This is a genomic window from Streptomyces tibetensis, assembly GCF_007655005.1.
Taxonomy (GTDB): Bacteria; Actinomycetota; Actinomycetes; order Streptomycetales; family Streptomycetaceae; genus Streptomyces; species Streptomyces tibetensis.
Map to the genome: position 1 here is coordinate 1 of NZ_SZVW01000025.1, position 56667 is coordinate 56667.

At 72.3% G+C, this 56667-nt stretch carries 50 protein-coding genes and 3 pseudogenes (1 of these 53 only partly in view); 36 read left to right on the forward strand and 17 right to left on the reverse strand.

Annotated features, from left to right (window positions below; translation table 11 throughout):
- The 4 genes from treS to FDO69_RS34360 form a co-directional block, all read left to right on the forward strand.
- Positions 1-1351 (forward strand): maltose alpha-D-glucosyltransferase (gene treS / locus FDO69_RS34345; RefSeq protein WP_104786219.1); only part of this gene is annotated, 1351 nt, incomplete at its 5' end.
- Positions 1352-1379: 28 nt separating this feature from the next.
- Entirely contained in the window at positions 1380-2750 is a 1371-nt protein-coding gene (locus FDO69_RS34350; protein WP_104786222.1) for a maltokinase N-terminal cap-like domain-containing protein, read from the forward strand.
- Between the two features lie 3 nt (positions 2751-2753).
- Positions 2754-4964 carry a 1,4-alpha-glucan branching protein GlgB gene (gene glgB / locus FDO69_RS34355; protein WP_104786225.1) on the forward strand — a complete coding sequence of 737 codons (2211 nt, stop codon included), beginning with the start codon at positions 2754-2756 and terminating at the stop codon, positions 4962-4964.
- 110 nt (positions 4965-5074) lie between these two features.
- Positions 5075-6163, forward strand: coding sequence for a glutamate--cysteine ligase 2 (locus tag FDO69_RS34360; protein WP_104786228.1), 1089 nt, complete (start codon positions 5075-5077; stop codon positions 6161-6163).
- A 43-nt stretch (positions 6164-6206) separates the two neighbouring features.
- Here FDO69_RS34360 and FDO69_RS34365 read toward each other — a convergent pair whose 3' ends face one another.
- Positions 6207-6440: a DUF6480 family protein gene (locus tag FDO69_RS34365; RefSeq protein WP_104786230.1), complete on the reverse strand. Its 234-nt coding sequence runs from the start codon at positions 6438-6440 to the stop codon at positions 6207-6209.
- Positions 6441-6591: 151 nt separating this feature from the next.
- On the opposite strand from FDO69_RS34365, the gene FDO69_RS34370 reads away from it, so the two are divergent.
- Together FDO69_RS34370 and FDO69_RS34375 are read left to right on the forward strand one after the other, a co-directional pair.
- Positions 6592-8490: an AMP-dependent synthetase/ligase gene (locus tag FDO69_RS34370; RefSeq protein WP_104786233.1), complete on the forward strand. Its 1899-nt coding sequence runs from the start codon at positions 6592-6594 to the stop codon at positions 8488-8490.
- Between the two features lie 117 nt (positions 8491-8607).
- Complete coding sequence (locus FDO69_RS34375; RefSeq protein ID WP_104786235.1) at positions 8608-9042, forward strand: ATP-binding protein; 435 nt, start codon at positions 8608-8610, stop codon at positions 9040-9042.
- Positions 9043-9126: 84 nt separating this feature from the next.
- Here FDO69_RS34375 and FDO69_RS34380 read toward each other — a convergent pair whose 3' ends face one another.
- Positions 9127-9498: a hypothetical protein gene (locus tag FDO69_RS34380; RefSeq protein WP_104786238.1), complete on the reverse strand. Its 372-nt coding sequence runs from the start codon at positions 9496-9498 to the stop codon at positions 9127-9129.
- Positions 9499-9845: 347 nt separating this feature from the next.
- Between FDO69_RS34380 and FDO69_RS34385 the strand changes: the two genes are divergently transcribed.
- The 9 genes and pseudogenes from FDO69_RS34385 (at position 9846) to FDO69_RS34425 (ending at position 19586) form a co-directional block, all read left to right on the forward strand.
- Positions 9846-10247, forward strand: coding sequence for an STAS domain-containing protein (locus FDO69_RS34385; RefSeq protein WP_104786241.1), 402 nt, complete (start codon positions 9846-9848; stop codon positions 10245-10247).
- 264 nt (positions 10248-10511) lie between these two features.
- Positions 10512-11399 (forward strand): STAS domain-containing protein, encoded by an 888-nt coding sequence (locus FDO69_RS34390; RefSeq protein WP_104786244.1) that lies wholly within the window; start codon positions 10512-10514, stop codon positions 11397-11399.
- Complete coding sequence (locus FDO69_RS34395) at positions 11396-11815, forward strand: STAS domain-containing protein (RefSeq protein WP_097214730.1); 420 nt, start codon at positions 11396-11398, stop codon at positions 11813-11815. Before FDO69_RS34390 ends, FDO69_RS34395 begins: the two co-directional genes overlap by 4 nt.
- Complete coding sequence (locus tag FDO69_RS34400; RefSeq protein ID WP_104786247.1) at positions 11815-12255, forward strand: anti-sigma regulatory factor; 441 nt, start codon at positions 11815-11817, stop codon at positions 12253-12255. The genes FDO69_RS34395 and FDO69_RS34400 overlap by 1 nt, the downstream gene beginning before the upstream one ends.
- A pseudogene (locus FDO69_RS34405) lies at positions 12255-12669 on the forward strand (anti-sigma regulatory factor); the annotation flags it as partial. The gene FDO69_RS34400 and the pseudogene FDO69_RS34405, both read left to right, overlap by 1 nt.
- A 617-nt stretch (positions 12670-13286) precedes the next feature.
- Positions 13287-13946: pseudogene (locus FDO69_RS42435) on the forward strand (SpoIIE family protein phosphatase); the annotation flags it as partial.
- Positions 13943-15670, forward strand: coding sequence for a PP2C family protein-serine/threonine phosphatase (locus FDO69_RS34415; RefSeq protein ID WP_104786250.1), 1728 nt, complete (start codon positions 13943-13945; stop codon positions 15668-15670). The pseudogene FDO69_RS42435 and the gene FDO69_RS34415, both read left to right, overlap by 4 nt.
- A gap of 221 nt (positions 15671-15891) precedes the next feature.
- A complete protein-coding gene (locus FDO69_RS34420; protein WP_104786253.1) occupies positions 15892-17262 on the forward strand; it encodes an NAD(P)/FAD-dependent oxidoreductase in 1371 nt (456 codons plus the stop codon).
- Positions 17263-17345: 83 nt separating this feature from the next.
- On the forward strand, positions 17346-19586 hold the full coding sequence (locus FDO69_RS34425) for an FUSC family protein (RefSeq protein ID WP_104786255.1): 2241 nt from the start codon (positions 17346-17348) through the stop codon (positions 19584-19586).
- 69 nt (positions 19587-19655) lie between these two features.
- Here FDO69_RS34425 and FDO69_RS34430 read toward each other — a convergent pair whose 3' ends face one another.
- The 6 genes from FDO69_RS34430 to FDO69_RS34455 form a co-directional block, all read right to left on the reverse strand.
- Positions 19656-20090, reverse strand: a complete 435-nt coding sequence (locus FDO69_RS34430) for a hypothetical protein (RefSeq protein ID WP_104786258.1) — start codon at positions 20088-20090, stop codon at positions 19656-19658.
- Between the two features lie 28 nt (positions 20091-20118).
- The gene (locus FDO69_RS34435) at positions 20119-20955 is read right to left on the reverse strand and encodes a DUF1206 domain-containing protein (protein WP_104786261.1); all 837 of its coding nucleotides are present in this window, start codon (positions 20953-20955) and stop codon (positions 20119-20121) included.
- Positions 20956-21088: 133 nt separating this feature from the next.
- Positions 21089-21943 (reverse strand): ANTAR domain-containing protein, encoded by an 855-nt coding sequence (locus FDO69_RS34440; RefSeq protein ID WP_104786264.1) that lies wholly within the window; start codon positions 21941-21943, stop codon positions 21089-21091.
- A 112-nt stretch (positions 21944-22055) separates the two neighbouring features.
- Positions 22056-22319, reverse strand: a complete 264-nt coding sequence (locus FDO69_RS34445; RefSeq protein WP_104786267.1) for a DUF5133 domain-containing protein — start codon at positions 22317-22319, stop codon at positions 22056-22058.
- 31 nt (positions 22320-22350) lie between these two features.
- A complete protein-coding gene (locus tag FDO69_RS34450) occupies positions 22351-23214 on the reverse strand; it encodes an RNA polymerase sigma factor SigF (protein ID WP_104786270.1) in 864 nt (287 codons plus the stop codon).
- A gap of 200 nt (positions 23215-23414) precedes the next feature.
- Positions 23415-23849 carry an ATP-binding protein gene (locus tag FDO69_RS34455; RefSeq protein ID WP_104786273.1) on the reverse strand — a complete coding sequence of 145 codons (435 nt, stop codon included), beginning with the start codon at positions 23847-23849 and terminating at the stop codon, positions 23415-23417.
- Between the two features lie 272 nt (positions 23850-24121).
- On the opposite strand from FDO69_RS34455, the gene FDO69_RS34460 reads away from it, so the two are divergent.
- From FDO69_RS34460 to FDO69_RS34470, 3 genes and pseudogenes are all read left to right on the forward strand, one after another.
- Positions 24122-24343, forward strand: coding sequence for a hypothetical protein (locus FDO69_RS34460; RefSeq protein ID WP_104786275.1), 222 nt, complete (start codon positions 24122-24124; stop codon positions 24341-24343).
- A gap of 70 nt (positions 24344-24413) precedes the next feature.
- A pseudogene (locus FDO69_RS42795) lies at positions 24414-25882 on the forward strand (aminotransferase class I/II-fold pyridoxal phosphate-dependent enzyme).
- 334 nt (positions 25883-26216) lie between these two features.
- Positions 26217-26672 (forward strand): cyclic nucleotide-binding domain-containing protein, encoded by a 456-nt coding sequence (locus tag FDO69_RS34470; protein WP_104786278.1) that lies wholly within the window; start codon positions 26217-26219, stop codon positions 26670-26672.
- Positions 26673-26685: 13 nt separating this feature from the next.
- On the opposite strand, the gene FDO69_RS34475 is transcribed toward FDO69_RS34470, so the two are convergent.
- Positions 26686-27978, reverse strand: a complete 1293-nt coding sequence (locus FDO69_RS34475; protein ID WP_104786281.1) for an MFS transporter — start codon at positions 27976-27978, stop codon at positions 26686-26688.
- An 83-nt stretch (positions 27979-28061) separates the two neighbouring features.
- Positions 28062-28679 carry a LysE/ArgO family amino acid transporter gene (locus FDO69_RS34480; RefSeq protein WP_104786283.1) on the reverse strand — a complete coding sequence of 206 codons (618 nt, stop codon included), beginning with the start codon at positions 28677-28679 and terminating at the stop codon, positions 28062-28064.
- A gap of 80 nt (positions 28680-28759) precedes the next feature.
- Here FDO69_RS34480 and FDO69_RS34485 point away from each other — a divergent pair, with 80 nt between their 5' ends.
- Positions 28760-29659 carry a LysR family transcriptional regulator ArgP gene (locus FDO69_RS34485; protein ID WP_167526737.1) on the forward strand — a complete coding sequence of 300 codons (900 nt, stop codon included), beginning with the start codon at positions 28760-28762 and terminating at the stop codon, positions 29657-29659.
- A gap of 4 nt (positions 29660-29663) precedes the next feature.
- On the opposite strand, the gene FDO69_RS34490 is transcribed toward FDO69_RS34485, so the two are convergent.
- Positions 29664-30371 carry a TetR/AcrR family transcriptional regulator gene (locus tag FDO69_RS34490; RefSeq protein ID WP_104786286.1) on the reverse strand — a complete coding sequence of 236 codons (708 nt, stop codon included), beginning with the start codon at positions 30369-30371 and terminating at the stop codon, positions 29664-29666.
- A 104-nt stretch (positions 30372-30475) separates the two neighbouring features.
- Between FDO69_RS34490 and FDO69_RS34495 the strand changes: the two genes are divergently transcribed.
- The 3 genes from FDO69_RS34495 (at position 30476) to FDO69_RS34505 (ending at position 32514) form a co-directional block, all read left to right on the forward strand.
- Positions 30476-31693 (forward strand): saccharopine dehydrogenase family protein, encoded by a 1218-nt coding sequence (locus FDO69_RS34495; protein WP_104786288.1) that lies wholly within the window; start codon positions 30476-30478, stop codon positions 31691-31693.
- Between the two features lie 103 nt (positions 31694-31796).
- The gene (locus FDO69_RS34500; RefSeq protein WP_030844076.1) at positions 31797-32051 is read left to right on the forward strand and encodes a WhiB family transcriptional regulator; all 255 of its coding nucleotides are present in this window, start codon (positions 31797-31799) and stop codon (positions 32049-32051) included.
- Between the two features lie 112 nt (positions 32052-32163).
- Positions 32164-32514, forward strand: a complete 351-nt coding sequence (locus FDO69_RS34505) for a DUF488 domain-containing protein (RefSeq protein WP_104786291.1) — start codon at positions 32164-32166, stop codon at positions 32512-32514.
- A 19-nt stretch (positions 32515-32533) separates the two neighbouring features.
- Here FDO69_RS34505 and FDO69_RS34510 read toward each other — a convergent pair whose 3' ends face one another.
- Together FDO69_RS34510 and FDO69_RS34515 are read right to left on the reverse strand one after the other, a co-directional pair.
- Positions 32534-34207, reverse strand: coding sequence for an FAD-binding dehydrogenase (locus tag FDO69_RS34510; RefSeq protein ID WP_104786293.1), 1674 nt, complete (start codon positions 34205-34207; stop codon positions 32534-32536).
- Between the two features lie 17 nt (positions 34208-34224).
- Positions 34225-34863: a TetR/AcrR family transcriptional regulator gene (locus tag FDO69_RS34515; RefSeq protein ID WP_104786296.1), complete on the reverse strand. Its 639-nt coding sequence runs from the start codon at positions 34861-34863 to the stop codon at positions 34225-34227.
- Positions 34864-34992: 129 nt separating this feature from the next.
- On the opposite strand from FDO69_RS34515, the gene FDO69_RS34520 reads away from it, so the two are divergent.
- The 3 genes from FDO69_RS34520 (at position 34993) to FDO69_RS34530 (ending at position 37762) form a co-directional block, all read left to right on the forward strand.
- Complete coding sequence (locus FDO69_RS34520; RefSeq protein WP_104786299.1) at positions 34993-35616, forward strand: alpha-ketoglutarate-dependent dioxygenase AlkB family protein; 624 nt, start codon at positions 34993-34995, stop codon at positions 35614-35616.
- A 125-nt stretch (positions 35617-35741) separates the two neighbouring features.
- Positions 35742-36488 (forward strand): MBL fold metallo-hydrolase, encoded by a 747-nt coding sequence (locus FDO69_RS34525; RefSeq protein ID WP_104786302.1) that lies wholly within the window; start codon positions 35742-35744, stop codon positions 36486-36488.
- 41 nt (positions 36489-36529) lie between these two features.
- Complete coding sequence (locus FDO69_RS34530) at positions 36530-37762, forward strand: DUF4032 domain-containing protein (RefSeq protein WP_104786304.1); 1233 nt, start codon at positions 36530-36532, stop codon at positions 37760-37762.
- A 13-nt stretch (positions 37763-37775) separates the two neighbouring features.
- Here FDO69_RS34530 and FDO69_RS34535 read toward each other — a convergent pair whose 3' ends face one another.
- Positions 37776-38657 carry a universal stress protein gene (locus FDO69_RS34535; protein WP_104786307.1) on the reverse strand — a complete coding sequence of 294 codons (882 nt, stop codon included), beginning with the start codon at positions 38655-38657 and terminating at the stop codon, positions 37776-37778.
- 186 nt (positions 38658-38843) lie between these two features.
- On the opposite strand from FDO69_RS34535, the gene FDO69_RS34540 reads away from it, so the two are divergent.
- The 4 genes from FDO69_RS34540 (at position 38844) to FDO69_RS34555 (ending at position 45346) form a co-directional block, all read left to right on the forward strand.
- Entirely contained in the window at positions 38844-40520 is a 1677-nt protein-coding gene (locus FDO69_RS34540) for an NAD(P)/FAD-dependent oxidoreductase (protein WP_104786309.1), read from the forward strand.
- Positions 40517-41962 carry an ATP-binding protein gene (locus tag FDO69_RS34545; RefSeq protein ID WP_104786312.1) on the forward strand — a complete coding sequence of 482 codons (1446 nt, stop codon included), beginning with the start codon at positions 40517-40519 and terminating at the stop codon, positions 41960-41962. Before FDO69_RS34540 ends, FDO69_RS34545 begins: the two co-directional genes overlap by 4 nt.
- Complete coding sequence (locus tag FDO69_RS34550; RefSeq protein WP_104786314.1) at positions 41959-42312, forward strand: UBP-type zinc finger domain-containing protein; 354 nt, start codon at positions 41959-41961, stop codon at positions 42310-42312. The genes FDO69_RS34545 and FDO69_RS34550 overlap by 4 nt, the downstream gene beginning before the upstream one ends.
- A 70-nt stretch (positions 42313-42382) precedes the next feature.
- A complete protein-coding gene (locus FDO69_RS34555; RefSeq protein WP_104786317.1) occupies positions 42383-45346 on the forward strand; it encodes a helix-turn-helix transcriptional regulator in 2964 nt (987 codons plus the stop codon).
- Between the two features lie 116 nt (positions 45347-45462).
- Here FDO69_RS34555 and FDO69_RS34560 read toward each other — a convergent pair whose 3' ends face one another.
- Entirely contained in the window at positions 45463-46707 is a 1245-nt protein-coding gene (locus tag FDO69_RS34560; protein ID WP_104786320.1) for an SGNH/GDSL hydrolase family protein, read from the reverse strand.
- Between the two features lie 210 nt (positions 46708-46917).
- Here FDO69_RS34560 and FDO69_RS34565 point away from each other — a divergent pair, with 210 nt between their 5' ends.
- The 5 genes from FDO69_RS34565 (at position 46918) to FDO69_RS34585 (ending at position 53149) form a co-directional block, all read left to right on the forward strand.
- Positions 46918-47595, forward strand: coding sequence for an AIM24 family protein (locus FDO69_RS34565; RefSeq protein ID WP_104786322.1), 678 nt, complete (start codon positions 46918-46920; stop codon positions 47593-47595).
- A gap of 172 nt (positions 47596-47767) precedes the next feature.
- Positions 47768-48823 (forward strand): tetratricopeptide repeat protein, encoded by a 1056-nt coding sequence (locus FDO69_RS34570; protein WP_104786325.1) that lies wholly within the window; start codon positions 47768-47770, stop codon positions 48821-48823.
- 131 nt (positions 48824-48954) lie between these two features.
- Positions 48955-50049 carry a polyprenyl synthetase family protein gene (locus FDO69_RS34575; RefSeq protein ID WP_104786552.1) on the forward strand — a complete coding sequence of 365 codons (1095 nt, stop codon included), beginning with the start codon at positions 48955-48957 and terminating at the stop codon, positions 50047-50049.
- Positions 50050-50190: 141 nt separating this feature from the next.
- Complete coding sequence (locus tag FDO69_RS34580) at positions 50191-51150, forward strand: threonine/serine dehydratase family protein (protein ID WP_104786327.1); 960 nt, start codon at positions 50191-50193, stop codon at positions 51148-51150.
- Positions 51151-51490: 340 nt separating this feature from the next.
- Positions 51491-53149 (forward strand): serine/threonine protein kinase, encoded by a 1659-nt coding sequence (locus FDO69_RS34585; protein WP_104786554.1) that lies wholly within the window; start codon positions 51491-51493, stop codon positions 53147-53149.
- Here the strand turns inward: FDO69_RS34585 and FDO69_RS34590 are convergent.
- Positions 53141-54592 carry a serine hydrolase domain-containing protein gene (locus FDO69_RS34590; RefSeq protein ID WP_104786330.1) on the reverse strand — a complete coding sequence of 484 codons (1452 nt, stop codon included), beginning with the start codon at positions 54590-54592 and terminating at the stop codon, positions 53141-53143. The two genes, FDO69_RS34585 and FDO69_RS34590, sit on opposite strands and share 9 nt — an antisense overlap.
- Positions 54593-54664: 72 nt before the next feature.
- Between FDO69_RS34590 and FDO69_RS34595 the strand changes: the two genes are divergently transcribed.
- The gene (locus FDO69_RS34595; protein WP_104786333.1) at positions 54665-55636 is read left to right on the forward strand and encodes an LLM class F420-dependent oxidoreductase; all 972 of its coding nucleotides are present in this window, start codon (positions 54665-54667) and stop codon (positions 55634-55636) included.
- Here FDO69_RS34595 and FDO69_RS34600 read toward each other — a convergent pair.
- Entirely contained in the window at positions 55533-56228 is a 696-nt protein-coding gene (locus FDO69_RS34600) for a hypothetical protein (RefSeq protein WP_104786336.1), read from the reverse strand. The genes FDO69_RS34595 and FDO69_RS34600 overlap by 104 nt on opposite strands.
- A 159-nt stretch (positions 56229-56387) precedes the next feature.
- Between FDO69_RS34600 and FDO69_RS34605 the strand changes: the two genes are divergently transcribed.
- Positions 56388-56667: the 5' end (the start) of a hypothetical protein gene (locus FDO69_RS34605; RefSeq protein WP_104786339.1), read on the forward strand. Its footprint extends 749 nt past the window's final position; only the first 280 of its 1029 coding nucleotides appear in the window; its start codon is at positions 56388-56390; the stop codon falls past the right edge of the window.

Genomic DNA, 56667 nt, shown 5'->3' on the forward strand with positions numbered 1-56667 from the left:
CGACCAGCACCCGTGGTTCCAGGAGTCGCGCAAGGACCCCGACGGGCCCTACGGCGACTACTACGTGTGGGCCGACGACGACAAGGGCTACCCGGACGCCCGGATCATCTTCGTCGACACGGAGACCTCGAACTGGACCTTCGACCCGGTGCGCGGCCAGTACTTCTTCCACCGCTTCTTCTCCCACCAGCCGGACCTCAACTACGAGAACCCGCGCGTCCAGGAGGAGATCCTGGCCGCGCTGAAGTTCTGGCTGGACCTGGGCATCGACGGCTTCCGGCTGGACGCGGTGCCCTATCTCTACGCGGCCGAGGACACCAACTGCGAGAACCTGCCCGCCACGCACGACTTCCTGAAGCGGGTGCGCAAGGAGATCGACGCCCAGTACCCGGACACCGTGCTGCTGGCGGAGGCCAACCAGTGGCCCGAGGACGTCGTCGACTACTTCGGCGACTACGCAAGCGGCGGCGACGAGTGCCACATGGCCTTCCACTTCCCGGTCATGCCGCGCATCTTCATGGCCGTACGCCGGGAATCCCGCTACCCCGTTTCGGAAATCCTGGCCAAGACCCCGGCCATCCCCTCGGGCTGCCAGTGGGGGATGTTCCTGCGCAACCACGACGAGCTGACGCTCGAGATGGTCACCGACGAAGAGCGCGACTACATGTGGGCCGAGTACGCCAAGGATCCCCGCATGCGCGCCAACATCGGCATCCGCAGGCGCCTCGCCCCGCTGCTGGACAACGACCGGCACACCATCGAACTGTTCACCGCGCTGCTGCTGGCCCTGCCCGGCTCGCCGATCCTGTACTACGGCGACGAGATCGGCATGGGCGACAACATCTGGCTCGGTGACCGGGACGCGGTGCGCACGCCCATGCAGTGGACGCCCGACCGCAACGCCGGCTTCTCGACCTCCGACCCGGGCCGTCTCTTCCTGCCCGCGATCATGGACCCGGTCTACGGCCACCAGGTGACCAACGTCGAGGCGTCGATGTCGTCGCCCTCGTCACTGCTGCACTGGACCCGACGCATGATCGAGATCCGCAAGCAGAACCCGGCTTTCGGGCTCGGCTCGTACACCGAACTGCCCTCCTCCAACCCCGCGGTGCTGGCGTTCCTGCGCGAGTATGAGGACGACCTGGTGCTGTGCGTCAACAACTTCGCGCGGTTCGCGCAGCCCACCGAGCTGGACCTGAGCGCCTTCGAGGGGCGGCACCCGGTGGAGCTGTTCGGCGGGGTCCGCTTCCCGGCGATCGGCGAGCTGCCGTATCTGCTGACACTCGGGGGCCACGGCTTCTACTGGTTCCGGCTCACCCGAGTCGCCTCCCGCATCGGCCGGCGACTGTGAGCCAGCGCCGACGAAAGGAGGCGTGACCATGCCGAAGACCGCATTCCTGCGCCCCGACCTGCGGCGCCTGGCCGAGCCCATGGAGTCGCTCGGCGGGCTGCTGCGCGAGTGGCTGCCCCGGCAGCGCTGGTTCGCCGGCAAGGACCGGCCCGTCACGGAGCTCGGCCTGTTGTCGATGACCGAGCTCTTCCCGGGCTGTCTGCATCTGCTGATCCACGCCGGACACGCCGGGCACACGGGCGTGCCCTCGCCCGGCGGCGCTCCCCCCGCGGGTGACTGCTACCAGCTGCTGCTGGGCGTACGGGAGCACCCGTCGCCGCGGCTCGGGCGGGCGCTCATCGGACGGGTGCTGGAGGGACCGCTGGCCGGGCTGACGGTGTACGACGCGCTGCACGACCCCCGTTCCGCCCAGCTCCTGCTGGACCGGCTACGGCAACCGGGCACCGCCGGCCCCCTGCGCTTCGACTGCGACCCGGACCAGCGGGTGCCCGCCGGACTGGTGCCGAGGCTGCTGGACGCCGAGCAGTCCAACTCCTCGCTGGTGTACGGCGACGAGTACATCCTGAAGGTCTTCCGGCGCATCCAGCCGGGCGTCAACCCGGACCTGGAGGTGCCGGGCGCGCTGGCCCGGCAGGGCTGTCACCGCGTTCCCGCGCCGGTGGCCTGGTTCCAGACCCGGCATCCGTTCAAGGCCACCCTCGGCGTGCTGCAGCCGTATCTGCGGGACGCCTCCGACGGCTGGACGCTGGGGCTGAACGCGCTGGCCGCCGGGGACGACTTCACGGTCCAGGCCCGTGCGCTGGGCGTTGCCACCGCGGAGGTGCACCTCGCGCTGGCGTCGGCGTTCCCCGTCGGCGGGCCCGGGGAGAACGGGCGGACGGCGGCCGCGATGACCGAGCGGCTGGACGCCGCCGCGCACTGCGTGCCCGCACTGCAGCCGTTCGTGCCCGGTCTGCGGACCGCGTTCGCGGCCCTCACCAGCTGCGATCCCGGGCCGCCCGCCCAGCGCATCCACGGCGACCTGCACCTCGGTCAGGTGCTGCGGGCCGGGCGCGAGTGGTTCGTCATCGACTTCGAGGGCGAGCCGTCCCGGCCGCTCTCCGAACGGCGCAGCGCCCACTCCCCGGTGCGGGACATCGCCGGGATGCTGCGTTCCTTCGACTACGCCGCCCGGCAGCGCCGCCCCTGGCGCCCCGAGTGGGCCCGGCGCTGCCGCGAGGCCTACTGCGCGGGCTATGCCGCCCGCGCCGGCTGGGACCCCCGCAAGAAACACGGACTGCTCCGCGCCTATGAGACGGACCGGGCCGTGTACGAGGTGCTGTACGAGGCACGGCACCGCCCCGACTGGCTGCCTGTACCGATGGCGGCGATCGAGCGCCTCGCCGTGAGAGGAGACTGAGCCGTGGCCCTGCGAGACACCTCAATCCCGGAGCCGTCCGGCCCGGTCCCGAGCACGACCGCCGCCCCCGCCCTGAGTCCCGAGGACCGCGGGCGCCTGCTGGCGGGGGCCCACCACGATCCGCACGCGCTGCTGGGTGCCCACCCGGTGCCCGGCGGGGTCGTGTTCCGGGCGCTGCGCCCCTTCGCCCGCGCGGTGAGCGTGGTCGTCGGCGGTACACGTACGGCCCTGGCCTCGGAGGGCGACGGTCTCTTCTCGGGTGTGCTGCCGCTGGACACGGTCCCCGCGTACACCCTGCACGTGGCGTACGAGGAGGGCGAGCAGGAGACGCCCGACCCGTACCGGTTCCTGCCGGCGCTGGGCGAGCTCGACCTGCACCTGATCCGCGAGGGCCGGCACGAGCAGCTGTGGCAGGCGCTCGGCGCGCAGCCGATGACCCACGAGGGCGTGAGCGGCACCCGGTTCACGGTGTGGGCGCCGAACGCGCAGGGCGTGCGGGTCGCCACGGACTTCACCCACTGGGACGGGACGCAGTTCCCGATGCGGTCCCTCGGCGCCTCGGGCGTGTGGGAGCTGTTCCTGCCGGGCGTGGGCGAGGGAACGCCGTACAAGTTCGAGATCCACTCCCGGTACGGGCACCGCTTCCTCAAGGCCGACCCGATGGCACGGCGCTGCGAGGAGCCGCCCAACACGGCGTCGATCGTGACGGCCTCGCACTACGAGTGGGGGGACACCGAGTGGATGGCGCACCGCGCCGACACACCCGTGCACGAGGCGCCGTTCTCGGTGTACGAGGTGCACCTGGCGTCGTGGCGGCCGGGGCTGACCTACCGGCAGCTCGCCGAGGAACTCCCGAAGTACGTCAAGGACCTGGGCTTCACGCACGTGGAGCTGATGCCGGTCGCCGAGCACCCCTTCCACGGGTCCTGGGGCTACCAGGTCACCGGGTTCTACGCCCCGACGGCCCGGCTCGGCACGCCGGACGACTTCCGCTTCTTCGTCGACGCCTGCCACCGGGCCGGTATCGGCGTGATCATGGACTGGGTGCCGGCGCACTTCCCGAAGGACGACTGGGCACTGGCCCGGTTCGACGGGGAACCGCTGTACGAGCCCGGTGACGACCGGCGCGCGGAGCACCCGGACTGGGGCACGTACGAGTTCGACTTCGGGCGCACCGAGGTGCGCAACTTCCTGGTCGCGAACGCCGTGTACTGGTGCGAGGAGTTCCACATCGACGGCCTGCGCGTGGACGCCGTCGCCTCGATGCTCTATCTGGACTACTCGCGCGAGGACGGGCAGTGGGAACCCAACGCCTACGGCGGCCGGGAGGACCTGGCGGCCATGCGGTTCCTGCAGGAGATGAACGCGACCGTGTACCGGCGCGCTCCCGGGGTCGTGACCATCGCCGAGGAGTCCACCGCCTGGGGCGGGGTGACCCGGCCGACCGAGACCGGCGGGCTCGGCTTCGGCCTGAAGTGGAACATGGGCTGGATGCACGATTCGCTGGAGTACATCGCCCACGAGCCGGTGCACCGCAAGTACCACCACCACGAGATGACGTTCTCGATGGTGTACGCCTACAGCGAGAACTACGTCCTGCCCATCTCCCACGACGAGGTCGTGCACGGCAAGCAGGCCCTGGTGTCGAAGATGCCGGGCGACTGGTGGCAGCGGCGCGCCACGCACCGGGCCTACCTCGGCTTCATGTGGGGCCACCCCGGCAAGCAGCTGCTGTTCATGGGGCAGGAGTTCGCGCAGGGGGCCGAGTGGTCGGTGGAGCAGGGCCCGGAGTGGTGGCTGCTCGAGGACGGTTACCACTCCGCGGGCGACCACCGGGGCGTGCGCGACCTGGTCCGTGACCTGAACACCGCGTACCGGGCGACGCCGGCGCTGTGGCAGTGCGACACCCGCCCGGAGGGCTTCCGGTGGGTGGCGGTGGACTCGGCGGACGACAACGTCTTCGCCTTCCTCCGCCATGACGCCGAGGGCGGTCCGCTGCTGGCGGTGTCGAACTTCTCCCCCGTCGTCCGGCAGGACTACGGCCTGTGGGTGCCGGGTGACGTCGTCGCCTGGGAGGAACGCCTCAACACCGACGACACGCGCTACGGCGGCAGCGGCGTGACCAACCCGGATCCGGTCAAGCCGGAGGACGGATGTGTCCGGATCACGCTGCCACCGCTCGCCACGGTGTGGCTGACGCCGTTCGCCGTGTGAAGTCCCCCTGCCCCACCAGGTGTCCTGCCCGCCTGGAGGGGCACTGGGTGTCGTACCACCGGGAGCGCCCGGTGGTATGACGCGGCAGGGCACAGAAGGGCGGGCATCAGGTGCGCACCGTGGGAGTGGAGGAGGAACTCCTCCTGGTCGATCCGGAGACCGGGGAACCGCGGGCGCTGTCCGCAGCGGTGCTCGCCCGGGCGGAGAAGGACGACGCGGATCAGGACGTCTTCGAGAAGGAACTCCACGAGCAGATGCTGGAGTTCGCCACTCATCCGCAGTCGTCCATGGAGAGCCTGCGCGCGGAGATCGTCCGCTGCCGCAAGGAGGCCGCCCGGCACGCGGGGGAGATCGGCTGCACCGTGGCGGCGCTCGCCACCTCACCGCTGCCGGTCAGCCCCGCTGTCAGCGTGAACCGGCGCTACCGGTGGATGGCGGACCAGTACGGCATCGCCACCCGGGAGCAGCTCGTCATGGGCTGCCATGTGCATGTGTCGGTCGAATCCGACGACGAGGGCGTGGCGGTGGTCGACCGGCTGCGGCCGTGGCTTGCGGTGCTGCGGGCGATCAGCGCGAACTCGCCGTTCTGGCAGGGCAAGGACACGGGGTACAGCAGTTACCGCAGCCGGGTGTGGCTGCGCTGGCCGTCGGCCGGCCCCACCGAGATCTTCGGCTCGGCCGAGCGGTACCACCGGCTGATCGCGGACATGGTGGCCACCGGCGCCCTCCTGGACGACGGGATGATCTACTTCGACGCGCGGCTGTCCCAGCGGTATCCGACGGTGGAGCTGCGGGTCGCGGACGTCTGTCTGCACTCCGGCACGGCTGTGCTGGTCGCCACGCTCGTCCGCGGGCTGGTCGAGACGGCCGCGCGCGAGTGGCGGGACGGCCGTGAGCCGCTCGGCCACAGTGTCAGCCTGCTGCGGCTGGCCGACTGGCAGGCCGCCCGGTCCGGCCTCACGGGCGAACTGCTGCACCCCGCGACCATGCGGCGCATGCCCGCCGAAGCCGTCGTGCGTGCCCTGCTGGACCACGTCGAGGAGGCCCTCGACGACGCGGGCGACCTGGAGCGGGCCCGGACCGCCTGCGACGAGCTGCTGCGGGAGGGCAACGGCGCTCAGGTGCAGCGTGCGCTGATGGAGGGCACGGGCAGCCTGCGGGACGTCGTCACCGAGTGCGTGCGCCACACGCAGGCGTGAGGCGTCCCGCCGGTTTCGGGCGGGGGCTCGTTCGGGCGGGGGCTCAGAGGATCAGGACGAGGGCGTAGGCCAGGAAGAACGCCGCGATCAGCACCACGAGGACGATGATCACGGTCATCGGGCCCTTGGACCAGCCCTTCGTCGGGTTGTGCGTCTCCCGGGGCAGCGTCTCGGGCATGCTGCTCTCCGCGGGTGGGGTCTCGCCCGGCGGTACGCCGCCGCCGGGTTCCAGACCGGGGGTGCGTTCTGGTTCGGGATCAGGACTGATGTGAGTCATGCCGTCCGGGTCCCCCGATCACGCCGAGATCATCTGCGGGTCGACTTCCGTATTTTCCGACCCCGAAGGGTCTCGACTCGACTACATTCGAGCACCGCCGATGACAGTACCCGTCGGCAATGTCACACCCCGTACACGTCAGGAGCAGTGCATGCGCGACCTCGCCCTCGCTCCCCCGCCCGTGGCGCCCCTGACCGGCGGGCTCGCCGACAGCGTCTTCGAGACGGCGGACCGCGAACCGGCCAGGCCGATGCTCGCCCGGCGGGCCGACCCCGCCTCCGCGACCTGGGAGGAGGTGACGGCGATCGAGCTGCGTGACACGGTGGTGGACGCGGCCAAGGGGCTGATCGCCTCGGGGATCGCGCCGGGACACCGAGTGGCGATCATGGCGCGCACCCGCTTCGAGTGGACGGTCCTGTGCTACGCGCTGTGGGCCGTCGGCGCCGAGGTGGTCCCGGTCTACCCGACGGCCTCACGCGATCAGGTCGAGTGGATCCTGCGGGACGCCGGCTGCGTGGCCGTGGTCGTGGAGGACGAGCAGGGCGTCATGACCGTCGGCTCGGTGTGCGCCTCGCTGCCGCTGCTGCGGCACGTCTGGCAGCTGGACGCGGGCGCCCTCGAGGAGCTGACGGCGCAGGGCGAGTTCATCCCGATCGCCACGGTCGACTCGATGCGCCGCATCGTGCTGCCGGACTCCCCTGCCGTCATCGCCTACACCTCGGGCACCTCCGGCCACGCCATGGGCTGCGCGCTCAGCCACCGCAATCTGGCCGGACCCTGCGACACGCTGCTCACGGGCTGGGGACACACCGCGGCGCGGCGCGGGGAGCAGGGCTCCGTGCTCGCGTTCCTGCCCTTCTCCCACGTGTACGGGCTGATGATCCAGGGGCTGTGCGTGCGCGGCGGGCTGCTGATGGGGCACCAGGCCGATCTGGGCGGGGAGGCGCTGGCGTCGGCGCTGCGCTCGTTCCGACCGACCTACCTCTACGCGGTCCCCTCGGTCCTGGAGAAGATCTACAAGAACTTCCTGCGCACGGCTCAGCAGGGGGGTCACGGCGGGCTGTTCGAGCGGGCCGCCGAAACCGCCCGGGACTTCGCCGCGGCCCTGGAGCGCCAGCGGCTGGGCCGTGGCCGCGGACCGGGCTTCGACCTGAGGTTCCAGCACGCCCTGTACGAGCGCACGGTGTACCGCAGGCTGCGGGCGGCACTGGGCGGCCGGGTACAGCGGGCGACGTCCGGCGGTTCGCCCCTCAGCCGCGACCTGTCCCTCTTCTACGAGGGCATCGGCATCTATGTGCACGACGGGTACGGCCTGACGGAGACCGCCGGCGGGGTGACGATGCAGCCGCTGGGCCGGGAGAAGTCCGGGACGGTCGGGCAGGCCCTGCCGGGCACGGAGATCCAGGTGGCAGACGACGGGGAGATCCTGGTGCGCGGCCCGTCGGTGTTCCAGGGTTACGTGGGCGACCAGGCCGCCACCCGGGCCGCGCTGCGCGGCGGGTGGCTTGCCACCGGCGACCTCGGGCTGCTGGACTCGGAGGGCTATCTGACGATCACCGGCCGCAAGAAGGACATCATCGTCACCAGCAGCGGCAAGAGCGTCGCCCCGCTGGCCCTGGAGCAGCGGTTGCGGATGCATCCGCTCATCCACCAGGCGGTGGTCGTGGGGGACAACCGGCCCTGCGTCGGAGCCCTGATCACGCTGGACCCGGACTTCCTCGCGCACTGGCGGGCCGGGCTGGCCGTGCAGGGCGAGATGCGGGAGGCGCGGGAGGAGAACGCGCTGCGGGAGGAGGTCGCGCGGGCCGTGGCCGCGGCCAACAGCGTCGTGTCGCCCGCGGAGTCGATCCGGGTGTTCCGGGTCCTGCCCGAGGCGTTCGACGTGACGAACGGGATGCTGACGCCGTCGATGAAGCTGCGCCGTGACGAGATCGTGCGGCACTACGCCTCCGAGATCGACGCGATGTACCAGTCCCGCAGACGTCCCGGACGGCCGAGCGCCCCTGCCGAACCGTCGAGCTGGGACGATTCCGACAATGTGTTCCGTTGAGCGTGCGACCGGACGCGTAGGCCTCGTCCCCTCGGGAACACGCAACAGTGGCGACGCAAGAGAAAGGACGACAGCCCTGACGACAGCCGTAGCTGACGCCCGGGCCGGAAAGGCGATATGTCAACCGAGCCGCGTGGGGACGATGCCCTGACCTCCGAGGAGATCCCGAGCCGCACGAACACGTTCGTGGGCGAGCCGCATGATGTGACCGGTGCGCGCTTGGCCGCGGAGGAGTTCCTGCGCGATCTCGCACGCTCCTCCCCGCCCTCTGCCCCCGAGTACTGGGACGACATCCTGCTGGTGGTGACGGAACTGGCCGCCAACGCGGTGCAGTACGCCCCGGGTCCGTTCGCGCTGCGGATGCGCCGGACCTTCGACGGTGTGCATGTGGTTCTGCACGACACCAGCACCACGGAGCCCGCCCCCCGCCCCTTCGATCCGCGCAGCGGCGGCGGGGGCATCGGCTGGCACCTGATTCACACGCTGTGCGACCAGGTCAGCGTGGTGACCGACGACCGAGGCAAGGACGTGCACGTGTTCATGCCCTGGTGAGCCGGAGCGTCACGGGCGCGATGCGCCCGTGACCGGCTCCGACCGTGACCCGCCGAGGACAGACCGGCTCAGACCCTGGGCGTCTCAGACCGTGGCCGTCTCGCGCGGCGGCAGCCGGTCGTAGTAGTCACCCACGGCCCGGAGGTAGCCCTGGTCCCTGGTCTCGCTGTCGGTCTGGAAGCGGGGGGCCGCCTTGGCATCCGCCCTGCTGCAGGCCAGTGTGACCTTTCTCCCCTGGGTGTCGACGCCGGTGACGACTCCGGCCGGCACCAGGACGCTGCGGCCGAACACCCAGACTCCGGTGTCGACGACCAGGTGCCGCATGGCGTGCGGGGCGGCCTCCCGGTCCACGTGCCCGATCGAGCCGTCGGTAGCGGCGACGGCGAAACCGGTCAGGTCCTGACCCTCGGTGTGACCGCTGTCCGGCGCGTACGACCAGATTCTGTCCATGGCCACGCTGTTCCATCCTCCCTGGCGATGTGCTGATCGCTTCTTCCTCCGGCGGACGCCCGCGCCCGCCCCGTTCCACAGCAGCAACTACCCTGCTGCCGCAAGCGCATTCGGCGCACACGTCTGCTACCCGCACGGGACTTCCGGCGGCCGGTCCCCGCGATGTTCGGCCGGGGAGGCATGGAGGGTGGTTTCCGGGGTAATCGCGGGTGCGCGGTGACATCCGAAGCCCGTCTGCGAAGGGAGGCGCATGAGAAACGGCATTCGAGTCCGGAGAACGACCGGGTTCCCCTCGCACCGCGGTCATCCCCAGAGGTGACCAGCCCAGGCCGTAGCACTTGTTGGAGGTATCCGTGCCCCTCGCCCAGAACCCGCTGTCCGTGGAAGTCGAGCTGCCCCGGGAGGACGTGGCCCTGATCACGGTCGACGGCTACCTGGACGTCGACACCGCGACCGAGTTCCAGGCCCATCTGGCCAACCAACTCCACCACGGCCGACGGCATTTCCTGCTCGACCTCTCGTCCGTTCCCTTCATGGACTCGTCCGGGATGAACATCATCCTGCGGGTGTACCAGGAGACCCGTAAGACCGAGGGCAGTGTGCACGTCATCAGTCCGACGCCGGCCGTGCGGCGCATCCTCGATCTGACCGGCGTCAGCATCACCGTGCCGATATCGGAGAGCCTCGACGAGGCCCTGACCCGTGTCGACGAAGGACCGCAGCACCCCGAGGAGCCGGGGGGACAGAGCGTCTGACGGCCAGAGTGCCTGATCGGGCCCGGCGCCGGCGAAGATCGGCGGCCCGGTCCTCGCTCCGCCCTGCCCGCACGACGGCTCACTCCTCGCACACTCGGCGACGGCGGCACCAACCGCCGTTCGTCCGGGCCGGATCACTTGCCCCGGAGCAGGTGTCGTACGAGGTCGGCGCATGGTTAGAGTTGTCGCCCGGCAAGTGTCACATCGCCGTCTCGTTGCCAGAAGCGGGCTCGGTCGACGCAACGCGGATGAGGAGAGAACCAGGTGCCGGAGCACGAAGCGGACGGACAGCTCGCCACGCCCAGTCACGAGGTCAGGGACTTCCTGCACCGCCGGCGTGAGCAGATCACCCAGCGGTGGGCGGACGAGCCTTTGTTCCGCACCGTGTTCACCGTCTCGCGTGACGAGGCGGTGGAAGCGGGCAAGGCCGTCGTGGACGCACTGGCCCAGGTGGCCGACTCGGAGCAGGTGGAGGACCCGGACGCCGCGGGATTCAGCGGGGTCCGCGAGCAGCTGGCCCGGATGGGCGCGGCCCGCTCCCGTGCCGGGTTGTCCAACACCCAGGTCTCCAGCGAGCTGGCCGCCCTGCGGCCGCCCGTGGAGAACCTGCTGGCCGCCGATCTGGAGCATGCGCCCCCCGAGCACCTGCGTGCGTGTTCGACCGCGCTGACGGTGCTCATGGGCACCCTGCGGCTGGTGGCCATGCAGACCGCGCTGAGCGAATGGCAGGCGCTCAGCGACCGACAGCGGATGCAGCTGATGGAGGTGGCCACGCCCGTCATCCGGCTGTGGGACGGCATCGTGGCCGTGCCGCTCATCGGCACGCTCGACAGCGCCCGCAGCCAGATCGTGATGGAGACGCTGCTGAACGCCGTCGTCGAGCAGCACGCGCGGTTCGCGATCCTCGACATCACCGGGGTTCCGACGGTCGACTCGCTGGTGGCGCAGCACCTGATGAAGACGGTCGCCGCGGCGCGCCTCATGGGCGCCGAGTGCATCGTCTCGGGGATCCGCCCCGCCATCGCGCAGACCATCGTGCATCTCGGCCTGGACCTGGACGTGATCACCCGTGCGAGCCTCTCCGACGCACTGGGGTACGCGCTGCACCAGCTCGGCGCCGACATCGTGAACTCGGGTGCGGGTCAGCGGTGAACGACGCCCACCCCCGTCCCGTGACCGGCTATGTGCCGGTCCTCCGGCTCGGCGACGTCCTCCTGGTCACGCTCCAGGGGGACCTGCACGACAGCACGGCGCAGCAGCTCCAGCAGGACCTCTCGGAGACCATCTCCCGTACCGGGGTGCGCGGGGTCCTCATCGACATCTCCGGTGTGGAGATCGTCGACTCCTTCCTCGGCCGGGTGCTGGCCGAGATCGCCGCGCAGTCCAAGCTGCTGGCCGCGCGCACCGTGGTGGCCGGCATGCGCCCCGCGGTCGCCATCACCCTGGTCGAACTGGGTCTGACGCTGCCGGGGCTGAGTACCGCGCTCAGTACCGAGGCGGGCATGGAGCTCCTCGCGCGGCAGGCCCCGGTGACCCGCCCCGGCAGCCCGCGTCAGGAGAGTCCGTGATGCACACCGCCGCGGGCGTCGAGGCCTGCCTGCCCATCCGGTCGGACATGGACCTGGTGTGGGTGCGACAGCACGTACGGCAGGCCGCTGCCCGGCTCGGCTTCGGCCTGGTGGACCAGACCAAGCTCATCACCGCGGCCAGCGAGCTGGCCCGCAACACCCTGGTGCACGGCGGTGGCGGACAGATGGAAGCGAGGCAGGTCGGCCGTGCGGGCGCGCAGGGGCTGCAGCTGGCCTTCATCGACGAGGGACCGGGCATCGTCGACCTGGACCTGGCGCTGAGCGACGGCTACACCTCCGGTGGCGGTCTGGGCATGGGACTGAGCGGTGCGCGGCGCCTGGTGCACGACTTCGACATCGACACCACGCCCGGTTCGGGCACCACGGTGCGGGTGACGTGCTGGGTGGGACGGCCGCCGCGTCCGCGCGAGGAGGTCTGATGCCCCGGGTGTGGGACGTGCCGGTGCGCGACTCGACCCGCGTGCGCGACGCGCGGGTCGCGGCGGAGGGCGCTGCCGCGCTGGCCGGGCTGGACGAGCGGCGTACCGCGGCGGCCGCGCTGGTCGCGACCGAGCTCGCCACGAACCTGCTGAAGCATGCCGAGGGTGGTCAGGTGCTCATCGACGTCGTGGCCCCGCCCGTGCTGCGGGAGGGGTCGTGGGGAGGACGAGTGGTGCAGATCGCCGCGGTCGACCACGGCCCGGGCATCCCCGACGTGCCCGCGGCGCTGCGCGACGGCTTCTCCACCTCCCGCTCGCTCGGCGCCGGCCTCGGCACGTGTCTGCGCCTCTCCGACGATTTCTCCCTGCACAGCGTCCCCGGCCGCGGCACGGTGGCGGTGGCCCGCGTGAGCTCGACGCCCCGGACCACCGACGGACCGGCCGGGTCCGAGGGCCGGGTATCCGAAGGGGGACGGTGGCCGGGCGGGGCACCGCCGTTCGGGGCGGCGGCATGCGGCGGCCTGACGGGCCACGCGGCGGTGCAGGCCGCAGCGCCCGGTCACACCGGGCAGGCCCCGGCGCTTCCCGACGGCCCCACACAACCGGCCGCTCCCGCCGGGGGAACCGACCCGGCGCTCTGCGCAGGTCCCGGCCACGCCCCTCGGGACACCGGCACACCGGGAACCGGAACCGGGCCCCGGACGGCACCGGACCACGGCTCGGCAGACACCGGCGCGTCGAGCAAGGACTCCGCGTCCAGGACAGCACCGACGTACGGTGCCGCGGACACCGACCACCCGGGGACCGACCCGGCCTCCCGGACGACAGCGGCCCACGGCCTCGCAAACACCGGCGGCTCCGGGGCCGACCCGGCCCCCCGGACGACAGCGGCCCACGGCCTCGCAAACACCGGCGGCTCCGGGGCCGACCCGGCCCCCCGGACGACAGCGGCCCACGGCCTCGCGGACGCCCACGCCGTCGGCGGTGGCCCCGGGACGAAGCCGGGCGACCACCGCGGGGCGACGGTCCGCGGGGTTTCGGACGCCGGGGTCGCCGCGCAGAACCGTTCCGTGCCGGTTTCCGGAGTGCGGGCCGGTGGGGTGAACATTCCCTACGGCGGAGCCGAGTACTCGGGAGACGCCTGGGCGTGGGTCCGGGCCGGGGACCGGGTGACGTTGATGCTGGCGGACGGACTGGGGCACGGGCCGGAGGCCGCACGGGCCTCGTCCGCCGCGGTCACGGCGCTGCACCGCTGGGCCCACCTCTCCCCCGCCGCGTCGCTGCAGCGGCTGCACGACGCGCTGCGGGGCACGCGGGGCGCGGCCGTCGCCCTGGCCCAGCTCGACCTGACGGCCGGGCGGCTGCGGTTCGCCGGCATCGGCAACGTCGGGGCGCGACTGCGCACCGACGGCACCTGGCACCACCTGCTGTCGCGGCCCGGCATCGTCGGGGTCCACCGGCCCGGCACCCTCCGCGAGGAGGCGGCCGACTGGGTGGGCGACCCGATACTCATCCTGCACACCGACGGCCTGCCCAGCCGCTGGACGCCGCCGTCCGACCCCGGTCTGCCCGCCACCGACCCGGCCGTGACGGCCGCCGTGACGATACGTGACGCCAGCAGTCCCGCCCGGCCGGTGCGGGACGACACCGCCGTGGCCGTGCTGACCTCGAACCCGCCGGAACGCCCATGATGCGCACTTGGCAGATCACCACCGTCACCGACGCGGCCCGCGCCCGCATCTCGCTCGCGCGCCTGGCCGCCGCGTACGGTGTGCCCACCATCGAACGGACCCGGCTCGCCGCCGACCTCAGCGCCCACCTGCGGCAGTGCCTCACCAAGGGCGGCACCTGGCGGCTCACCATGGACCTCGCGGGCTCCCCCGACGAGGAGGGCCTGCTGCACGTCGTGGTGACTCCGTCCCCGGAGGCGTGCGCCGCCGGGGAGCCGCTCTGGGAGGTCACGGTCCCCTGTCCCGAGTCGGCCGAGGCCACCGAGGACGGCACCGTCCCCGACGATCCGGCCGCCCTGTCGGAGGCCCTGCTGGGCGCCGACGAGGACACCGCCGTGGTGCTGGACAAACTCACCGAGCAGGAGGACCTGGTCCTCTTCCACCGCGAGGAGCTGCACCAGACCAACCAGGGCGTCCTGGCCCTGCACGCCGAGCTGGACGCGGCCGGGCGGGCCCAGCGCGAGGCCTTCGCCGCCGAGCGCAGCGCCCGCAACGAGGCGGAGAGCGCCCGGCGCCGGCTGACGTTCCTCGCGGACGCGAGCGCGGTGCTGACGGCGTCGCTCAACCACGAGGAGATCGTGCGCCGGCTGCCGGACCTGCTGGTGCCGGAATACGCGCGCAGCGTCGACGTCTGGCTGTTCGACCACGAGGAGGACAAGCACCGGTCGGCGCCGCATCCGGCCGCCGCGGTGGTCGCGGCCCGTACCGGGCGGCCCCAGTACGCCGCCGACCATCCCGGCAACCTGCCCGGCGTCGAGGACCAGCCGCCGTCGGCCCTGGACCCGGGACGGCCGTTGCTGTGCGTGCCGCTGCCGACGCGGCGGGCTCCGCTGGGCGTCATGACGCTGTCACCGCCCGGGGAGCGCTGGGACCCGGACGACGCGGTGATGCTGATCGAGCTCACCCGGCGAGCCAGTATCGCGATCGACAACGCCCGGCGCTTCGAGCACAACCGCGACATCGCCGAGACGCTGCAGCGTGCCCTGCTGACGGATCTGCCGGCCACGCCGGGTCTGAGCCTGGCGGCGCGGTATCTTCCGGCCACTCACGGGCTGAACATCGGCGGCGACTGGTACGACGCGTTCCCCCAGCGGGACGGCGGTCTCATCACCGTCATCGGGGACGTGACCGGACACGGTCTGCATGCGGCGGTCATGATGAGCCAGCTGCGCACCGCGCTGCGGGCGTACGCCGTCGACGGCGACAGCCCCGGCCGGCTGCTGACCCGGCTGCACCGGTTCCTGCACCATCTCCAGCCGGATCTGTACGCCACCGCCGTCATCGCCCGGTTCCACCCGGACGAGCCCACGCTGACCTGGGCCGCCGCTGGGCATCCGCCACCGGTGCTGCGCCTGCCCGACGGCACCGTGCGCACCCTGGACGCCAAGCCCGGCGCGATGCTCGGCATCCCGCTCACCCAGGAGATCGCCGACCACACGGAGGATCTGGAGCCCGGCTCGACCCTCGCGCTGTACACGGACGGGCTGGTGGAGCGGCGTGCCCAGGGCATAGACCCCGGGATCGAGCGGCTGGCCACGGCACTCGGCGGATTCCGGTCCGCGGAACTGGACGCGGACCTGGAAGGTTCGGCGGACCGGCTGCTGCCTCCGCTGCTGAGCGATTCCGAGCGGGACGACGACGTGTGTCTGTTGCTGTGTCATGTCCAAGGTGGCTTGGACTCCTGACGGCGGGTCCGGCCCCCTCCCCGGGTGTGCACGCCTTCTTCACTCCCGGCCGGTGCTTTTCGGCCACGGTGCGGGCATGGTGGTGATCGACGCGTTCGTCTGCCTGCCGCGTCCGGCTGGCGCGCCGGCCGGAGACACGGTGGGATCGAAAGGGTGCGAACCAGCGATCCAGGGGCAGTCGGAAGGCGTTCGAGGCAGACCGCCTGGAGCCGCAGAAAGGGATGAACACCGTGACACGACCCAGGATCCTGGTGGTTGGCGCAGGCTTCGCCGGTGTGGAGTGCGTCCGCCGTCTGGAACGGAAACTCTCCCCGGACGAGGCGGACGTCACGCTGGTGACGCCGTTCGCCTACCAGCTCTACCTGCCGCTGCTCCCCCAGGTCGCCTCCGGCGTGCTGACGCCGCAGTCGATCGCCGTCTCCCTGCGCCGCAGCAAGAAGTACCGCACGCGCATCATTCCGGGCGGCGCCATCGGCGTGGACCTGAAGTCCAAGGTCTGTGTCATCCGCACCATCACCGACGAGATCGTCAACGAGCCGTACGACTACATCGTGCTGGCGCCCGGCAGCATCACCCGGACCTTCGACATCCCGGGACTGACGGACCACGCGTTCGGGATGAAGACGCTCGCGGAGGCGGCGTACATCCGTGACCACGTCATCTCTCAGCTGGACCTGGCCGACGCGAGCCAGGACCCCGTGGAGCGGGCCTCGCGACTGCAGTTCGTGGTGGTCGGCGGCGGTTACGCGGGCACCGAGACGGCGGCGTGCCTGCAGCGGCTGACGCACGCGGCGGTCAAGCGCTACCCGCGGCTGGACCCGAGCCTGATCAAGTGGCACCTGATCGACATCGCGCCGAAGCTGATGCCGGAGCTGGGCGACAAGCTCGGCAGCAGCGCGCGGGAGATCCTGCGCCGACGGGGCATCGAGATCTCCCTGGGCACCTCCATCGCCAAGGCCGGCCCCGAGGAGGTCACCTTCACCGACGGACGGGTGATCCCGACCCGCACGCTCATCTGGACCGCCGGGGTCGTGGCCAGCCCGCTCATCGCCACGCTCGGCGCGGAGACCGTCAAGGGCCGGCTCTCGGTCGCCCCGGAGATGAACCTGCCGGGCGACGACGGGGTGTTCGCGCTCGGCGACTCGGCCGCCGTGCCCGACCTGGCCAAGGGGGACGGAGCCATGTGCCCGCCCACCGCGCAGCACGCCCTGCGCCAGGGCAGGCACGTCGCCGACAACGTCATCGCGTCACTGCGGGGCCAGGCGATGAAGCCGTACGTGCACAAGGACCTCGGGCTGGTCGTCGACCTCGGTGGCACCGACGCCGTCTCCAAGCCGCTGGGCATCGAACTGCGTGGGCTGCCCGCCCAGGCCGTGGCCCGCGGCTACCACTGGTCGGCACTGCGCACCAACGTGGCCAAGACGCGGGTGATGACGAACTGGCTGCTCAACGCGGTCGCCGGTGACGACTTCGTACGGACGGGGTTCCAGGCCCGCAAGGCCGCGCGGCTGAAGGACTTCGAGTACACCGACGCCTATCTGACGCCGGAGCAGGTGCGGGAGCGGGTCGAGGGGTCCGGCGGACCGGAGTAGGACGGCCCGGACGGGAGCTTCCGATCGCGGCATGTCATGCTGAGACACGGATCTTGGTGTGAGCAGGGAGAGAGTGCGGCGGCGTGAGGGCAGCGGGACGCGCGGTACGGGCACGACTGCGAGACCGGATCGCAGCGTCCGACCCCGGACTGCTGCGTCTGACGGCCGGGTTGCGCACGGTCGGCGCGATCGCGCTCACCCTGGCCGTGCTGTCCCTGCTGCAGACCGATGTGCACCTTCTGGTGGCGGGGGCCATGGCGGCGATGGTCGCCACCTTCGCCATCCGGGAGAAGCAGCTCGGCGCCCAGGCCGTGACGCTGGCGCTGGGACTGCCGGTGGCCCTGGCCTCGGTGTCCCTGGGCGCGGTGCTCAACACGCGTCTCGTCGTCGGTGACGCCTTCTTCGTCGTCCTGATCTTCTGCGCGGTCTACGGCCGCCGGTTCGGCGACCGGGGCACCGCGCTGGGGCTGATCGGCTTCCAGGTCTACTTCCTGTCGCTGTTCGTCGGTGCCACCGTCGGCACCCTGCCGGAGCTGTGCGGTGCCATGACCCTGGCGTTCTGCTCCAGCGCCCTGATGCGCTTCGCGGTCGTGCCGGCGACACCCACGGGTGTGCTGCTGCGGCTGCGGCTCGCCTTCCGCGCGCGGCTGGCCCAGCTGGTGGCCGCGCAGCTCGAACTCCTCGACGCCCCCGCCGCCGAGATGGACAAGGCGCTGGAGGCCCTGCGCGACGGCACCGCCCGGCTCCACGAGACGGCGATGATGATCCAGGGGCGGCTGGAGGAGGGCACCCCGGACGAATCGGCGGCGCGGCTGGTGCAGCGCAGGATCGCGGACGCCGAGATCGCCGCGGAGCGGCTCGGCCTGCTGCTGCTGACCGCCCGAACCGCCGAACGGGCCGACACGCTGACGCTGCACCTGCCGGGCGCGCCCGCCCCGTCGGTCGCCGGGCCGGAGATGCCGGACGAGGCGGGCGCCACGCTGCACCGCGACCTGCGGGCGCTGCACGCCCTGGTGCTGCGGGCCGGCAGCGGCGACACCGGCACCGGCCTGGCCCATGTGCGCAACCGGCTCCTCGGCTACCGGGACGAGGAGAACCTGCCGCCCGCCTCGGCCGCCGTCCAGGACGTCTTCCGCGGCATCGGAGAGTCGGCCCGCGCGGTGCTCGGGCTGCGGATCGCCCTGGACGGTCCGCAGGACGAGTCGGACGACACCCCTGCCACGGCCCGCTCCCGCGAGGAACTGGACGCCGAGGACGCCGCGATCGACGGCGGCGGCGAGGAGGCCGCGCAGGAGGAGCAGACGGGGCTGCGGCGGCCCACCACGCGTGCGGCCGTGCAGGTCGCCGTCGGGTCCGCGCTGGCGATCGTGGGCGGCGAGCTGCTGTCGACGCAGCGCTGGTACTGGGCGGTACTGACGTGCTGGATCGTTTTCCTCAACACCGCGTCGACGGGCGAGATCCTGGTCAAGGGCTACCGGCGGCTGCTGGGCACGGTGTTCGGCGTGGTGGCCGGGATCGTCCTGGCAGGGCTGGTCGGCAAGCACACCTGGACGGCGTTCGCCCTGGTCCTGGTGCTGATCTTCGCCATGTTCTACTCGGCGCCGCTGTCGTACACGCTGATGTCGTTCTTCGTGACCGCGATGCTGGGACTGCTGTACACGCTGCTGCACACCTACAGCCTCGATGTGCTCGTGCTGCGCATCGAGGAGACGGCGCTCGGCGCGGCCTGCGGGGTGGTCGCGGCGGCTCTGGTCCTGCCGGTGCAGACGGACCGCCGTACGAACGAACTGCTGGGCACCGTGCTGGAGCGGCTGGCCGAGGTCACCGAGGCCGCGGTCGGCCAGCTCAGCGGCGGACCCGCCGACGATCTGCTGGACAAGGCCCGCGATCTGGACCAGTCACTGGCGGATCTGCGCGCCGCCACGCAGCCGCTGATCCATCCGGTGACACCGCTGCGGACGCGGCGGAACACGGCCCGGTACGTGGTGGCGTTGCTGGAGACGTGCGCTTACCACGCACGGACGCTGGCGGCGACCGCCGAGCTGCTGCCGACGCATCCCTCGATCGCGGCGGACCCGCGACTGCGCGGGGCCGCCGGGCGCACGGTGCGCAACATCGAGACGATCGCGGCCCGGGTCGCCGACGAGCAGGTGGGCGCGCAGGTCGAGACCGGGCCGAGCATCGCCTCCCTGCTGGGATCCGACGGCACACCGCGCTACGGCCGCATCACCGATCGCGTGCTGCGGCATCTGGAGCGGCTGGACGAGGCCGTGGTGGGCCTCGCCCGGCCACTGGACGTGCCGGTGGCGGCGCCCAAGGGGTGAGGGCCCCGTGGGGTGAGGGCCCCGTGGGGTGAGAGCCCTGCCCTCCGAGGAGGAACGGGGGGCTGCGCCTCAGAAGTCCGTGGGCAGCCCGCTCACCTCGGCGATGCCCCGCAGCTCCTCGGTCTGCCTGTGCCGGTCCCGGATGTATTCGGCTATCTCGCCGAGGCGGATCGGATCGGACGCGGTGGTGGCGTCCGTGACGATCCTGACCGGGCCGGTGTCGTCGACGTCGAGTTCGACCACTTCGTTGTCCAGGCGGCCGGTGACGGCGGTGGCGATGACGAGCGCCACCTCGTCACGGACCTCCTGGGGCAGTTCGTCGTCGCCCCCGGAGTCGAGCGCGAAGTCGAGGCTGGACAGGCGTTCCTCTTCGATCGCCTCGAGGACCGGTTCCACCGCGCGCATCAGGAGGCGGTAGTCCTCGGTGTCCATCCGGATGCGCAGGAGGTCCAGGTACATGTCCACGGGCCGGCCGTCGCCATGCGGAATCTCGGAGTCGCTCATTGGCTTCGTGTTCCCCGGAGAACGCGACTCAGACGCGCCGCCACCGGGCCATGGCGAAGGAGAAGACTCCGAAGAGCACCAGCCCGGCCGCGACGCACACCAGCAGCCAGGGGCCGAGCGGAGTTTCGGCGAAGGTGCGCAGGGTGTCGTCCAGGCCCTTGGCCTTGTCGGGTTCGTAGTCGATGGCCGCGCGGACGGCGAAGACACCGGCCACCGCGAACACCAGCCCCCGGGCCGCGCCGCCGGCCACACCCGTGACGTCGACCAGCTGCCGCGTCCGGTGGCTCATCTGACCCAGCCGGAGCTTGTCGTGGTACTTGCGCCGCACCGCCCGTACGGCGATCCAGCCGCCGGCCACGACGATGCCGATCCCCGCGGCGCCCACCAGCCACTGGCCGCCGGGTATCTCCAGAACCCTGGCCGTGGCGTCCCGGGACTGCTTGTCGCTGGATCCGCCGCTCTGGTGGCGGCTGAGCGCGAAGGTCAGCACCGAGTAGGCGACGAAGACGTAGAAGACGAAGCGGACCGTCGCCATCAGCCGCTTGCGTGCGCTGCGGCCGTCCTTGCCGACCGAGCCGAAGAGGGCTTCGGACAGCCGCCACAGGGCCATGCCGACGAGCCCGATGCCCAGCGCCCACAGCAGCACCGCGCCGAACGGCTTCTGCGCCAGTTCCTGCAGGGCTCCCCCGCGGTCGGCCTGATGGCCGGCGTCACCGAAGGCGATCTGCAGGGCCAGCGCTCCGACGAGCAGATAGATCACGCCCCGGGCGGCGAAACCCGCCCGTGCCGCCCCCTCGGTCACCGAACCCCGCGCCATCCGCCGGGCTCGCGACCGACCGCCTTGTGCCATCGCACTCGTGTTCATGTCGACCTCCCGGCAGTCCGGATGCCCCGGGTCTGCGTTCACACACCCTGCACAACCACCGGACCAGGGGGTTCCGGTCACCGGCCGGGTGCTGCCTCCCCAACCGCACGGCGGCGCCACTCCCGTCACGGGCTCAGGACCTGCGCAGCCTTGTTCCGCGGGCGGCGCGGCCGAGGGCGTGCAGGTGCTCCAGGGCGTCCAGGACCACCGTGCGGTCGTGCCAGGCGAGCCAGCGGCCGGCCTGGCCGCCGACGGTGTCCAGCGCCTTGATCTGGGCTGTCGTGAGTCCGTTCAGGGGCTGGTCCATGTGGGCCGAGACCATGCCGACGCACAGCCCGGACGCGGTCGTCAGGGGGACGCTGTGGCAGGCCCTGCTGCCCGCCGCGAGGATGGCCAGGCGGGCCGGTTCGGAGAACACCGGGTCGCTCTCCACGTCGCGGACGGTGACCTGGGCGACGTCCCGGGCGGCCTGCGCGCAGGACGTCCCGTCCTCGCCGACGTGGGCGAAGAAGTCGACGAAATCGGCCGTGAGGCCGGTGTGCTGCTCGATGCGCAGACCGCCCCGCGCCGGGTCGGGGAGCTGCACGTTGCCCATGTCGGTCCCGGTGACCGCCAGGGTGGTACGCAGCACGGCCTTCAGGACGGCGCTCCGGCTGCCGGAACCGGACCGGTGCGCCTGGGTGAAGGTCAGGTCCGGTTCCGCCTCGCGGACCCGCCGCGGGAACCACAGGGCGTCCGAGCCGTCGGGCCGCGGTGCGGTCACCAGGGCATCCGCCAGCGTGCGCAGCTTGACGTTGTACCGCTGGGACGCCCGCTGCATCAGGGCGAAGGCGCTCTCCCCGTCCGGCAGCGCGTACCGCTCCTGGAGAATGCCCTGCGCCTGCGAGATCAGCGGGCGCACGCGGGCGCGGGCCCGCAGGTCGCGTACCTCGGCGCGCAGGCGCTCCAGCTCGCCGTCGTCGGCCGCCGCACGCTCCGCTGTGGACATGGAACTCCTGGAGTGTCGAAGTCATGGCGCGAACGGGCCCGGCCGCGGCTCGCGCCGTCGGCCGGGCCCTCGTTCGGCCTCGTCGTCCCCGCCGCTCAGCGGCCCACGGGGGTCAGGCGGGCTCCGTGACCGGTGTACGCGCTCCGGCCATCGGCGCCACGGGCCCGCGAACCGGTGCGGGTGCGGTCGCGAGCCACTGGTGAGCGGCCTCGAGGGCGCGCTCGACGGTCCGGGTGCCGGTGGACACGCACAGCGTGTACGCCAGGTCGCGTACCCGGGGGTTCTGCTCCGCCGGTCCGCCGGTGGCTTCGGCGGCGGCCAGGGCTTCGTACTCGTCGACGAGCCGGCGCAGCACGGCGGGGTGGGGCCTCAGCATGGTGGGTTTTGCTCCTCGTGAATGTCGGTGGTCAGGCCGTCGCGGAGGGGCCGCCGCTGCCCCGGTTGCCCGTCCGCTGCCCCAGGACCTCGTCGCGCACCCGGGCGCAGCTACGGCTGATGAGGCGGGAGACGTGCATCTGTGAGATGCCGAGGTGGTCGGCGATGCGGCTCTGGGTCATGTCCTCGAAGAAGCGCATGTAGAGGATGGCCCGTTCGCGTTCCGGCAGGCGGCGCAGGCCTTCCTTGGCGGACTCGCGGTCCACGACGACGTCGTAGGACGAGTCGGCCGCGCCGAGGGTGTCCGCGAGGCTGTAGCCGTCGTCGTCGGCCGAGAGTTCGGCGTCCAGCGACAGGGTGCTGAAGCTGTCCAGGGCCTCGAGCCCGGCGTTGACCTCCTCCTCACTGAGGCCGGTGTGCGTGGCGAGGTCCGCCACGGAGGGCTCGGGGCTGCCCGGGTTTTGGGTGAGTTCACGGCGTGCCACCCGCACCTTGTTGCGCAGTTCCTGCACACGGCGGGGCACCCGCAGGGCCCACATGCGGTCCCGGAAGTGCCGCTTGACCTCGCCGGTGATGGTGGGGACGGCGTAACTCTCAAAGGCACCCCGGCTCGGGTCGAACCGGTCGATGGCCTTCACCAGGCCCAGCGCGGCGACCTGCCGGAGATCCTCGATCGACTCTCCGCGGTCGCGGAAGCGGCCGGCGATCCGGTGGGCCATGGGCAGCCACAGGGTGACCAGTTCGTCGCGGACGGCCTCCCGCTCGGGACCCTCCTCCAGCTCCGCCATCCGGGCGAAGAGGGCGGCGGTGTCGGGGGCGTCGTCGTGACGCCGCCGGGTGGCGGGGGTCGTCGTTTCGGGCGTGCCGGGACGATGGGTGGGCGTTTCGATGAGCATGCGGATTCGCTCCTGAACGGTGGTTTCAGGGACATACCGCGGGAAGGGTGCCGCCCGGATCGCCTGGAGGGCCTCCGGGGCAGTCATACCGCTCCCGCTGGCGCGCCTCCGGTCCGAAGCACGAAACTGCGTCTGCCCTGCACCCGGGGGAGCAAACTCCGCTTTGCAGTGCAATCTGCCGGGCGCTTCCTCACGGGCGTTCAGAACAGGGGCACGACGGCGGTGATGCACTTGCCCCCGGAGGGCAGGTCCGACACCCGGACGTCGCGGGCGAGCCGGCAGACGATGGGCCAGCCGTGGCCGCCGTGCCGCATGCGTCCGTTCGGGTCTGTGCGTGGCGCGGTCACGGGCAGCGCGTCACTGCGGTCGCTGACCGAGACGCGCACGCCGGGCTCGTCGACGTCCACCTGGAAGTCGGTGACACCCCCGCCGTGCAGGATGGCGTTGGTCGTCAGCTCCGAGGTGACGAGCAGCGCGTCGGACAGGGCGTCCGTGTCGCACGGCGTGTGGGTGGCCCGGCAGCGTTCGGCCACGGCCAGTTCCACCGCCCGGCGCGCCTCGGCCGGCTTGCACGGCCGGGCCCGGTGAGAACCGGGCGGCTCGCCTACGGATTCGATCATGTGCTCGTCGCACATTCTGCAGCTCCCCTGACAGCACGGACGGACATACCGGGTCCGGACCGGGTTCCGTGGCCGCCCGCGGGGGGCCTGCCCGGGGTCCTCGGACCCACTGCTCGAAACGGACTCGCGGCGTTCGGGGCGCGCGCCGCGTGAACGCCGCGGTCTCACTCTTCGGCTCACCTCTCCCCGCACCTGCAAACCTCCGGTCCGGCCGCAGGATCACGAAAACACCTCGAACGGCCGGATGCCGGTGCCATCTCCGCGCGTTCGGCGGGTACGCGGTCTGCATGACCGATGTGGTGGATTCGGGCGAGCTGTTGCGGCGCATCCAGCGTGCGAGGGAGTGCGCGGCCCAGGAGGAGCGGACGTGGCGGACCAGGAGCGAGGAGCTGGACGCGACCGACCCGCAAGGGGCCCGGGACGCGACCGTGCGGCAGATGTCCTACGAGGCGGTGCTGCGGGTGCTGGACGAGATCGTGAAGCCGGGCAAACACGCACCGGAGGGCTGACCGGGCGGACGCCGGTGTCCGTCCGGGTGAGACCGGATTGCGGGGGCACACGCCGGGAACCCGTGTGCGCATGACAGCGGACCACACACGAGCACCGGTTCTGGAAGCCCTGGACGAGTACCGACGCAAGGGGCATCTGTCGTTCACACCGCCCGGGCACAAGCAGGCCCGCGGCGCGGATCCGGCGGTCCGGGAGATCCTCGGTGACGCGGTGTTCCACGGGGACGTGCTGGCCTCGGGCGGTCTGGACGACCGGCTGACCCGTGGCCGGGTGCTGCAACGCGCGCAGGAACTGATGGCCGACGCGGTGCACGCCGAGCACACGTTCTTCAGCACGTGCGGCAGTTCCCTGTCGGTGAAGGCCGCGATGCTGTCGGTCGCGGGACCGCACGAGAAGCTGCTGCTCGGACGCGACGCCCACAAGTCCGTGGTGGCGGGGCTGATCATCTCCGGTATCGAGCCCGTCTGGGTCGAGCCCCGCTGGGACGCCGAGCGGAACCTCGCCCATCCCCCGTCCGCCGAGGAGTTCGACCGGGCCTTCGACGCGCATCCGGACGCGCGCGGCGCCCTGGTCACGAGTCCCACACCGTACGGCGGCTGCGCGGACCTGCGGGCGATCGCCGACGTGTGTCACCGGCGCTCACGGCCGTTGATCGTCGACGAGGCGTGGGGCGCGCACCTGCCCTTCCATCCCGATCTGCCGTCGTGGGCGATGGACGCGGGCGCGGACATCTGCGTGACCAGCATCCACAAGATGGGCAGCGGTCTGGAGCAGGGTTCGGTCTTCCACCTCCAGGGCGATCTGGTGCCGCCGGAGCTGCTGGGGATGCGCGCGGACCTGCTGGGCACCACGAGCCCGTCGGTGCTGATCTTCGCGGGTCTCGACGGGTGGCGGCGGCAGATGGCGCTGCGCGGCGGGAACTGATGGGCGGTGCGCTGGACCTCGCGGCCGGGGTCCGGGCCGCCATCGAGGAGATCGACGGCCTGCACGTCAACGGCCGGGACGACCTCTGCGGCCCGGGTCTGGCCGACGACCTCGACCCGCTGCCCGGCGTCATCGACCTCACCGGACTCGGGATCACGGGCTTCCAGGCGGCGGACTGGCTGCGCGAGCACCGGCAGATCGACGCGCATCTGGTGGACCACCGCCGTATCGGCGCGCAGATCACCCACGGCGACGACCGGGGAACCACCGGACAGTTGCTGGAGGCGCTGCGGGACCTGGCGCGGGCGGCGCCGGACCTGCCCGGGGCGCCGCGAGTGGAGGTACCGTCGCCGGCGAAGCTGCGGATGGAGCAGGCGGTGCTGCCCCGGGACGCGTTCTTCGGCCCGGCCGAGGCGGTGCCGGTGTCCGAGGCGGCCGGGCGGGTCGCGGCCGAGATGATCACGCCGTATCCCCCGGGCATCCCCGCCGTCCTGCCCGGTGAGCGCCTGACCGAGCCGGTGCTGGCGTACTTGCGGACAGGGCTGGACGCGGGCATGCACCTGCCCGACCCCGAGGACCCGAAGCTGGAGACGGTGCGGGTGCTCGCGCAGTGACCCGGGCCCCCGGAGTTGAACACGGTACGGGGGCTCGCGCGGTGACCCGGGCGTGAAACGGGTCACGCAACCCGGTCTTCGGGTGCGCGTCCGCCCCCGGATGGTTTACGGTTCACATATACGTGGTGACGGAGTCGACTCCTGGTCCTCCGTGCATCACCTTTCACGGCCCTGGCTGGTTCCCCCCTCCAGCCAGGGCTTTTTCATGCCCGGGCGGCCTGCCGGAAGAAGTCCCGTACGCCGAGGTGCTCGCCGCCCCGGCAGCGGCTGAAATGGGCTTAGGACCCCTGGACACAGCACCGCAAGTCGACCGCCCGGCGAGGAGCTCCGCGTCATGACCAAAGCGATCAAACTCCTGACCGCCCTGCCTCCGCCCCAGCGGCAGCGCCTGATGACGCTCGCCCGGGAGGTGTCCTTCCCCGAGGACGCCCGGATCTTCGAGGCGGGCGGCACGGCCGACCGCTTCTGGGTCATCCGCTCCGGCGCCGTCTCCCTGGACCAGCAGGTGAACTCCCTGCAGCGGGTGACGGTGGCCAGCCTCGGCGCAGGCGACCTGCTCGGCTGGTCCTGGCTGTTCCCGCCGTACACCTGGGACTTCGGCGCGGTGGCGTTCAGCCCGGTGCGGGCCTACGAGTTCGACGCGGAGGCCGTGCTGGAGCTGTGCCAGGAGGACCCGCAACTCGGGATGATGCTGGTGCGCAACGTCGCCGAGGTGCTAGCCCACCGGCTGGAGATGACCCGGGGCAAGCTGATGGACCAGTACACGCTGCACCGGCGCGGAGCCCTGTGAGCCGCGTGAGCCCTCAGACCCGGTAGCGGCGCAGCGCCGGTACGGCGGTGGCCAGCACCAGCATCACCGCGACGACCAGCAGTCCGCCGCCGGCGACGGCGGTGCGGGGGCCGAAGGCGGAGCCCGCGGTGCCGTGCAGCACGTCGGCCAGGCGTGGCCCGCCCGCCACGACGACGGTGAAGACGCCCTGCATGCGCCCGCGCATCTCGTCGGTGGCGGCGGACAGCAGGATCGCCCCGCGGAAGACCATGGAGACCATGTCGGCCACCCCGGCCAGGGCGAGGAAGGCCACCGCGACCCAGAGGTTGCCGCTCAGCCCGAAGCCCGTGATGGCCACACCCCAGGCGACCACCGCCCCGATGACCATCAGGCCGTGCCGCCGGGCCCGGGAGAAGGTGCCGGAGAACAGTCCGCCCAGCACGGCGCCGACGGGGATCGCCGCGAACAGCAGGCCCAGGGCGAGCCCTTCGCCGTAGGGGGCGTAGGTCTGGGAGGCGAGCTGCGGGAAGAGGGCGCGGGGCATGCCGAGGACCATGGCGACGATGTCGGCGAGGAAGGACAGCAGCAGCACGGTGTGGCCGGAGATGTAGCGGAAACCGGCGGCGATCTCCTTCACGCCCGCGCGCCGTACCACCGTTCCGGCCAGGGGCGGCAGCGAGGGCAGCCGGTACACCGCCCACACCGTCACGCACAGCGCCAGCGCATCGACGAGGTACAGCTCGGGCAGGCCGATGACGGGGATGAGGGCGCCGGCGAGCAGCGGGCCGACCACCTGGCCGGTCTGCATCACGGTCGAGCCGAGGGCGTTGGCGGCCGGCAGTTCGTCCGCGGGGACCAGCCGGGCGATGGAGGCGCTGCGGGCCGGTGCGTTCAGGCCCCAGAAGGCCTGCTGCACGGCCAGCAGCAGCATCAGCGCGGCCACCGACTCCAGGCCGGCGAAGGCCTGGAGCCAGAACAGCAGCGAGGTGACGGCGATGCCGCTGTTGGTGATCAGCAGCAGCTTGCGCCGGTCCATGGTGTCGGCGATCGCCCCGCCCCACAGCGCGAACACGATCAGGGGCACGAGGCCGGCCAGGCTCGCGGCGCCCACCCAGGCCGAGGAGCCCGTGATGTCGTAGATCTGCTTGGGGACGGCGACGGCGGTGAGCTGGCTGCCGACGGCCGTGACGACGGTGGAGCCCCACAGCCGCCGGTAGGCGGGGCGGCGCAGGGGCCGGGTGTCCATCGCCCAGCGCCGCCAGCCGCGCCGCCGGGGCGCCTCATGCTCGGGTTCCCGCTCTTGTCTCGTGTTCTCGCTCGTGTCCACGCGCCGCTTCCTTGATGCTCGCTACACCTTTCCGGGCGAGGATCACTATCTCACCGGCCCGGCCACGCCCCGCGGCCGAGGTGTCAGCTGCCGGCGATGAGCACGGCGCCGAGCACGACCATGGTGGCGGCGACCAAGCCGTCCAGGACACGCCAGGCGGCGGGCGTGGCGAGGAAACGGCCGAGCACACGAGCTCCGAACCCGAGGGCGGTGAACCAGCACAGGCTGGCCAGCACGGCGCCGAGGCCGAAGGTCCAGCGCAGCGAACCGTGGTCGGCGGCGACGGACCCCAGCAGGAACACGGTGTCGAGGTAGACGTGCGGATTGAGCCAGGTCATCGCCAGGCAGGTGAGCACGGCCCGGCGCACCGATCCGGTCGCGTCCCCCTCGATCCGCAGTACGCCCCCGTCCGGCCGGAACACCCGGCGGGCTGCCAGGGCGCCGTAGCACAGCAGGAAGGCGCCGCCGATCCAGCCGACCACCGTGAGGGCGCCCGGCCACTTCACCACCACCGCTCCGACCCCGCCGACCCCGAGCGCGATGAGTGCCGCGTCGGACAAGGCGCAGATTCCGACCACCGCGAGGACGGCCTGGCGCCGGATCCCCTGCCGCAGGACGAACGCGTTCTGGGCGCCGATGGCGACGATCAGGGACAGTCCGGTGCCGAAACCGGCGGCGCCGGCGGTGAAGGTGCTGGTCATGGCGTCGACGCTACGGAGACATCGAGATCGGGTCCAGCTAAAGATTCTTATGTATCATTAGCTGACGTGATGATGACGTGATGATGACGGATCTCCCGCTGGACCAGGTGCGGACCCTGCTCGCCGTCGTGGACGAGGGGACGTTCGACGCGGCGGCGGCCGCGCTGCACGTGACGCCGTCGGCGATCAGCCAGCGGGTGAAGGCGCTGGAGCAGCGCACGGGGCGGGTTCTGCTGCTGCGGACCAAGCCGGTGCGGCCGACCGAGTCGGGCGAGGTCCTGGTGCGGCTGGCCCGCCAGGTGGCACGGCTGGAGCACGACGCCTACGCGGAGCTCGGACTGAGCGGCGCCGGGGAGCCGACCCGGGTGTCGGTGGCGGTGAACGCCGACTCGCTGGCCACCTGGTTCCTTCCGGTGCTCACCCGCGTACCGGAGGAGTTGCGGCTCTACTTCGAGCTGCGCCGCGAGGACGAGGACCACACGGCGGCGCTGCTGCGGGAGGGCGCGGTGATGGCGGCGGTGACCTCGTCGCCGGATCCGGTGCCGGGCTGCTCCGTGCGGTCGCTCGGCCGGATGCGCTATCTGCCCGTGGCCGCGCCGGACTTCGCGGCGCGGCACCTCGGCGGGCCCCTGGCCCAGGCACTCAGGGAGGTGCCCGTGGTGGTCTTCGACCGGCGCGACGACTTCCAGGACGGTTTCGTCCGCGGGCTCACCAGGGGGCACGCCGGCGCGAGCGCGCTCCGGCACTACGTGCCGACCTCGGAGGGCTTCGTCGAGGCCGTCGCCGCCGGGCTGGGCTGGGGCCTGGTGCCGGAACCCCAGGCGGACCCCCTGCTGCGTGACGGCCGCCTCGTCGGCATCGCCCCGCGCCGCACGGTCGACGTGCCGCTGTACTGGCAGCAGTGGAAGCTCGACTCGCCGGCGCTCGCGCAGGTGGCGGAGACGGTGACGGCGACCGCGGCGCAGGCGCTGCGGCCCTGAGACCTCAGTCGCGGAAGGCCTCCAGCCGGGCCGCCGCGCTGTCCAGCAGCATCTCCAGCGCCGTCGGGTAGGCGCTGTCGAGCATGCGGGTGGCGAGCAGCGGCGCCGCCTCGGCGATGCGGGGGTGGGTGGTGGCGGGCAGACGGGCATACGTCGAGCGCCACATGTCCTCGTCGGCGTGCAGCGAGTCGCTGGGCAGGGCCAGCGAGGCGGCGTCCAGCGCGGCGAACGCCAGGGTCTGGTCGATGAAGGCGTGGTAGATGCGCACGGTGTCGGGCAGCGGGAAACCGGCCGTGCGCAGGACGTCCAGGACCGCCTCGTCGGCGGCCAGCTCATGGGCCCGGCCCGTGACGCGGTTCGTGGTCAGCAGGGCGGCCTGCGGATGGGCGAGATACGCGGCGTGGATGCCCAGCCCGAAGGACCGCAGGTCCGCCCGCCACTCCCCCGTGCGCCGCCAGCCCCGAAGGGCCTGGCCGATGAGCGCGTCGCCGATGGCGAGGGTCAGCTCGTCCATGCCGCGGAAGTACCGGTAGAGCGTGCTCGGATCCGCGTCGAGGGCGAGGCCGAGCCGACGGGCTGTCAGTCCCGCGCTGCCGTGTTCGCGCAGCATGCGCAGCGCGGTCTCGACGATCAGCTCCTCGGACAGCACGGTGCCGCTCTTGGTGGGCCTGCGCCGGCGGCGTTTGTCCTCGGGCACCACGGGCTTCGGCACGACGGGCTCCCTCCTTATGCCAACGCCATTGACCTTATGTGACAGGGCGGCGTTTCATCTCCCCAAGGGCGCGTCACGTTCTTCGCACATAGGGAGTTTCTGTCATGCGTGTACTGCTCGTGGGAGCCGGCGGAGTGGGCGGCGCCATCACGCGGATCGCGGCCCGGCGGCCGTTCTTCGAGGCCATGGTGGTGGCCGACTACGACCCGGACCGCGCCGCGGCGGCGGTCGCGGCGCTCGGCGACGACGCGCGCTTCACGGCGGAACAGGTCGACGCGAGCGACGAGAGTGCCGTCGCGCGCCTGCTCGCCCGGCACCGCTGCGACGTCCTCCTCAACGCCACCGACCCCCGCTTCGTGATGCCGCTGTTCCGCGCGGCCCGGGCCGCGGGCGCCGCCTACCTCGACATGGCGATGTCGCTGTCCCGCCCGCACGCGGAACGGCCGTACGAGGAGTGCGGGGTCAAGCTCGGCGACGAACAGTTCGCGCAGGCCGCGGACTGGGAGAAGGAGGGGCTGCTGGCCCTCGTCGGGATGGGGGTGGAGCCTGGCCTGTCGGACGTGTTCGCGCGGTACGCCGCCGACGAACTCTTCGACGAGATCGAGGAGATCGGCATCCGCGACGGCGCGAACCTGACCGTGGACGGCTACGACTTCGCGCCCTCGTTCAGCATCTGGACCACCATCGAGGAGTGCCTCAACCCGCCGGTCGTCTACGAGGGCGGGAAGGGCTGGTTCACCACCGAGCCGTTCAGCGAGCCCGAAGTGTTCGACTTCCCCGAAGGCATCGGCCCGGTCGAGTGCGTGAACGTGGAGCACGAGGAGGTGCTGCTCGTCCCGCGCTGGGTCGACGCCCGCCGGGTGACCTTCAAGTACGGCCTGGGCCGGGAGTTCGTCGAGACGCTGCGGACCCTGCACCTGCTGGGCCTGGACCGTACCGACCCGGTGACCGTGCCCGGGCCGGACGGACCGGTGAAGGTCTCGCCCCGGGACGTGGTCGCCGCGTGCCTGCCCGACCCGGCGACGCTGGGCGAGCGGATGCACGGCAAGACGTGTGCGGGCACCTGGGTGCGGGGCGTGAAGGACGGTGAGCCGCGCGAGGTGTACCTCTACCACGTGGTCGACAACCAGTGGTCCATGACCGAGTACGGCTCCCAGGCCGTGGTGTGGCAGACGGCGATCAACCCCGTCGTCGCGCTCGAACTCCTCGCGACGGGCGCCTGGTCAGGTGCCGGAGTACTCGGCCCGGAGGCCTTCCCCGCCCGGCCGTTCCTGGACCTGCTGACGGACTACGGTTCCCCCTGGGGCATGCGGGAGCAGTGAACGACTGTCCTGGAACGCCCTGTTTCATCGGGCATCGACAGGTCACCCGAAAGAGAGTAAGCATCCGAGAGAGCACGTTTCTACTGCGATGCAGGTGACTTCGATGGACAACTGGCGAGACCACGCTGCCTGTCGGCACGAGGACCCCGAGCTCTTCTTCCCGATCGGCACCTCCGGCCCGGCTCTGTTGCAGACGGAGCAGGCCAAGGCCGTGTGCCGACGGCGCTGCCCCGTGCAGGAGCAGTGCCTGCAATGGGCCCTGGACACGGGGCAGTCCATCGGCGTGTGGGGCGGGACGAGCGAGAACGAACGGCGTGCGCTGAAGCGCCGCACTGCCGCCCGCCGCCGCTCCGGCTGACACCGGCCCGCACCCCTGGGGAGCTGCAGCGCAGCGGTCCCCAGGGGTGCGGGCGTCGGGCCGGGGTTAGGCTCGCGGCACGTATCCGTATCGCCGCGGAGAGGAGCCGACCATGAGCGTGCGCGTGCGCCGTGTCTACGATCCCGCCGAGCCGGAGGACGGGGTGCGGGTGCTGGTCGACCGGCTGTGGCCGCGCGGACTGGCGAAGGACGCGGCCCGGGTGGACGAGTGGCCGAAGGCGCTCACCCCCTCGACGGAGCTGCGCCGCTGGTACCACGCGGGCGAGGGCTCGTACGAGGAGTTCGCCGAGCGGTACGAGGCGGAGCTCGCCGCCGACGAGGCCGCCGAGGCGCTCGACAATCTGCGTGATCTGGTCCGCAAGGGCGACGTGACCCTGCTGACCGCTTCGAAGACGCCGGAGCAGAGCCACGCCACCGTGCTGACCCGTCTCCTCAAAGGATGAGGAGACGGGCCCGCGTCCGTCAGGCGGTCTGCTTCGCCGCCGCGCGGCCCGCCGCCCGGCCCGAGAAGAGGCAGCCGCCGAGGAAGGTGCCCTCCAGGGCGTTGTAGCCGTGGACGCCGCCGCCGCCGAATCCGGCGACCTCGCCGGCCGCGTACAGTCCGTCGATCGGCTTGCCGTCGGTCCCGAGCGCCCGCGAGTCGAGGTCGGTCTGGATGCCGCCGAGGGTCTTGCGGGTGAGGACGTGCAGCTTGACGCCGATCAGCGGTCCGGCCGCCGGGTCGAGGAGGCGGTGCGGGGTGGCGACCCGGCCGAGGCGGTCGCCGATGTAGCGGCGGGCGTTGCGGATGCCCTGTACCTGCGCGTCCTTGGCGTAGGGGTTGGCGATCTGGAGGTCGCGGGCCTCGATCTGGCGCTTGATCACGGCCGCGTCGAGGAGCGGCTCGTCGGTGAGTTCGTTCATCTTCGCGACGAGCTGTTCGACGCTGCCCGCGGTCACGAAGTCGGCGCCCTTGCGCAGGAACGCGTCGACCGGGCCGGGCGCGCCCTTGCCGAGGATGCGTTCCTTGAGGAATCCGGCACGGTCCTTGGCGGTGATGTCGGGGTTCTGCTCGGAGCCCGACAGGGCGAACTCCTTCTCGATGATCTTCTGCGTGAGGATGAACCAGGAGTGGTCGTACCCGGCGATGTCCTCGGTGGTGCGCAGGTGCTTCAGGGTGCCGAGGGTGTCGTAGCCGGGCAGGTACGGTCCGGGCAGGCGGCGGCCGAGGGCGTCGAACCACATCGAGGACGGGCCGGGCAGGATGCGGATGCCGTGGCCGGGCCAGATCGGGTCCCAGTTCTGCAGGCCCTCGGTGTAGTGCCACATGCGGTCGCGGTTGACCAGCCGGACGCCCGCCTCGGCGCTGATGTCGAGCATCCGCCCGTCGACGTAGGCGGGGACGCCGGTGACCATCTCGCGCGGCGGGGTGCCGAGGCGTTCCGGCCAGTAGCGGCGCACGATGTCGTGGTTCGCGCCGATGCCCCCGCTGGTGACGATGACGGCCTGGGCGGTCAGTTCGAACTCGCCGACCGCCTCGCGGCTGGAGGCGACGCCCCGGGGTGCGGGGTCCTCGGCCAGGACGGTGCCGCGCACGCCCCGGACGGTGCCGTCCTCGACGACGAGCGCGTCGACGCGGTGGCGGTGGTGGAAGGTGAGCAGTCCGTCGCGGGCGGCCTGCTTGGCGTACCGCACGAACGGTTCGACGACGCCGGTGCCGGTGCCCCAGGCGACGTGGAAGCGGGGCACGCTGTTGCCGTGCCCGTGCGCCGTGAGGTCGCCGCGTTCGGCCCAGCCGACGGTGGGCAGGAACGTGATGCCGTGCCCGTCGAGCCAGGACCGCTTCTCCCCCGCCGCGAACTCGACGTAGGCGCGGGCCCAGCGCACGGCCCAGGAGTCCTCGTCCTCCAGCCGGTCGAAGCCCGCGCTGCCCCGCCAGTCGCTCCAGGCGAGGTCGAAGGAGTCCTTGATGCCCAGGCGCCGCTGCTCCGGCGAGCCGACGAGGAACAGCCCGCCGAAGGACCAGAAGGCCTGACCGCCGAGGTTGCCCGCGTTCTCCTGGTCGACGAGGGCGACCCGCCGTCCCTTGCTGGTCAGTTCGTGCGCCGCGACCAGGCCGGCGAGACCCGCTCCGACGACGATGACATCGGCATCCATGGCGACCGTTCCCTTCCTCAGTGCTTCGTGTGATCGGGGGTGCCGCTGCCGTCGGTCAGCAGGGCCGTGAGCAGTTGCTTCAGCCAGACGCGGGCGTGCTCCAGGTCCCGGTCCAGCAGCAGTTGGGTGGTGACGCCGTCGTACGCGGCGACGACGGCGTGGGCGGCGTCGTCGATGTCGACCAGCACGGCGGGCAGTGCGGTGTGCCCGCGGGCCCGGCCGAGCCGGCCGGCGATGGCCTGCCGCAGCCGCGCGCGGTGTTCGAGCAGGCTGTGCGCGACCTCCGGGTCGCGGGCGGCGTGTACGAGGAAGTCCGTCTTCACCAGGAGCCAGTCGCGGTCGAGGAGCAGCACGTCGGTGACGCGGTCCACGGCGGCGGGCACGTCGAGGTCGGGCCCGTCGAGGGCGAGGGCTCCGGAGACCTGCTCGGCGATCAGGTCGGCCCGCTCCTGGTAGAGGGCGAAGAACAGCTCGTCGAGGCTGGAGAAGTTGGAGTAGAAGGCGCCCCTGCTGTAGCCGGCGGCCTCGCAGACCTCCTCGATCGAGACGTGGCCGAATCCCTTGGCCGCGAACACGGAGAACGCCGCCCCGAGGAGGTTGGCGCGGGTGTGGACCCTGCGCCTGGTCACACGTCCGGTGGTTCCGTCGGCCGCCATGCCCTGCCCTCCTTTCGACCCCTTCGATGGCTTCGGTCGTTCGATACATGACTGTATTGGATACACCAATGTATCGAAAGGCCGACCTCGCCATGGAACAGATTTTCGATTACGAGGTACGCTGGCGGCATGCACCTCCAGGGCTCCCTCTTCGACCAGGCCGATGAGCTGCGGCTCGGCCCTCTGGACGGGATCAGCCGTACCGACCTCGGCTTCGGCGCCTGGCTCGACGTGCTTCCCGGGTGGCTCAGCGGCTCGGACGAACTGTTCGAACAGCTCGCGGCCGAAGTCCCGTGGCGGGCCGAGCGGCGCACGATGTACGACCACGTGGTCGACGTCCCGCGTCTGCTCGCGTTCTACGGCGTGGACGATCCGCTGCCGCACCCGGTGCTGGCCCGGGCGAGGGACGCGCTGAGCGCCCACTACGGCAAGGAGCTGGGCGAGCCGTTCACCACGGCCGGGCTCTGCTACTACCGCGACGGCCGGGACAGTGTGGCCTGGCACGGTGACCGGATCGGACGCGGTGCGCGCGAGGACACCATGGTCGCGATCCTGTCGGTGGGAGCACCCAGGGACCTGCTACTGCGCCCGGTGCGGGGCGGCCGCGACACCGTGCGCCGCCCACTGGGCCACGGCGACCTCGTCGTGATGGGCGGTTCCTGCCAGCGCACCTGGGAGCACGCGATCCCCAAGAGCACCCGGGCCACGGGGCCGCGCATCAGCATCCAGTTCCGCCCGCACGGCGTGCGCTGACGGCGGACCGAACAACCCCGCAGCACTCCCCCCTTGGGGCGGACCCGGCGATTCCGAACGCCACCGCGTCTGCTTTTCTTCTCCCGTCGGGCCGGTAGCGGAAACCACACAGGGGCAGGGCGATCATGCGGGCGGACGTACAGCACGTCGCGGACGGCACCTACCTGGTGCACGGCTCCAGCACCAACTGGGTGATCCTCAAGGAAGGGGACGCCGTCACGCTGGTCGACACCGGCTACCCCGGCGACCGGGAGCGGGTCCTAGCCTCGCTCGCGCAGGTGGGCAGCGCCCCGGAGGCGGTGGAGGCCGTGCTGATCACGCACGCGCACAACGACCACCTGGGATCCGCCGAGTACCTGAGCGCCACCCACGGCACCCCCGTGCTGCTGCACGAGGCCGAAGTGCCGCACGCACGCCGGGACTTCCTGCACCAGGTGACCATCGGGACGGTGCTGAGGAACGGCTGGCGGCCGGGAGTGCTGCCGTGGGCGGTGCACGCACTGCGCTCGGGCGGCACGGCAGACGTGCCCGTCACCGCTCCCCGTGCGTTTCCGACGGCCGGCGCCCTGGACCTGCCCGGGCGGCCGGTCCCGGTGCACACGCCGGGTCACACCGACGGGCACTGCGCCTACCACCTGCCCGGCACCGGTGCGCTGATCTCCGGGGACGCCCTGGTCAGCGGGCACCCCACGGCACGCATCGAGGGGCCGCAGCTGCTGCCGGACATGTTCCACCACGAGCGGCCACGGGCCCTGGCCTCGCTGGACGTCCTGGCGGAGCTGGAGGGCGAGCTGCTGCTCCCCGGGCACGGGCCGGTCCACCGCGGGCCGGTGCGGGACGCCGCCCTCCGGGCCCGGGAACGGGCCCTCTAATCTGATGTGACGATCGGCGGCGAGACAAGGACACCCGGCCCATGGCACTGCAGATCAGCGCGACCAACCCGGAGCATCCCGCGCTCCTGCTCGAACTGCCGTGGGACGTGCCTCTGGAGGAGTGGCCGGAGGAGTACCTGGTGCCGCTGCCGCGCGGCATCTCCCGGCACGTGGTGCGCTACTCCCGGGCCGGCGAGGAGGTGATCGCCGTCAAGGAGCTGGCGGAGCGCCCGGCGCTGCGCGAGTACGACATGCTGCGCGACCTGGACCGGCTCGGCATCCCGTCGGTGGACCCGCTGGCCGTGGTCACCGGCCGCACCGACGCGAGTGGTGCCCCGTTGGAGAGCGTCCTGGTCACTAGGCACCTGGGCGGCTCGATGCCGTACCGCTCGATGTTCGAGACGACCATGCGCCCGGCCACCATGCACCGGCTCATGGACGCGCTCGCCGTGCTGCTGGTGCGGCTGCACCTGGCCGGGTTCGCCTGGGGCGACTGCTCGCTGTCCAACACCCTCTTCCGGCGCGACGCGGGCGCCTACGCCGCGTACCTGGTGGACGCCGAGACCGGTGACCTGCATCCGCAGCTCAGCGCCGGGCAGCGGGACTACGACCTCGATCTCGCCCGGGTGAACATCAGCGGGGAGCTGCTGGACCTGGAGGCGTCCGGGGCGCTGCACCCGTCGGTGGACCCGATCGAGTTCGGCATGGAGATCTGCGCCCGCTATAGCGGCCTGTGGGACGAGCTGACCCGGGCGTCCGTCTACCCGGCGGGCAAGTACCACTACATCGAACGCCGGATCCGCCGCCTGAACGACCTCGGGTTCGACGTCGCCGAGATGCAGATCGAGCACGCCTCGAACGGCGACACGGTCAGCTTCGTGCCCAAGGTCGTCGACGCGGGCCACCACCAGCGGCAGTTGCTGCGTCTGACCGGTCTTGACACGGAGGAGAACCAGGCCCGTCGGCTGCTGAACGACCTGGAGAGCTGGATGGCGACCCAGGACGACTACGCGCCGGGTGATCCCCTGGGAGCCCGCCCCGAAGTCCTCGCCCACCGCTGGGTCCGCGAGGTCTTCCGGCCGACCGTGCGGGCCGTGCCCCTCGAACTGCGCGGCGCCATGGACCCGGCGGAGATCTACCACCAGCTCCTCGAACACCGCTGGTACATGTCCGAGCGGGCCCAGCACGACATCGGCCTCGACGCGGTGGTCGAGGACTACATCGAGAACATCCTGCCCAAGGCCAGAAAGACACTGCAGCCGACGGCGGAGTGAGGGGCCGGGGGCCTCACACGGGCGGCACCACCGCCACCGGGCAGTCGGCGTGGTGCAGCATCCCGTGCGCCACCGAGCCGATGCGCGCCCCGACTGCCGTGCGGTGGGCCCGGCGGCCCACGACCATCAGCTGGGCCGTCCCGGCCACCGACAGCAGCACCTGACTCGCACTGCCCATCTCCACGTGCTCCTCGACCGGCACGTCGGGGAAGCGCTCCCGGAACGGCCGGACCGCGGCGGCCAGGCTCTTGCGCTCGTACGGCTCCAGGCCCCCGGCCTCGTCGAGGAGTTTCAGCGAGCCCGGGCTGTAGGCGAAGACGGGCGGCAGGCTCCAGGCCCGTACGACCCGCACGGTCGCCCCCCGCGCGGTGGCCGTCTCGAAGGCGAAGCGCAGCGCGTCGGCGCTGTCCTCCGGGTCGCCCTGCTGACCCACGACGATCTCCCGCCCGGCGGCCTCGGACGAGGGCCGGTCGCCGGCCCGGACCAGCACCACGGGCCGGACGGCCTCGGCGATCACCTGCTGACCGATCGAGCCGAGCAGGAATCCGACGATGCGGCCGTACCCGCGCGAGCCGAGGACCAGCATCTCGGCGTCGGCCGCGGCGGCGACCAGGGTGTCGGCCACCGCACCCTCGATGACATCGGTGGTCACCGCGAGATCCGGGTGCTGTTCGGTGACGGTCCCGACGGCCTCGCTCACCGCGCTGTGCACCCACTCGGCCTGGCTGTCCGCGTCCGTGGCGACCGCTGTCTCGATCAGCTCGGGCGTCTGGACCCGCCAGGCGTGCACCACGCGCAGCGGCCGGTCGCGCCGGACGGCCTCCCGCGCCGCCCAGGCGAGGGCCGCGAGGCTCTCCTGCGATCCGTCGACCCCTGCGGTGATCGGGCGTGTCATCCGGCTGCCTCCCTGGGAGTGGTCACTGTGCCGCCCAGTCTTCACCACCGCAGCCGGTGCCCCGGGCCGTCGGAGCCGATCTCCGTATCGGAGCGCCGCGCGGCGATCGAACATACGATGGGCGGAGGTCGGCGCGGTGCCCCGGGGACGCCGTGCCGGGAGTCGACCGCCCGGTGTGGGGGACGTATGGCACAGGCCGCCGATTCGGCGCGGACCGTCATCATGACCGTGGACGACGACCCGGGTGTCTCCCGGGCCGTGGCCCGGGACCTGAGGCGGCGGTACGGCGCGTCGTACCGGATCGTGCGGGCGGAGTCGGGCGCGTCCGCGCTGGACGCGCTGCGGGAGCTGAAACTGCGCGGTGATCTCGTGGCCGTGATCCTGGCCGACTACCGGATGCCGCAGATGAACGGCATCGAGTTCCTCGAACAGGCCCTCGACGTCTACCCGGGCGCGCGGCGCGTGCTGCTGACCGCGTACGCGGACACGAACGCCGCGATCGACGCGATCAACGTCGTCGACCTCGACCACTATCTGCTGAAGCCGTGGGACCCGCCCGAGGAGAAGCTGTACCCGGTCCTCGACGACCTGCTCCAGGCCTGGCGGACCAGCGACTTCCGGCCCGTGCCCAGCACCAAGGTCGTGGGCCACCGGTGGTCGTCGCGCTCTTCGGACGTGCGGGAGTTCCTGGCCCGCAACCAGGTGCCCTACCGCTGGTACTCCTCCGACGAGCCGGAGGGTCGGCGGCTGCTGGCCGCGGCCGGCGAGGACGGGCTGCGGCTGCCGGTGGTGATCACACCGGACGGGACACCGCTGGTCGAGCCGGAGGCCGTCGACCTCGCCGCCCGCGTCGGGCTGGCGACGACGCCGACGGCCGACTTCTACGACCTGGTCGTCATCGGCGGCGGCCCGGCGGGGCTCGGCGCGGCCGTCTACGGTGCCTCCGAGGGGTTGCGGACCGTGCTGGTGGAGCGGTCGGCGACCGGCGGGCAGGCGGGTCAGAGCTCGCGCATCGAGAACTACCTCGGCTTCCCCGACGGCGTGTCGGGGGCGCAGCTCACCGACCGGGCCCGGCGGCAGGCGGCGAAGTTCGGCGCCGAGATCCTCACCGCGCGCGAGGTGACGGCACTGGAGGTCAACGGCGCCGCCCGGGTTGTACGGTTCTCCGACGGCTCGGCGGTGGCGGCGCACAGCGTGATCCTGGCGACCGGGGTGTCCTACCGTCAGCTGGCGGCACCCGGGTGCGAGGAACTGACCGGTTGCGGGGTGTACTACGGGTCGGCCCTGACGGAGGCGCCCTCCTGCCAGGACCAGGACGTGTACATCGTCGGCGGCGCCAACTCCGCAGGACAGGCGGCGATGTACCTGTCCCGGGGCGCCAAGTCGGTGACGCTGCTGGTGCGCGGCGAGTCACTGACGGCGTCGATGTCGCACTACCTGATCCAGCAGATCGAGGAGTCGCCCAACATCCAGGTCCGGGCCCGCACGGTCGTCGAGTCCGCGCACGGCGACGGCCGGCTGGAGCGGCTGACCCTGCGGGACGTGGACAGCGGGCAGACCGAACAGGTCGACGCGCAGTGGGTGTTCGTGTTCATCGGCGCCGCCCCGCTGACCGACTGGCTGGACGGGACGGTGCTGCGGGACGAGCGCGGGTTCATCCTGGCCGGGCCCGACCTGAGCGCCGACGGCCGGCCCCCGCAGGACTGGGAGCTGGACCGGCCGCCGTACCACCTGGAGACCAATGTGCCCGGCGTGTTCGTGGCGGGCGACGCCCGCTCGGAGTCCGCGAAGCGGGTCGCGTCCGCCGTCGGAGAGGGAGCCATGGCCGTCATGCTCGTCCACCGGTATCTGGAGCAGTCGTGAGCGGGCGGTCCGTGCCCTGCAACCCGCAGGAGATCGGGGCGCTGTTCCTGTTCGAGAAGCTCACACCCGAGCAGCTCGGCAGGCTGTGCAGCGAGGGGCGGGTGGAGCGGTTCGAGCCCGGGCCGGTGTACACCGAGGGCGAGCCCGCGACCTGCTTCTACGTGATGCTCGACGGCACGGTGGTGCTGTACCGCCGGGTCGGCGGGGACGACGTGGAGGTGACCCGGACCTCGCAGCGCGGGGTGTACGCGGGGTCCATGCAGGCGTATCTGGGCGACCGGGTGCGGCAGGTCTACAACAACTCCATGCGTGTCACGGAGCCGACGCGGTTCTTCGTGCTGCCCGCCGACACCTTCGCGGACATCATGCAGGAGTGGTTCCCGATGGCGGTGCATCTGCTGGAGGGGCTGTTCTTCGGTTCGAAGAGCACCCAGCGGGCCATCGGGCAGCGCGAACGGCTGCTGGCGCTGGGCTCGTTGTCGGCGGGGCTCACGCACGAGCTCAACAACCCCGCCGCTGCGGCCGTACGGGCGACGGCCACCCTGCGGGAGCGGGTCGGCAAGATGCGCCACAAGCTGGCGATCATCGCGCAGGGGTCGTACTCCCCCGAGGTCATGGCGAACCTCATCGACATCCAGGAGCGCACGGCCGAGCGGGTCGCGAAGGCACCCGCGCTGAGTCCGCTGGAGGCGTCCGACCGGGAGGACGCCGTGACCGACTGGCTGGACGACCAGGGCATCGAGGAGGGCTGGCGGATCGCGCCCACCTTCGTCCAGGCCGGCCTCGACGTGGACTGGCTGGACCAGGTCGCGGCGGCGGTGGACGAGGACATCCTGCCCAGCGCGATCGGGTGGCTCAACTACACCGTCGAGACCGAGCTGCTGATGGACGAGATCAACGACTCGACCACCCGCATCTCGCACCTCGTGGACGCGGCGAAGCAGTACTCGCAGCTCGATCGCGCGCCCTTCCAGAACGCCGACGTGCACGAACTCCTCGACTCGACCCTGCTGATGCTGTCGGGCAAGATCGGCAAGCAGATCAAGGTCGTCAAGGACTACGACCGAACGCTGCCGAGGATCCCCGCGTACCCCGCGGAGCTCAACCAGGTGTGGACGAACCTCATCGACAACGCGGTCGCGGCGATGAACAGCGCGGGCGGGGAGGGGACGCTGACCGTGCGGACGGCCGCGGAACACGACCGGCTGCTGGTGGAGTTCGCCGACACGGGCGTCGGCATCCCGGCACAGGACCGGGAGCGGATCTTCGATCCCTTCTTCACCACCAAACCGGTGGGCGAGGGGACCGGACTGGGGCTCGACATCTCCTGGCGGATCGTGGTCAACAAGCACCATGGCAGCATCCGGGTGGAGTCGGAGCCCGGGGACACACGGTTCCAGGTACTGCTGCCGCTGACAGCGGTCGAGGAGGAGTCTGCATGAGTGGCGAGAACGGGATCGACCCGACCGCGCGGCCCAGCGGCAGCGGGTGCGCCGAGTGTGACGCGGCCGGGGGCTGGTGGTTCCATCTGCGGCGGTGTGCGCAGTGCGGGCACGTGGGGTGTTGTGACAGTTCGCCGGCGAAGCACGCGACGGGGCATTTCCGGGAGACCGGGCATCCGTTCGTGCAGAGCTTCGAGCCGGGTGAGGACTGGTACTGGAACTACGAGACGAACGAGTTGTACGAGGGTGGGCCGGAGCTGTCGGAGCCGGTGAGTCATCCTGCCGATCAGCCCACACCGGGGCCCGCGGGGCGGGTGCCGGCTGACTGGGCGAAGGTCTTGCGCGCCTAGGAGATGGGCGCCTGCTGTCCGGGGGCGCTGCGGGTCGTGGGTCGATCGCGCCACGCCGCCCAGCCGCACCATGTCGACCTCCCGCGCTGGTGAAGAGAAAGTTGGTTCTGTGCAGCAGGCGTCATCGGCCACGCCCGTCGTCGGGCGGGATGCCGAACTCACCCGCCTCTGCGGGGTACTGGAGCGTGCGCGCGGTGGTGAGGCCCGCGCCGTGCTGATCGCCGGGGACGCCGGGGTCGGCAAGACCCGGGTGCTCGACGAGGTCGGGAGGCAGGCCGCCGCGGCGGGCATGACCGTGTTCACCGGACACTGTGTGGATCTCGGCGACGTCGGGCTGCCCTACCTCCCGTTCACCGAGATCCTGGGGGTGCTGGCCGCCGATGAGCGGTTCGCCTGCGCTCTCGCCGCTCATCCCGTGGTCGAGCGGCTGCTGGGGGCCGGGACCGGTTCCGTGGGGGACGTGGACGGTCGGCTGCGGCTGTTCGAGGGCATGGCGGGGCTGCTGACCGAGGTCGCGGAGGTCGTGCCGCTGCTGCTCGTCCTGGAGGATCTGCACTGGGCGGACCAGTCGTCGCGGGACCTGCTGCGGTTCCTGCTGGGCCGGGGCGTGCTCCGGCACCGGCTGGCGGTGTTCGCCTCGTACCGGGCCGACGACCTGCACCGCCGGCATCCGCTGCGGCCGCTCCTGGCGGAGCTGGTACGACTGCCCCTCGTCGAGCGGATGGAACTGCGACCGCTGGCCGATCCCGACGTGGACCGGCTGGTGCGGGCCCTGGAGCCCCGGCCGCTGCCGGACGCCACGGTGCGGCGGATCGTGGAGCGGGCCGAGGGGAACGCCTTCTACGCGGAGGAGTTGCTCGCCGCCACCGACACCGAGTCGGGTGGTGTGCCCAGTGGACTCGCCGATGTGCTGCTGATCCGTTTCGAGCAGCTCTCCGAGTTGGCGCAGCAGGTGCTGCGGACCGCTTCGGTCGCCGGGCGCCGGGTGGAACACGACCTGCTGCGGGAGGCGGCCGGGCTGCCGGAGGCGGAGCTGGAGTCGGCGCTGCGGGAGGCGGTGGGCCGGCAGCTGCTCGTGGCCGGCGAGGGGGACACGTACTCGTTCCGGCACGCGCTCGCCCGCGAGGCCGTCTACGCCGATCTGCTGCCCGGGGAGCGGGCGAGGCTGCACGGCGCGTTCGCACGGCTGCTCGCCGGTCGCGGACGTGCCGAGAGCGCCGCCGAGCGTGCCCACCACTACCGGGAGAGCCACGACCTCCCCGAGGCGCTGGCCACATCGCTGGAGGCCGCCGATCACGCCCGGCGGGTCGGTGCGCCGGCCGAGGAACAACGGCATCTCGAAGCGGCCCTGGACCTGTGGACGGCGGTCGGTCCCGAGGCCCGGCCCCCGGGCGTCGAACGGGTGACGCTGATGCTGCGTGCCTCGGCGGCGGCCGCGCATGCCGGGGAACTGCACCGGGCGGTGTCCCTCGCCCGGTCCGCGCTGGCCGGACTCGGCCAGGACGCCGAGTCCGAACTCGCCGCGCGGGTCCGCTACACCCTCGCCGGGAACCTGCTGAGCGTGGACAGCCTGACGGCGGCGTTCGCCTACAGCAGCGAAGCCCTGGCGATGATCCCGGAGGAGCCTCCGTCCCCGACGTGGGTGTGGGCGGCGGCCACCCATGTCCTGGCGGCTCGCCACGTCGGGGAGAACGAGACCGCGCTCGAGGTGGCCCGCCGGGCCCTGGGGGTGGCGGAGCGGCTGCGGGTGACCGACGCCCAGGCGGACCTGCTGATCTCGCTGGCCGTTTTCGACGGCGAGGGGCGGCGCGGCCTTGCGGGCCGGCAGTTGCTGGTCAAAGCCCGGGAGCTGGCCCGGAGTTCGGGCAACGCGCCCGTGGAGCTGCGCGCCCTGTTCAACCTGGCCATGGGCTGTTACGAGTCCGGTGCCCTGGCGGAGTGCGTGCCCTGGCTGACGGAGGGCCTGGACCGGGCCCGGCGCGCCGGGCTGCTGTCGTCGACGTACCCGCTGGAGATGCGGTACCTGCGGCTGCTGGTGTTGAACGTGCTGGGCCGCTGGGACGAGTGTGTGCGCGCGGCGGCGGCCGACGCCGACGTGCTGCCGGCCGCGGGCGGGTACACGATGGGTCCCGCGCTGTACGTGACGCTCGCGCGCGGTGACTTCGCGGCGGCCGACCGCGCGCGTGCCCTGCTGGAGGGGCCGTTCGACTGGATGGCCACCCTCGTCGCGGGCATCGTGCTCACCGACGCGGCGGCGCTGCGCCGGGACCCCGAGGACGCGGTGCGGTGGATGCGGGCGACGGTGTCGGGCCTCATCGACGAGTCGGGTACCCGCCCGGACGTCACGGTGCGGCTGGCCGCGCTGGCGCTGTCGGCGGTGGCCGACGCGGCGTCCGGACTGCGGTCGGCCGGTGACGAGGCCGGGGCCGGTCGCTGGACGGACACCGCGACCGAACTGGTGGAAGTGGCACGGGCGATGGCCGTCCGGGACGACGGCACGCCCCAGGGCCCCGAGGGGCAGGCGTGGCTGGCCCGGGCCGAGGCCGAGTGGATCCGGGCCGTGTCGGGGCCGGACGCGGCCGCCTGGGCGAGGGTGGTGACGGCGTTCGGCTACGGCGACGTCTACGAGCGGGCCCGGTGCCGGCTGCGGTACGCCGAGGCCCTGGTGACGGCCGGGCGGCGCGAGGAGGCGGCGTCCGAGGCCCGGGCGGTGCGGGAGACCGCGGACGACCTCGGCGCCACGCCGCTGCGCGAACAGGTGGACGACCTGATCCGTCGCGGCCGGCTGTCGGACGGGCCCGGCAGCGATGGCCGGGCCGCCGTCCTCACCGCGCGCGAGCAGGACGTGCTGCGGCTGCTCGCCCTCGGCCGCAGCAATCGGCAGATCGGCGAGGAGCTGTTCATCAGCGGCAAGACCGCGAGCGTCCACGTCTCCAACATCCTCGCCAAGGTGGGTGCGTCGAGCCGCGGCGAGGCCGTGGCGATCGCCTACCGCGAGGGCCTGATCGCCCCGGAGCCGACGACGTCCGGCTGACCGCCCGGGCAGCCGACCGAGGCGACGTGCGGCCGGGGACCCGTCGCTCGGCCCCTGCCGGGGCCACGGGGCATGGCACACGCAGCTGCCGCTTCGTCGCCGGTTGCCGACGGGCCCTAGCCGGCCCCGCAGTCGAGGCTGTTCAGGTCGACGGCGTCGGCCATCGCCCGCATCCCCTGGTCGTCGGGGTGCAGATGGTCGCCGCCGTCGAAGGCGGGGCGGATCCGCTCGGGGTCGTCGGGGCTGCGCAGGACGCGGTCGAAGTCGGCGACCGCGTCGAACTCGCCGCTGTCGCGGATGAAGGCGTTGACCTGCCGCCGCACCGCCTCCCCGGCGGGGTCCCACTCCTGCCAGCCCTTGTAGGGGGTGATCGTGGCTCCGACGACGCACTTCCCGGCCGCGTGCGCCCGGTCGATCAGCCTGCGGTACCCGGCGATCAGCCCGGCACCGGTGGCGCCGGGTTCGGCCTTGATGTCGTTGACGCCCTGGAAGAGGAACACCGTGCGCACACCCGGCAGCGAGAGTACGTCGCGCTGCACCCGGTTCATGGCACTCTGCCCGGGGCCGTCGAGGAGGACCTTGTTCGCGGCGATGCCCGCGTTGGCCACCCCCTCGACCCGGATGCCGGTGGACTCGCGCAGGCGGCGGGCCAGGAAGTCGGGCCAGCGGCGGTCCCGGTCGGTCGTGGAATGCCAGCCGTCGGTGATGGAGTCGCCGAGGGCGGCCACGGCGCCCGTCCTCTCACGAGGCCGTACGGTGACGGCGTCGAGATAGAACCAGGAGCCGGTCCGCTGCTTCCAGTGGGTCGCGCTTTCCTCGGCGGCGTGGTCGCCGACGGTCTTGTAGGACGTCTGCATCGCCAGCCAGTGTCCGGTGAGCGCGCCGCCCGCCCGGGGCACGTACATGCTGACGGCGAGGGTGCGCCCGGCCGGGACGCTGCCGGGCAGCGGGTCGCTGTAGACGATGCCGCCGGCGGGGACGGTGACGGAGCGGGCGCCGTCGAAGGTCAGACGCTTGTTGGTGCCGGGGACGAGTGCGGCACCGTCCCGTCGCAGGCCCGCGTGGACGTTGGCGAACGTCACCGGCTGGTCGCCGAAGGCGTTGGACAGTCGCACCCTGAGGCCGCTGCCGCCCACGCTGGTGCGCACCATCAGCCGGTAACCGCGGCCGTCGGCCGTCTCGCCCACGTGGGTGGCGGAGGAGGCCCAGGTGACCACGCTGGGCCCGGCCGCCCTCGGGGCGCTGGGCGGCGGGCTGGGGCGGCCCCCCTGAGGCACCGTGCCGGTCCCGCACCCCAGCGCGACGCAGCAGGTGAGGGCGGCCAGGGCGGCTGGGCAGCGGGGGCTTGCGGTGCGGGACATCGTCGGCGCTCCTTCGGCCGGTCGGGGCGTGTGCGGGCGGAGGTCGTCCCGGCGTACACACCGTAGTGGTGCGGTCGGCAGCGCTGTGCAGGTGGCCTCGACGGGCGTACCGTCCCTTGCGGGCGGTGAAGCGGCCTGAGCCGTGGGCGGGCGGAGCGGCCTTCCCGCGTGATCTTGGCGGAGGGAAACGCTCCGGGCGAGGATGCCGGTATGAAGGGTGACCTCTTTTCCAGTGAGCACATGGTGCAGCCGGCCGTAGCGCCGGGCATGACGGTCGAGAACGCCAAGTGCATCCGCTACACGGTGAACGGCGAAATGCTCGCCCGGCAGGGCGCGATGATCTCCTACCGCGGCAACCTCCAGTTCGAACGCAAGGGCCAGGGCGTGGGCGGCATGCTCAAGCGCGCGGTCACCGGGGAGGGGCTGCCGTTGATGGCGGTGCGCGGGCAGGGTGAGGCCTGGTTCGCGCACGAGGCGCAGAACTGTTTCGTCGTCGACGTCGAGCCCGGCGACGAGTTCACGGTCAACGGCCGCAACGTCCTGTGTTTCGACGCCACGTTGTCCTACCGCATCGCGACCGTGAAGGGCGCAGGCATGACCGGGGGCGGTCTGTTCAACAGCGTCTTCACGGGGCACGGCAAGCTGGGCCTGGTGTGCGAGGGCAATCCGCTCGTCATCCCGGTCTCGCCGCAGTACCCGGTGTACGTCGACACCGACGCGATCGTCGGCTGGACCGCGGGACTGCAGACCTCGCTGCACCGCTCGCAGTCCATCGGGTCGATGCTGCGCGGCGGCTCCGGCGAGGCCGTGCAACTGCTGCTCCAGGGCGAGGGGTACGTCGTCGTCCGGCCGAGCGAGGCGACACCGCACAAAGCCGGCCAGCACTGAACACCCATCAGGTGAACTACGTCTCACAGGCAACCCGCTCCGTTCCGCCGACGTCTTGATCGGCAACAGGTGCTGCCCTGGCCCTTGTGGCCAGGGCAGGTTTTCACCCCTCTATGCACACCATGTATACGCGCTATGTATAGATGGTGTGCATACGGACCGAAAGGCATCGATGTACGGCAAGGCATTCGCCCCGGAGTACCAGGGCGCGCTCACCACTCTGTCCGTCAACTCCTCCCTGACCGACGTCCTGGCCGCCGGTACCGAGCAGTTGAGAGCGGCCGAGAGCGCCGGACAGCCCGGGGAGGCGGCGCGTTCCGGACTCGCGGTGGCCGAGGCGCACCGCCGGCTGGGCCGGGTCGAGGACGCGGACCGGGCCTGGAAGGCGAGCTACCGCGCGGCCCGGCAGGCCGGGGACCTCGGGGCGATGGCCTGGGCGCTGTGGAGCGGCGGCACACTGGCCCGGCAGCGCGGCGCGCTCCGGCTGGCCCGCAGGCTGCTCCAGCTGGCTGCCGACCTCGGCGAACGCGGCGGGGACATCGTCGTCCGCGGCTACTCGCTGGCCGGGCTGGCCGAGACCGGCCGTATCCAGGGCGACTACGAGGCCGTCGGAAGACTGCACGAGCAGTTGCTCGCCGAGGCCCGGCGGCGCGGGGAGGCGCGGCACACGGTGTGGGCGCTGGAGGGCATCGCGCAGATGCACCGCAACACCGGCCGCTACGACTCGGCGTACGCGCTGTTCGAGGAGGCCGCTGAGATCGCCGCTCGTGCCGACGACCGCCGCGGCCACGCCTGGGCGCTGCGCGGGCTGGCCGATGTGGTGTCGGTGCGCGACCAGGACACCGAGCGGGCCCTGGAGCTGCTGACCGAGGCGGAGACGACGTGCCGTGCGATGCGGCTGTCCAGCGCGCTCGCCTACAACCACAAGATGCGCGGCAACGTCCTGTACCGGGCGGGGCGTTACGAGCAGGCGCGCGAGCTGTACGAGCAGGCGCTCGCGGAGTTCCGCGAGATGAGCGAGCCACGCGGGGAGGCACTCTCGCGGCTGGGACTCGCCAAGTCCCTGGCCCGTCTGGGCCGCGACCGTGAGGAGACGGCGGCCGAACTGGCCGACCTCGCGGGCCTGCTGGAGCACATCGGCCTGCAGCACGCCCGCCGGATGGTGGCCCGGGCCCACGAGGAACTCGGCATACCGTCGACCGAGCAGACGACGGGGGCGGCCCTGTGACGGCGTTGCCGACGACGGTGGAGACAGCTCGGAGGAACGCCACGACGGCACCGGCCCCGGTCACCCAGGCGCCGCCGTCCCGGGAGGCCGGACAGGCGGCGCACCAGGACGCGACGGCACCGGCCCCGGCCATCGCGCGGCCGTCACGGCAGGACACGGCGACCGAGGCACCCGCCACCACACGGACCGCACGACGGGGCGAGTCGCACGATCGCGCGGTCGGCGCCCGCGCTGTCCCCGCGGTTGTCGACCGCTGCCGCGCCCTGGTCCGGCCCGCCCTGGAGGAAGCCGTGGGGCGGCTGCACCCCTGGGTGGGCGAGATGGCCGCGTACTCCTTCGGCTGGTGCGAGGTCGGAGGTGCTCCGGCCGTGGCCTCCGGCGGCAAGGGCGTGCGGCAGGCGCTCGCGGTGCTCGGCGCGGAGGCGGCCGGTGCGCCGGGCCGGGCCGGCGTGGCCGCGGCTGTCGCGGTGGAACTGGTGCACACCTTCTCCCTGCTGCACGACGACATCATGGACGGCGACGCGGACCGGCGCCGCCGCCCGACCGTGTGGAGGGCCTACGGCACGGGGCCGGCGGTACTGGCGGGCGACGCCCTGTTCGCCCTGGCCGTCGAGACGCTGGCCGCGCAGCCCGGCGGTGCCGCCGGTGTGCGCACGCTGTCCGTGGCGCTGGGTGACCTGGTGCGCGGGCAGGCGGACGACCTGCTGTTCGCCGACCGCCCGTGGACCGGCCCGGAGCGGGTACGGCCCGACGAATACCGGGCGATGGCGGAGCACAAGACGGGCGCGCTGCTGGGCTGCGCGGCGGCGCTCGGTGCCGTGCTCGGCGGTGTCCGCCCCGAGACGGCCGCCGCGCTCGACCGGGCGGGCAGGCACCTGGGGGTCGCGTTCCAGATCGTCGACGACGTGCTGGGCATCTGGGGGGACCCCGGCGTCACCGGCAAACCGGTCCACGGTGATCTGCGCGAGCGGAAGAAGACGTTCCCGGTGCTGGTGGCGCTCGGCTCCCCGATGGGCGGCCGGATCGCCGCACTCCTGGAGTCGGGTGCGGCGACCGACACGGCGGCCGCGCTCATCGAGGAGGCGGGCGGCCGCGCCGCGGCCATGGCCGAGGCCCGCCGGCACCTCGCCGCCGTCGAGACCTCACTCGCCGGAGCTCCGTTGGCGGCGGAAGCCGCCCGGGACCTGCGGTCGCTGCTGGAGTACCTGGTGCGGCGCGACGTCTGAACCGCCGGGCTCGGGTGTGTCCGTCGCGACACGGGGCAGGGACACAGGGCAGGCCCGCGCACCGCTTTGACCTCGGCCCCCTCGGCGCGTCAGGGTTCGATACGGCGCGTTCCGCGACCCCGCGCCGGAAGGACGACCGCCATGATCGGCATGCCGGAGATCGAAGCCGCGGCCGGGCGCATCGCCGGGCACGTCGTGCGCACCCCGACCGTGGACAGCCCGGGGCTGTCGGCGCTGCTCGGTGCACCGGTCACCGTGAAACTCGAACTGCTGCAGCGCACCGGCTCGTTCAAGGCGCGCGGGGCGGCGGCGAAGCTGCTGTCGCTGGGCGAGACCGAACGGGCCGCCGGGGTCGTGGCGGTCAGCGGCGGCAACCACGGCATCGCCGTCGCGGTCATGGCAGCGGCCCTCGATGTGAAGGCCACGGTGGTGATGCCCCGCTCGGCACCCGCCCGTGCCGTGGAGATCGCGGAGGAGGCCGGTGCGTCGGTGCGGCTGACCGAGGACATGGACGGCGCGTTCGCGCTCATGGCCCGGCTTCAGCAGGAGGGCCTGACCCTGGTCCATCCCTTCGACGACCCCGCGGTGATCGCGGGACAGGGCACGGTCGGGCTGGAGTTCGCCGCCGACGCCGGCGAACTCACGGACGTGCTCGTGAGCATCGGGGGCGGCGGCCTGATCGCCGGTGTCGCCGCCGCGCTGCGGGCGCGCCGGCCCGGTGTTCGGGTGTGGGGCGTGGAGACCGAGGGCGCCCAGGCCATGTCCGAGGCATTGTCGTCGGGCGGCCCGCGGCCGGTCGCCCTGTCGTCGATCGTCTCCACCCTCAGCGCCCCGTCCGTGTCACGGCTCACGTACGACCATGTCTGCGCCCTGGTCACCGAGGTCCTCGTGGTCCCGGACCGGGAGGCCGTGCAGGGCGTGCTGGACCTGGCCGACCACGCCAAGGTGTGGGCCGAACCGGCAGCCGGCTGCCTGCTGCCCGCGGCCCGGCAGGTCCTGGAACGGGTGGGCGACGGGGCGCGGCTCGGTCTGGTGGTGTGCGGGGGCAACGCGACGACGGACGACGTGTTCGCCTGGTCGCGTCGCTTCGGACTGCGCTGACGTTCCGGCCCCTCCGGAGAATCCGTCGCGAAATTCATCGGAGGGCTCCGAGTTCAGACGTAGTACACCTTCGCATTTACCGGCGGTTACCACCAGGCCGGGCGCGAATTCGCGAATCAGCGGGCCGCGGCGGCCGAATTCCTCGCGCCCGCCGCACCCGGGGCTGCCGAGGTGAGCCGCGCCCGGGCCCGCGAAAGACCCTCTTTCTTCGCACACTTGCTCCCACCCTTTGAACAAAAGACAGGAACAGGCACGGAGTTGCGATCCGTTTGAACGCAGGCCGCCTCACTCCCCGTACTTCTGGAAAAGGTGAGAGCCAGGTTTCCAGCGAGGGATGGCCATGGGCAGGGCGCACGTCTCCACACACCAGTTGGTCGCCGGCCGGTACCGGCTGCTCGAGATCATTCATCGCGAGACCAACCGCATCTGCTGGTACGCCGAGGACACCGGGGCCGGCGAGATCTCCCGCCCGTGCCTCGTGACCCAGATCGGGCTTCCGGAGGACTCGCACGGGGCCGAGCGCCGGTCCGCCGCCCGCCTGCTGCGCACGACCGAGAACATGGCGCTGCTGTGCCCCGGCCGGATCGCCGCGGCCGTCGACGCCGTCGAGGAGGCCGGCGCCCTGTGGACCGTCAGCGAGTGGATCGACGGCACCCCACTCGGTGAACTCCTCTCCGAGCAGGGCACGTTCAACTACGTGCGGGCGGCGCGGATCGGCCTGGAGCTGCTCGAAGTGCTGGACGCCGCGCACGCCGAGGGCATCACGCACGGCGAGCTCAGCCCCGGCCAGGTGTTCGTGCGCGAGGATCACTCGGTCGTCGTCACCGGCTTCGGCCTGGCGGGCGCGACCCTCGCTCCCCGGCTGACGGCACCCGCTTTCGCCTCCCCGGAGCAGGCCCGTGACCAGCGCATCGGCCCCGCGGCCGACCTGTGGGCGCTGGGCGCGATCCTCTACACGGCGGTCGAGGGGCGCCCGCCCTTCCGGGACCGGGGGCGCCCGGAGAACACCTTGAAGGGCGTGGACCGGCTTCCGCTGCGCACACCGGTGCGCGCCGGGCCGCTCACCCAGGTCGTGCAGGGTCTGCTCCGCAAGGACTCACGAGAGCGGCTGACCCGCCCGGTGGTGCGTGAGGCGCTGACCCGCGCTCTCAGCGAGGACCCCGAGGCCGCCCTGGCCGCGGCACCGGCCCCGCGGCTGCGCGGCGCCTACGCCGCGGTGCGGACCGGCAACCCGGCGTGGAGCAGACGCACCATGGTGGCGGGAACGGCCCTGGCCGTCGTCACCGTGGCGGTCGCCGTGCTCGCCGCGACCCAGGGGCTGCCCGGCACGGACGGCGGCAGCGACGCGGCCGAATCGCCGGCCCGGCCGCCGGCCTCCGCCGCCACTCCGGGCGAGGGCACCGGCGGCGACAGTGCGGAACCCTCCGGGGCGCCCAGCCCGCCCGAGTCCCCCTCCCCCACACCCACTCCGTCCTCCCCGCCGCCCAAGCCGACCCCCACTCCCCCACGCACACCCTCCTCCCCGGCCACGGCCCTGCCGCCCGGGTTCCAGCGCTATCAGGCGGCGGAGGGCTTCTCCGTCGCGCTGCCGAAGGGTTTCGAACGGCTGGACACCGACCGTGACGGCGAGGTGTACCGGGTCGTCTTCGGCGCCGAGGACGACGACCGCACGCTGGCCGTCACCTACAGCGACCGGGCGGGCCCGGACCCCGTCGTCGTATGGCGGGACGACGTCGAACCCAACCTCAAACAGGCCGACGGCTACGACCGGATCGGCGCGATCCGCGCGACGACGTACCAGGGCCGTAAGGCCGCCGACATGGAGTGGACCGCCTACGTCCACGGCACCCGGGTGCACACCTACGGCCGGGGCTTCCTGCTCGGCGGGGGCCGGAGCTTCTCGCTGCGCTGGACCACACCGGAAGCCGACTGGGACAAGGCCGCCAACCAGGAGGCGTTGCGCACCTTCTTCAAGACCTTCCGGCCTGACTCAGACTGACCGGCGCGGGGCGCGCAGGACGGTGAGGGGGCCGGCGGGCAGTGGCGGGGTGCGCCACTGCGCGATGAGCGACCCCTCCGCGAGGGAGCAGGTCAGCGCCAGACGGTGCGGGGTCTCCAGGAACACCACGTCCAGGGCCAGCGTGCCCCCATCGGTCCAGCCGCCGCTGACCGCGGTCGGGAAGGGCCTTTCGTCGACCGTCCAGCCCTCCCCCGCGATACGCAGGTCCAGCCGGTCCGGACGGTCCGGCCGGTCCCCCGCTCCGGTGAGGGTGAGCGTCCAGCCGTCGGTGTCCCGGGTGAGCCCGGCCGAGCGGACCGGTCCGGCCGCTTCGGAGGGCGTGAACGCGGCGGCTGCCCAGTCCCGCTCGCGGCCAGGGGGCACGGAACGGCCCGGGACGGGCGGCAGCGCGAGCCGGCCGAGGCGCTCCAGCAGCTCCGCGTCGGCGGTCTCGCGGCCGGTCAGCGGCTCAGGGCCGAAGGCGGGCAGCAGATGCTTCCAGACCAGGTTCAGGTACTCCTGCATCCGCTCGGTCGCCGAGGTCGCGGCAATCACCACGTCGTGCTCCGGCAGCACCAGGCAGAACTGGCCGAACGCGCCGTCGCCCCGGTAGCCGTGCCGGGACGTCCAGAACTGGTAGCCGTAGCCCTGGTCCCAGTCCTGCTGGTCCACGTCTCCCATCACGCCGGCGGTCGGTGTGCGCGGGTGCGAGGCCCGGGCCGCCCATCCTTCGGGCAGCAGCCGCTCGCCCTCCCAGAGCCCGTCGCGCAGATACAGCTGTCCGAGCCGGGCGATCGCGTCGGTGGTGGCGTGCAGGCCGCTGAAGCCGAGCTCGCGGCCGGTGCGGTCCCACGACCAGGCCACCTCACCGATACCCAGCGGATCCAGCAGCCGCGGCCGCAGGTACGCGGTGAGCGGCTGCCCCGTCACTCGCTGGACGATCGCGGCGAGCGTGTAGGTGGCGGGCTGGTTGTAGGCGAAGACGGTGCCCGGGTCGGCGTCCGGGGGCAGCAGCAGGAACTGCCGGACGGGCTCGGAGACGTGCCGCCCGAAGACCTCGTCGACGGTGTCGCGCCGGTGGCCGCTCGCCATGGACGCCACGTGCCGTACCCGCATGGCCCGGCTGCGCGGGTCGGTGATGTCGGCCTCGAACTCCGGGAAGTACGAGATCACGGGTGCGTCGAAGTCGAGCAGCCCCTCGGCCTCGGCCAGCGCCGCGGCGGTCGCGGTGAAGCTCTTGCTGAGCGAGTACAGCAGGTGCAGGCGTTCGGCGGTGTACGGCGCCCACCAGCCGGCGGCGACCAGCCGCCCGTGCCGCATGATCATCAGACTGTGCGGCTCGATCTCGGGGGCGGCTTCGAGGGCGTCGAGAAAGGCGTGCACACCGAAGGCGTCGACGCCCTGTGCGGCGGGAGCGGAGGAGGGCAGGGTGGAGACGCTCATGCATGCATCCTGCACCCGTCGGCGACCTTGATCGAGCCGTTTTCAAGTCCTCTGTCAGGGGACTCGCCGGTTATGGTGCAAATCGGATACACGATGATGACCGAACAGGCCGGCCCCCGAGAGCTCGTCGACCACGTGGTGCGGGCCGAGGAGGCGGGCTTCGACTTCTCGGTGACCTCTGACCACTACTTCCCGTGGCTGCGCTCGCAGGGCCATTCGCCCTACGCGTGGGCCGTGCTCGGTGCGGCGGCCCAGGCCACGTCACGTATCCCCCTGATGACGTATGTGACGTGTCCGACGTTCCGCTACCACCCGGCGGTGGTGGCGCAGAAGGCGGCGACGCTGCAGTTGCTGTCCGAGGGCCGGTTCCGGCTGGGACTGGGCTCGGGCGAGAACCTCAACGAGCACGTGGTGGGCGGCGGCTGGCCGTCGGTCGACGTGCGGCACGAGATGTTCGAGGAGGCCGTGGAGATCATCCGCGCGCTCTTCAAGGGCGGCCACGTCAACCATCGCGGCACGCACTTCGACGTGGAGTCGGCCCGGCTGTGGGACCTGCCGGACGAGGCGCCGCCCATCGGCATCGCCGTCTCCGGGGAGCGGTCCTGCGAACTCGCGGGCCGGCTCGGCGACCTGGTCATCGCCACCGAGCCCAAGGCCGGGCTGCTGGAGTCGTTCGACCGGCACGGCGGCGAGGGCAAGCCCCGCGTCGGCCAGCTGCCGGTCTGCTACGACCCCGACCGGGACGCGGCCGTCGAGCGGGCCCACTCCCAGTTCCGCTGGTTCGGCAGCGGCTGGAAGGTCAACTCGGAGCTGCCGCACCCCGACTCCTTCGACGCGGCCACCCAGTTCGTCAGGCAGGACGACGTCGCCGACGCGATCCCGTGCGGTGACGACCCGGACGCGTTCGTCGAGGCCGTCCGCCCGTACGCCGAGGCCGGGTTCACCGAGGTCGCCCTGGTCCAGATCGGCGGCGAGTCGCAGCCGGCGTACCTGGACTGGTCGGAGAAGACCCTGCTGCCCGCGCTGCGCGACGCGTTCGGCTGAAGCCCTCGGCCAGCGCCTCCACCACCTGCTCGACCAGTTGAGCCCTCCGCCCCGGGGGGCTCTTCTTGACGAGCGCGCTGATCCGTTGGGCCTGCTCGGTCGTGGGCAGGAAGCCCGTCAGCAGCAGGGGCAGCAGCAGGCGCCGGACGAGCACTTCGCTGTCAGAGCTGACCTGCGGTCTGCGCACCACCGAGACGTTGACCCGGATCGCGTGCTCGTTCCCGGGCGGGACGCCCGGCCGGTCCGTCTCGATGGCGGCGTAGCGGTAACCGTGCGCCCGGTCGCAGGCCGGGCAGCCGGCCGGGCCGCGGGTGAGCCGGTCGCCGCAGTCGGGGCACCTGAGCCGGTCGAGAGCGGCGTCCACCAGCCGCCAGTCGTGCCGGTCGGGTTCGGCGGCGACCATCTCGGCCAGGGTCCGCTCCTGGTCGCCGCCCGCCGTGGTGTCCCACTGCCGCAGGAAGGCGGCCCACTCCCCCTCGACGATGCCGTCCACCAGGTCACGGCAGACGGCACAGGCGGGGGCGCCGCCGTACGCGTACCCGCCGCACTCCGCACAGCGGCGCAGTGCCTCGCCCTCCCCTGTTCGCACCATGCCGGACATCCTCGCGCACCCCCGCCCGGGGGCGACAACGGTTTTCGGGCGGGCCGTGTGGGCGGTGAACGGCGAGGTCAGAGGGTGCCGCTAGGCTTCCGTCCGCACCTTGCGCCATCCGTTCCGCCTTGCTCAGGAGAGTCGTCCGTGACCGTAGCCATGACCCCGCCCGAGACGTCCCCCGCCGCCCCGGAGCCCGTGTCCGACCTGGTCGTGCGGGACGCGCGGGAGTTCGGGGCGTACGCCCGGACCGGAGGGTGGGCCTTCGGGCTGAAGGTGGCGCGCAGCGTGCGGCCCGGCGGGCAGGGCGCGGACGAGACGCCGAAGGTGTCCGCGAGGGAGTTCGCGGAGCTCGCCGGCTGCTCCCCGGAGCGGGTCATGCGCTACTACAAGGCGTGGGACCGGGCGGCGGACGACGGGATGGTCCCGCACTTCGAGG

Bases quoted from the DNA above. Each gene is read 5' to 3' on its own strand.
- FDO69_RS34560 (WP_104786320.1), bottom strand. From the start codon at position 46,707: ATGTCCCGCACCGCAAGCCCCCGCTGCCCAGCCGCCCTGGCCGCCCTC.
- FDO69_RS34550 (WP_104786314.1), top strand. From the start codon at position 41,959: ATGAGTGGCGAGAACGGGATCGACCCGACCGCGCGGCCCAGCGGCAGC.
- FDO69_RS34400 (WP_104786247.1), top strand. From the start codon at position 11,815: ATGCACACCGCCGCGGGCGTCGAGGCCTGCCTGCCCATCCGGTCGGAC.
- FDO69_RS34420 (WP_104786253.1), top strand. From the start codon at position 15,892: ATGAACACCGTGACACGACCCAGGATCCTGGTGGTTGGCGCAGGCTTC.
- FDO69_RS34365 (WP_104786230.1), bottom strand. From the start codon at position 6,440: ATGACTCACATCAGTCCTGATCCCGAACCAGAACGCACCCCCGGTCTG.
- FDO69_RS34500 (WP_030844076.1), top strand. From the start codon at position 31,797: ATGGACAACTGGCGAGACCACGCTGCCTGTCGGCACGAGGACCCCGAG.
- FDO69_RS34555 (WP_104786317.1), top strand. From the start codon at position 42,383: ATGTCGACCTCCCGCGCTGGTGAAGAGAAAGTTGGTTCTGTGCAGCAG.
- FDO69_RS34470 (WP_104786278.1), top strand. From the start codon at position 26,217: ATGACCAAAGCGATCAAACTCCTGACCGCCCTGCCTCCGCCCCAGCGG.
- FDO69_RS34505 (WP_104786291.1), top strand. From the start codon at position 32,164: ATGAGCGTGCGCGTGCGCCGTGTCTACGATCCCGCCGAGCCGGAGGAC.
- FDO69_RS34515 (WP_104786296.1), bottom strand. From the start codon at position 34,863: ATGGCGGCCGACGGAACCACCGGACGTGTGACCAGGCGCAGGGTCCAC.
- FDO69_RS34430 (WP_104786258.1), bottom strand. From the start codon at position 20,090: ATGAGCGACTCCGAGATTCCGCATGGCGACGGCCGGCCCGTGGACATG.
- FDO69_RS34590 (WP_104786330.1), bottom strand. From the start codon at position 54,592: ATGAGCGTCTCCACCCTGCCCTCCTCCGCTCCCGCCGCACAGGGCGTC.
- FDO69_RS34375 (WP_104786235.1), top strand. From the start codon at position 8,608: ATGTCAACCGAGCCGCGTGGGGACGATGCCCTGACCTCCGAGGAGATC.
- FDO69_RS34370 (WP_104786233.1), top strand. From the start codon at position 6,592: ATGCGCGACCTCGCCCTCGCTCCCCCGCCCGTGGCGCCCCTGACCGGC.
- FDO69_RS34445 (WP_104786267.1), bottom strand. From the start codon at position 22,319: ATGCTGAGGCCCCACCCCGCCGTGCTGCGCCGGCTCGTCGACGAGTAC.
- FDO69_RS34435 (WP_104786261.1), bottom strand. From the start codon at position 20,955: ATGAACACGAGTGCGATGGCACAAGGCGGTCGGTCGCGAGCCCGGCGG.
- FDO69_RS34440 (WP_104786264.1), bottom strand. From the start codon at position 21,943: ATGTCCACAGCGGAGCGTGCGGCGGCCGACGACGGCGAGCTGGAGCGC.
- FDO69_RS34520 (WP_104786299.1), top strand. From the start codon at position 34,993: ATGCACCTCCAGGGCTCCCTCTTCGACCAGGCCGATGAGCTGCGGCTC.
- FDO69_RS34455 (WP_104786273.1), bottom strand. From the start codon at position 23,849: ATGTGCGACGAGCACATGATCGAATCCGTAGGCGAGCCGCCCGGTTCT.
- FDO69_RS34535 (WP_104786307.1), bottom strand. From the start codon at position 38,657: ATGACACGCCCGATCACCGCAGGGGTCGACGGATCGCAGGAGAGCCTC.
- FDO69_RS34525 (WP_104786302.1), top strand. From the start codon at position 35,742: ATGCGGGCGGACGTACAGCACGTCGCGGACGGCACCTACCTGGTGCAC.
- FDO69_RS34480 (WP_104786283.1), bottom strand. From the start codon at position 28,679: ATGACCAGCACCTTCACCGCCGGCGCCGCCGGTTTCGGCACCGGACTG.
- FDO69_RS34485 (WP_167526737.1), top strand. From the start codon at position 28,760: ATGATGACGGATCTCCCGCTGGACCAGGTGCGGACCCTGCTCGCCGTC.
- FDO69_RS34495 (WP_104786288.1), top strand. From the start codon at position 30,476: ATGCGTGTACTGCTCGTGGGAGCCGGCGGAGTGGGCGGCGCCATCACG.
- FDO69_RS34565 (WP_104786322.1), top strand. From the start codon at position 46,918: ATGAAGGGTGACCTCTTTTCCAGTGAGCACATGGTGCAGCCGGCCGTA.
- FDO69_RS34600 (WP_104786336.1), bottom strand. From the start codon at position 56,228: ATGGTGCGAACAGGGGAGGGCGAGGCACTGCGCCGCTGTGCGGAGTGC.
- FDO69_RS34580 (WP_104786327.1), top strand. From the start codon at position 50,191: ATGATCGGCATGCCGGAGATCGAAGCCGCGGCCGGGCGCATCGCCGGG.
- FDO69_RS34540 (WP_104786309.1), top strand. From the start codon at position 38,844: ATGGCACAGGCCGCCGATTCGGCGCGGACCGTCATCATGACCGTGGAC.
- FDO69_RS34350 (WP_104786222.1), top strand. From the start codon at position 1,380: ATGCCGAAGACCGCATTCCTGCGCCCCGACCTGCGGCGCCTGGCCGAG.
- FDO69_RS34460 (WP_104786275.1), top strand. From the start codon at position 24,122: ATGACCGATGTGGTGGATTCGGGCGAGCTGTTGCGGCGCATCCAGCGT.
- FDO69_RS34595 (WP_104786333.1), top strand. From the start codon at position 54,665: ATGGTGCAAATCGGATACACGATGATGACCGAACAGGCCGGCCCCCGA.
- FDO69_RS34530 (WP_104786304.1), top strand. From the start codon at position 36,530: ATGGCACTGCAGATCAGCGCGACCAACCCGGAGCATCCCGCGCTCCTG.
- FDO69_RS34415 (WP_104786250.1), top strand. From the start codon at position 13,943: ATGATGCGCACTTGGCAGATCACCACCGTCACCGACGCGGCCCGCGCC.
- FDO69_RS34585 (WP_104786554.1), top strand. From the start codon at position 51,491: ATGGGCAGGGCGCACGTCTCCACACACCAGTTGGTCGCCGGCCGGTAC.
- FDO69_RS34570 (WP_104786325.1), top strand. From the start codon at position 47,768: ATGTACGGCAAGGCATTCGCCCCGGAGTACCAGGGCGCGCTCACCACT.
- FDO69_RS34510 (WP_104786293.1), bottom strand. From the start codon at position 34,207: ATGGATGCCGATGTCATCGTCGTCGGAGCGGGTCTCGCCGGCCTGGTC.
- FDO69_RS34450 (WP_104786270.1), bottom strand. From the start codon at position 23,214: ATGCTCATCGAAACGCCCACCCATCGTCCCGGCACGCCCGAAACGACG.